Annotated in this window: 47 protein-coding genes (2 of these 47 cut by a window edge); 33 read left to right on the forward strand and 14 right to left on the reverse strand. The window is 73.6% G+C overall.

What is annotated here, in order from left to right:
* Positions 1-182, reverse strand: the 5' portion of a protein-coding gene (locus ABT300_RS02110; protein WP_351670771.1) for an SGNH/GDSL hydrolase family protein. 493 nt of this gene lie to the left of the window's left edge; 182 of the gene's 675 nt are visible here — the first part of the coding sequence; its start codon is at positions 180-182; its stop codon lies beyond the left edge, outside the window.
* A gap of 111 nt (positions 183-293) precedes the next feature.
* On the opposite strand from ABT300_RS02110, the gene ABT300_RS02115 reads away from it, so the two are divergent.
* The 3 genes from ABT300_RS02115 (at position 294) to ABT300_RS02125 (ending at position 4,949) form a co-directional block, all read left to right on the forward strand.
* Entirely contained in the window at positions 294-1,301 is a 1,008-nt protein-coding gene (locus ABT300_RS02115; RefSeq protein ID WP_351670774.1) for a TolB-like translocation protein, read from the forward strand.
* Positions 1,302-1,521: 220 nt separating this feature from the next.
* Positions 1,522-3,075, forward strand: coding sequence for a cellulase family glycosylhydrolase (locus tag ABT300_RS02120; RefSeq protein ID WP_351670777.1), 1,554 nt, complete (start codon positions 1,522-1,524; stop codon positions 3,073-3,075).
* Between the two features lie 260 nt (positions 3,076-3,335).
* Positions 3,336-4,949: an alpha/beta hydrolase gene (locus ABT300_RS02125; RefSeq protein WP_351670780.1), complete on the forward strand. Its 1,614-nt coding sequence runs from the start codon at positions 3,336-3,338 to the stop codon at positions 4,947-4,949.
* Between the two features lie 75 nt (positions 4,950-5,024).
* Here the strand turns inward: ABT300_RS02125 and serC are convergent, their stop codons facing one another.
* Positions 5,025-6,143, reverse strand: a complete 1,119-nt coding sequence (gene serC, locus ABT300_RS02130) for a phosphoserine transaminase (protein ID WP_351670783.1) — start codon at positions 6,141-6,143, stop codon at positions 5,025-5,027.
* 93 nt (positions 6,144-6,236) lie between these two features.
* On the opposite strand from serC, the gene ABT300_RS02135 reads away from it, so the two are divergent.
* From ABT300_RS02135 to ABT300_RS02190, 12 genes are all read left to right on the forward strand, one after another.
* A complete protein-coding gene (locus ABT300_RS02135) occupies positions 6,237-9,281 on the forward strand; it encodes an FAD-binding and (Fe-S)-binding domain-containing protein (RefSeq protein WP_351670786.1) in 3,045 nt (1,014 codons plus the stop codon).
* Positions 9,282-9,402: 121 nt separating this feature from the next.
* Complete coding sequence (locus ABT300_RS02140; protein WP_351670789.1) at positions 9,403-10,527, forward strand: lipid II:glycine glycyltransferase FemX; 1,125 nt, start codon at positions 9,403-9,405, stop codon at positions 10,525-10,527.
* A 171-nt stretch (positions 10,528-10,698) separates the two neighbouring features.
* The gene (locus ABT300_RS02145) at positions 10,699-11,697 is read left to right on the forward strand and encodes an EamA family transporter (RefSeq protein ID WP_351670791.1); all 999 of its coding nucleotides are present in this window, start codon (positions 10,699-10,701) and stop codon (positions 11,695-11,697) included.
* Between the two features lie 112 nt (positions 11,698-11,809).
* Positions 11,810-12,250: a hypothetical protein gene (locus ABT300_RS02150; protein WP_351670794.1), complete on the forward strand. Its 441-nt coding sequence runs from the start codon at positions 11,810-11,812 to the stop codon at positions 12,248-12,250.
* Between the two features lie 228 nt (positions 12,251-12,478).
* Entirely contained in the window at positions 12,479-13,273 is a 795-nt protein-coding gene (locus tag ABT300_RS02155) for a TIGR03084 family metal-binding protein (RefSeq protein WP_351670797.1), read from the forward strand.
* Positions 13,270-14,964 carry an acyclic terpene utilization AtuA family protein gene (locus ABT300_RS02160; protein WP_351670800.1) on the forward strand — a complete coding sequence of 565 codons (1,695 nt, stop codon included), beginning with the start codon at positions 13,270-13,272 and terminating at the stop codon, positions 14,962-14,964. The genes ABT300_RS02155 and ABT300_RS02160 overlap by 4 nt, the downstream gene beginning before the upstream one ends.
* On the forward strand, positions 14,961-16,559 hold the full coding sequence (locus ABT300_RS02165; protein WP_351670803.1) for an acyl-CoA carboxylase subunit beta: 1,599 nt from the start codon (positions 14,961-14,963) through the stop codon (positions 16,557-16,559). Before ABT300_RS02160 ends, ABT300_RS02165 begins: the two co-directional genes overlap by 4 nt.
* Before the next feature lie 5 nt (positions 16,560-16,564).
* Positions 16,565-18,412, forward strand: coding sequence for an acetyl/propionyl/methylcrotonyl-CoA carboxylase subunit alpha (locus ABT300_RS02170; protein ID WP_351670806.1), 1,848 nt, complete (start codon positions 16,565-16,567; stop codon positions 18,410-18,412).
* A gap of 71 nt (positions 18,413-18,483) precedes the next feature.
* Positions 18,484-19,614, forward strand: a complete 1,131-nt coding sequence (locus ABT300_RS02175; protein WP_351670809.1) for an acyl-CoA dehydrogenase family protein — start codon at positions 18,484-18,486, stop codon at positions 19,612-19,614.
* A 69-nt stretch (positions 19,615-19,683) separates the two neighbouring features.
* Positions 19,684-21,252: a 4-coumarate--CoA ligase family protein gene (locus ABT300_RS02180; protein ID WP_351670812.1), complete on the forward strand. Its 1,569-nt coding sequence runs from the start codon at positions 19,684-19,686 to the stop codon at positions 21,250-21,252.
* Positions 21,249-21,998, forward strand: a complete 750-nt coding sequence (locus tag ABT300_RS02185; protein WP_351670815.1) for an enoyl-CoA hydratase family protein — start codon at positions 21,249-21,251, stop codon at positions 21,996-21,998. The genes ABT300_RS02180 and ABT300_RS02185 overlap by 4 nt, the downstream gene beginning before the upstream one ends.
* A complete protein-coding gene (locus tag ABT300_RS02190) occupies positions 21,986-22,594 on the forward strand; it encodes a TetR/AcrR family transcriptional regulator (protein ID WP_351670818.1) in 609 nt (202 codons plus the stop codon). Before ABT300_RS02185 ends, ABT300_RS02190 begins: the two co-directional genes overlap by 13 nt.
* Before the next feature lie 143 nt (positions 22,595-22,737).
* On the opposite strand, the gene pdxH is transcribed toward ABT300_RS02190, so the two are convergent.
* A complete protein-coding gene (pdxH, locus tag ABT300_RS02195) occupies positions 22,738-23,460 on the reverse strand; it encodes a pyridoxamine 5'-phosphate oxidase (RefSeq protein ID WP_351670821.1) in 723 nt (240 codons plus the stop codon).
* Between the two features lie 245 nt (positions 23,461-23,705).
* Here pdxH and ABT300_RS02200 point away from each other — a divergent pair, with 245 nt between their 5' ends.
* Positions 23,706-24,806 carry a citrate synthase 2 gene (locus ABT300_RS02200; RefSeq protein ID WP_351670824.1) on the forward strand — a complete coding sequence of 367 codons (1,101 nt, stop codon included), beginning with the start codon at positions 23,706-23,708 and terminating at the stop codon, positions 24,804-24,806.
* An 88-nt stretch (positions 24,807-24,894) separates the two neighbouring features.
* Here the strand turns inward: ABT300_RS02200 and ABT300_RS02205 are convergent, their stop codons facing one another.
* On the reverse strand, positions 24,895-25,932 hold the full coding sequence (locus ABT300_RS02205) for an isopenicillin N synthase family dioxygenase (protein WP_351670827.1): 1,038 nt from the start codon (positions 25,930-25,932) through the stop codon (positions 24,895-24,897).
* A gap of 776 nt (positions 25,933-26,708) precedes the next feature.
* Between ABT300_RS02205 and ABT300_RS02210 the strand changes: the two genes are divergently transcribed.
* On the forward strand, positions 26,709-28,208 hold the full coding sequence (locus ABT300_RS02210) for a PAS domain-containing protein (RefSeq protein WP_351670830.1): 1,500 nt from the start codon (positions 26,709-26,711) through the stop codon (positions 28,206-28,208).
* 37 nt (positions 28,209-28,245) lie between these two features.
* Here the strand turns inward: ABT300_RS02210 and ABT300_RS02215 are convergent, their stop codons facing one another.
* The gene (locus tag ABT300_RS02215; RefSeq protein ID WP_351670833.1) at positions 28,246-28,989 is read right to left on the reverse strand and encodes an SIS domain-containing protein; all 744 of its coding nucleotides are present in this window, start codon (positions 28,987-28,989) and stop codon (positions 28,246-28,248) included.
* Between the two features lie 295 nt (positions 28,990-29,284).
* Between ABT300_RS02215 and ABT300_RS02220 the strand changes: the two genes are divergently transcribed.
* On the forward strand, positions 29,285-29,977 hold the full coding sequence (locus ABT300_RS02220; RefSeq protein WP_057579021.1) for an iron-dependent transcriptional repressor DtxR: 693 nt from the start codon (positions 29,285-29,287) through the stop codon (positions 29,975-29,977).
* 544 nt (positions 29,978-30,521) lie between these two features.
* Complete coding sequence (locus tag ABT300_RS02225; protein ID WP_351670837.1) at positions 30,522-31,424, forward strand: alpha/beta fold hydrolase; 903 nt, start codon at positions 30,522-30,524, stop codon at positions 31,422-31,424.
* Between the two features lie 31 nt (positions 31,425-31,455).
* Here the strand turns inward: ABT300_RS02225 and ABT300_RS02230 are convergent, their stop codons facing one another.
* Genes ABT300_RS02230 through ABT300_RS02240 form a run of 3 tightly spaced genes read right to left on the reverse strand, consistent with a single transcriptional unit; the run spans position 31,456 to position 34,594 of the window.
* Complete coding sequence (locus tag ABT300_RS02230) at positions 31,456-33,111, reverse strand: transporter (protein ID WP_502977861.1); 1,656 nt, start codon at positions 33,109-33,111, stop codon at positions 31,456-31,458.
* Positions 33,108-33,878 carry an ABC transporter ATP-binding protein gene (locus ABT300_RS02235; RefSeq protein WP_351670840.1) on the reverse strand — a complete coding sequence of 257 codons (771 nt, stop codon included), beginning with the start codon at positions 33,876-33,878 and terminating at the stop codon, positions 33,108-33,110. Before ABT300_RS02235 ends, ABT300_RS02230 begins: the two co-directional genes overlap by 4 nt.
* A gap of 53 nt (positions 33,879-33,931) precedes the next feature.
* The gene (locus ABT300_RS02240) at positions 33,932-34,594 is read right to left on the reverse strand and encodes a bifunctional DNA primase/polymerase (RefSeq protein WP_351670843.1); all 663 of its coding nucleotides are present in this window, start codon (positions 34,592-34,594) and stop codon (positions 33,932-33,934) included.
* A gap of 332 nt (positions 34,595-34,926) precedes the next feature.
* Between ABT300_RS02240 and ABT300_RS02245 the strand changes: the two genes are divergently transcribed.
* The gene (locus ABT300_RS02245; RefSeq protein ID WP_351670846.1) at positions 34,927-36,312 is read left to right on the forward strand and encodes an NsdA family TPR-like regulatory protein; all 1,386 of its coding nucleotides are present in this window, start codon (positions 34,927-34,929) and stop codon (positions 36,310-36,312) included.
* 224 nt (positions 36,313-36,536) lie between these two features.
* On the forward strand, positions 36,537-38,426 hold the full coding sequence (locus tag ABT300_RS02250) for a hypothetical protein (RefSeq protein WP_351670849.1): 1,890 nt from the start codon (positions 36,537-36,539) through the stop codon (positions 38,424-38,426).
* 30 nt (positions 38,427-38,456) lie between these two features.
* Here the strand turns inward: ABT300_RS02250 and ABT300_RS02255 are convergent, their stop codons facing one another.
* Positions 38,457-39,830, reverse strand: coding sequence for an ABC transporter substrate-binding protein (locus tag ABT300_RS02255; protein ID WP_351670852.1), 1,374 nt, complete (start codon positions 39,828-39,830; stop codon positions 38,457-38,459).
* Positions 39,831-39,948: 118 nt separating this feature from the next.
* On the opposite strand from ABT300_RS02255, the gene ABT300_RS02260 reads away from it, so the two are divergent.
* Both ABT300_RS02260 and purU read left to right on the forward strand, forming a co-directional pair.
* Positions 39,949-40,449 carry an SCO4402 family protein gene (locus tag ABT300_RS02260; protein ID WP_079041271.1) on the forward strand — a complete coding sequence of 167 codons (501 nt, stop codon included), beginning with the start codon at positions 39,949-39,951 and terminating at the stop codon, positions 40,447-40,449.
* A gap of 182 nt (positions 40,450-40,631) precedes the next feature.
* Entirely contained in the window at positions 40,632-41,516 is an 885-nt protein-coding gene (purU, locus tag ABT300_RS02265; protein WP_351670856.1) for a formyltetrahydrofolate deformylase, read from the forward strand.
* A gap of 56 nt (positions 41,517-41,572) precedes the next feature.
* Here the strand turns inward: purU and ABT300_RS02270 are convergent, their stop codons facing one another.
* Positions 41,573-43,075 (reverse strand): maleylpyruvate isomerase N-terminal domain-containing protein, encoded by a 1,503-nt coding sequence (locus ABT300_RS02270; protein WP_351670859.1) that lies wholly within the window; start codon positions 43,073-43,075, stop codon positions 41,573-41,575.
* Positions 43,072-43,662 carry an RNA polymerase sigma factor gene (locus tag ABT300_RS02275; protein WP_351670862.1) on the reverse strand — a complete coding sequence of 197 codons (591 nt, stop codon included), beginning with the start codon at positions 43,660-43,662 and terminating at the stop codon, positions 43,072-43,074. The genes ABT300_RS02270 and ABT300_RS02275 overlap by 4 nt, the downstream gene beginning before the upstream one ends.
* 360 nt (positions 43,663-44,022) lie before the next feature.
* Between ABT300_RS02275 and ABT300_RS02280 the strand changes: the two genes are divergently transcribed.
* The gene (locus ABT300_RS02280) at positions 44,023-44,403 is read left to right on the forward strand and encodes an STAS domain-containing protein (protein WP_351670865.1); all 381 of its coding nucleotides are present in this window, start codon (positions 44,023-44,025) and stop codon (positions 44,401-44,403) included.
* Between the two features lie 194 nt (positions 44,404-44,597).
* On the forward strand, positions 44,598-45,110 hold the full coding sequence (locus ABT300_RS02285) for an EF-hand domain-containing protein (protein ID WP_319276064.1): 513 nt from the start codon (positions 44,598-44,600) through the stop codon (positions 45,108-45,110).
* On the opposite strand, the gene ABT300_RS02290 is transcribed toward ABT300_RS02285, so the two are convergent.
* Positions 45,089-46,606 (reverse strand): class I adenylate-forming enzyme family protein, encoded by a 1,518-nt coding sequence (locus tag ABT300_RS02290; RefSeq protein ID WP_351670868.1) that lies wholly within the window; start codon positions 46,604-46,606, stop codon positions 45,089-45,091. The two genes, ABT300_RS02285 and ABT300_RS02290, sit on opposite strands and share 22 nt — an antisense overlap.
* 178 nt (positions 46,607-46,784) lie before the next feature.
* Here ABT300_RS02290 and ABT300_RS02295 point away from each other — a divergent pair, with 178 nt between their 5' ends.
* From ABT300_RS02295 to ABT300_RS02310, 4 genes are all read left to right on the forward strand, one after another.
* Positions 46,785-47,981: an amidohydrolase family protein gene (locus ABT300_RS02295; RefSeq protein ID WP_351670871.1), complete on the forward strand. Its 1,197-nt coding sequence runs from the start codon at positions 46,785-46,787 to the stop codon at positions 47,979-47,981.
* A 51-nt stretch (positions 47,982-48,032) separates the two neighbouring features.
* A complete protein-coding gene (locus ABT300_RS02300; protein WP_351670874.1) occupies positions 48,033-49,169 on the forward strand; it encodes an acyl-CoA dehydrogenase family protein in 1,137 nt (378 codons plus the stop codon).
* A gap of 7 nt (positions 49,170-49,176) precedes the next feature.
* Positions 49,177-50,088 carry an acyl-CoA dehydrogenase family protein gene (locus ABT300_RS02305; protein ID WP_351670877.1) on the forward strand — a complete coding sequence of 304 codons (912 nt, stop codon included), beginning with the start codon at positions 49,177-49,179 and terminating at the stop codon, positions 50,086-50,088.
* Between the two features lie 520 nt (positions 50,089-50,608).
* Positions 50,609-51,115, forward strand: a complete 507-nt coding sequence (locus tag ABT300_RS02310; protein WP_351671004.1) for an ATP-binding protein — start codon at positions 50,609-50,611, stop codon at positions 51,113-51,115.
* A 442-nt stretch (positions 51,116-51,557) separates the two neighbouring features.
* Here ABT300_RS02310 and ABT300_RS02315 read toward each other — a convergent pair whose 3' ends face one another.
* Positions 51,558-52,484, reverse strand: coding sequence for a cyclase family protein (locus ABT300_RS02315; protein WP_351670880.1), 927 nt, complete (start codon positions 52,482-52,484; stop codon positions 51,558-51,560).
* Positions 52,485-52,586: 102 nt separating this feature from the next.
* Between ABT300_RS02315 and ABT300_RS02320 the strand changes: the two genes are divergently transcribed.
* The 4 genes from ABT300_RS02320 to ABT300_RS02335 all read left to right on the forward strand — a co-directional run bounded on the left by ABT300_RS02320 (position 52,587) and on the right by ABT300_RS02335 (position 57,209).
* Positions 52,587-53,504 carry an SDR family NAD(P)-dependent oxidoreductase gene (locus ABT300_RS02320; RefSeq protein WP_351670883.1) on the forward strand — a complete coding sequence of 306 codons (918 nt, stop codon included), beginning with the start codon at positions 52,587-52,589 and terminating at the stop codon, positions 53,502-53,504.
* A gap of 84 nt (positions 53,505-53,588) precedes the next feature.
* Positions 53,589-54,737 carry an acyl-CoA dehydrogenase family protein gene (locus ABT300_RS02325; RefSeq protein WP_351670886.1) on the forward strand — a complete coding sequence of 383 codons (1,149 nt, stop codon included), beginning with the start codon at positions 53,589-53,591 and terminating at the stop codon, positions 54,735-54,737.
* A 19-nt stretch (positions 54,738-54,756) separates the two neighbouring features.
* Positions 54,757-55,806 carry a Zn-dependent alcohol dehydrogenase gene (locus ABT300_RS02330; RefSeq protein WP_351670889.1) on the forward strand — a complete coding sequence of 350 codons (1,050 nt, stop codon included), beginning with the start codon at positions 54,757-54,759 and terminating at the stop codon, positions 55,804-55,806.
* A gap of 86 nt (positions 55,807-55,892) precedes the next feature.
* The gene (locus ABT300_RS02335; RefSeq protein WP_351670891.1) at positions 55,893-57,209 is read left to right on the forward strand and encodes an MFS transporter; all 1,317 of its coding nucleotides are present in this window, start codon (positions 55,893-55,895) and stop codon (positions 57,207-57,209) included.
* 64 nt (positions 57,210-57,273) lie between these two features.
* Here the strand turns inward: ABT300_RS02335 and ABT300_RS02340 are convergent, their stop codons facing one another.
* A protein-coding gene (locus tag ABT300_RS02340; protein WP_351670894.1) for a GlxA family transcriptional regulator crosses the window boundary here: on the reverse strand, positions 57,274-57,671 show its 3' end. 619 nt of this gene lie beyond the right edge of the window; only the last 398 of its 1,017 coding nucleotides appear in the window; its start codon lies off the right edge, out of view — the gene reads right to left on this strand; the stop codon is at positions 57,274-57,276.

Below are 57,671 nucleotides of genomic sequence, written 5' to 3' on the forward strand. Positions count from 1 at the left end.
TCGGCGTAGGCGTACGACGTGGGCGCGTCCGTCGCCTTGTCGTAGAGCGTCTCGCGCGGGCCGACCAGGGTGAACGGGCCCCCGTACGTTGCGCACAGGTGCCGCCACATGCGGTAGCGCCACGTGTGGTCGCCCGTGCTGCCGATCGTCATCGAGTCGCCTACGGGCATCAACCTGAGCATCCGCTCATGATGCTGGATCACGGCGTCGAGCGGGGGCGCGCAGAGCGGCCCCGGGGTGTGAGGCCTGCCACGGAGCCTCGAACGACGGTGCGGGATGGCAGGCTTGTGGGCATGCGCCGATCTTTCGCCGTCCGGGCCGCGGCCCTGCTCACCCCCGTCCTGCTCTCGGGCGCCTTCACCGTGCTCGCCGCGCCCGCCGCGTCCGCGGCCGACGGCGACAAGGGCTTCACCCTCGAGGACCCGCGCATCACCGAGTCCAGCGGGCTCGCCGCCTCCCGTCAGCACCCCGGGATCTACTGGACCCACAACGACAGCGACGACGGCCCCTACCTCTACGCCGTCGACAGCGCGACCGGGAAGACCGTCGCCCGCATCACCCTGACCGGCGTCGGCACGCCCCGTGACGTCGAGGCGATCTCCATCGGCCCGGGCGGCGAGATCTGGGTCGGCGACATCGGCGACAACCTCGGCGGCACCTGGAAGTACGTGTGGATCTACCGGCTGCCCGAGCCGAAGAAGCTGGTCGACCAGACCGTGAAGGCCACGCAGTACGTCGTGAAGTACTCCGACGGCCCGCGCGACGCCGAGTCGCTGCTCGTGCACCCGAAGACCGGGCGGGTCTACATCATCGACAAGAAGGAGGACGGCGGGCACCTCTACGAGGGACCGGCGAAGCTCTCCGCCTCCGGGGCGAACGTCTTCAGGCCCCTCGCCCCCGTCGACCTGTGGGCCACCGACGCCGCCTTCTCCCCGGACGGCTCCCAGCTCGCCGTCCGCGGCTACTTCGGCGGCATCTCCTACGCCTGGAACGGCGGGAAGATCAAGCGCGAGGGGCGGCTCGACGTGCCGCTGCAAGGGCAGGGCGAGTCGGTGAGCTACTCCGCGGACGGCTCCAAGCTGATGTACGGGAGCGAGGGCGCCGGCAGCTCGGTGGTGGCGGAGGACGCTCCCGCGGGGGCCTCGTCCGGCTCCAAGTCGCCTTCCCGGGGCGGGGGTTCGAGCGCCTCCGGCGACGGCGGGGGCTCCTCGGCCACGGGCGGGGTCAAGGTCGGCGCGCTCGCCGCCGCCGCTGTCTGCGCCGTCTTCCTCGGCCTGCGCCGGCTGCGGCGCCGACGCTGAGGGCGTGCGGGTGCTGACGGCGCTGGCGGCGTGCCTGTGCTGAGGGCGTGCCTGTGCTGAGGGCGCGAGGAGGATGAGGGGAGGGCGGCGAGCCGCTCCGCGCGAAGAGGTCGCCGTACTTCTTGACGTGGTCATGGTGTGTCAGTTTCCTGGGAGTGCGCGGCCGATGGGAGCGCTCCCATTCGTTCCGGGCCCGCGCCTCCCGAGAGGAAGCAGCGAGATGTTCCGCAACAGCTTGCGAAAAGTGCTGTGCGGTGTTGCCGCCGCGCTTTTGATACCGCTGGGCGCCGGCTCCGCCGGGGCGGCGATCGATTCCGGCGCGACCGGCGTCTCCGGTGCGGCCGGGGTGCGCGCGGCCGACGCCGGAGCCGGTTACTGGCATACCAGCGGCCGCCAGATCCTCGACGCCGCCGGGCAGCCGGTACGGATCGCCGGGATCAACTGGTTCGGTTTCGAGACCGGCAACTACGTCGTGCACGGCCTCTGGTCCCGTGACTACAAGAGCATGATCGACCAGATGAAGTCGCTGGGCTACAACACGATCCGCATCCCGTACAGCGACGACGTCTTCAAGAGCTCGACCGTCCCCAACAGCATCGACTTCAGCAGCGGCAAGAACGCCGGGCTCCAGGGCCTCAACTCGCTCCAGGTCCTGGACAAGCTCGTCGCGTACGCCGGGCAGGACGGCCTCAAGGTCATCCTCGACCGGCACCGGCCGGACTCCGGGGGGCAGTCGGCCCTCTGGTACACGGCGGCCGTCCCCGAGTCGACGTGGATCGCCAACCTCAAGGCCTTCGCGGCCCGTTACAAGGGCCAGGACGCGGTCGTCGGCATCGATCTGCACAACGAGCCGCACGATCCCGCCTGCTGGGGCTGCGGGGACGTGGCGACGGACTGGCGGCTGGCCGCGCAGCGGGCCGGGAACGCGGTCCTGTCGGTCAACCCCGACCTGCTGATCTTCGTCGAGGGCGTGCAGACGTTCAACGGGGTGTCCGGCTGGTGGGGCGGCAACCTGATGGGCGTCGGCCAGTACCCGGTGCAGCTCGACGTGGCGAACCGGGTCGTCTACTCGGCCCACGACTACGCGACGAGCGTCGCCCAGCAGAGCTGGTTCAGCGATCCGGCGTTCCCGGCGAACATGCCCGGGATCTGGGACAAGTACTGGGGCTACATCTTCAAGCAGAACATCGCGCCGGTGTGGGTGGGCGAGTTCGGCACCACGCTCCAGGCCACGGTGGACCAGAAGTGGCTGGCGGCGCTGGTGAGTTACCTGCGTCCGACCTCGACGGCCGGCGCGGACTCCTTCCACTGGACCTTCTGGTCGTGGAACCCCAACTCCGGTGACACGGGCGGCATCCTGAAGGACGACTGGCAGACCGTGGACACCGTGAAGGACGGCTATCTGGCGAGCGTCAAGGCGCCCGGCTTCCCCGGCGGCGGGGGCGGCGGGGGCGGCGGGGGCGGCGGAAGCACGGCCGAGTGCAGCGCCGCCTACACCGTCAGCAGCGACTGGGGCGGCGGCTTCAACGCCGAGGTGAAGGTCACCAACACCGGGACCAAGGCTCTGTCGTCCTGGAAGGTCACCTGGACCTGGAGCGGCGCGCAGCGGGTGACGAACATGTGGAACGCCTCGTACACCCAGAGCGGTGCGACGGTGACCGCGTCCAACGCCGCGCACAACGGCACGGTGGCGGCGGGCGGTTCGACGAGCCTCGGCTTCGGCGGAGCGCCGGGGGGCGCGGGTGCGCCGAGTGTGAGCTGCACGGCGACGTGAGAGCGGGGCGCCCGGCGAGGTGTTCGCCGGGCGTCCGGGCCGCCGTCGCGGCGACGAGCCGTACGGCGTCGACGTCAGGCCCGGAGCGGCCGGTGAGGGGCCGATGAGGGGCCTGTGAGGGGCCTGTGAGGGGCCCGTGAAGCAAACGAGTTCAAAAAATGTCGGTCGAAACGCTTCTTGCGGCCGGGCTTCTTCGGAAGGATCCCGCGGGGACCGTGAACCTTCCGGTCCGCTGAACCCCCTTGCCGTGAAGGAACTTCATGAGAAGAAGCACAGCCGTACTGTGCGGCGCGACCGTCGTGCTGGCCGGGAGCCTCACGGCCGTCCCGGCCCGGGCCACGACGTCGCAGTCCGCGCAGGCCGCCCAGGCAGCAGCCCGGGCGACGAGTGTGACCTGGAAGAAGTGCGCCACGGACGACGCCCCGACCCTGCAGTGCGCGTCGGTGAAGGTGCCGCTCGACTACGCCAAGCCGCAGGGCCGGAAGATAACCCTGGCCCTGTCCCGTGTCCCGCACACCGCGCGCAAGTACCAGGGCCCGTTGCTGGTCAACCCCGGCGGCCCCGGGGGCAGCGGTCTGTCCCTCGCCCCGTTCGTCGCGTCCTCGCTGCCGAAGGCGGTCGCGTCCCAGTACGACGTCATCGGCTTCGACCCGCGGGGCGTGGGCAAGAGCCAGCCCGCCCTGGACTGCAAGCCGGGCTACTTCAACCCGGTCCGCCCGGACTCAGTGCCGCGCACCGCCGCGATCGAGAAGGCCAACCTCTCGCGCGCGAGGGCCTTCGCCAAGGCCTGCGGGACGAAGTACGCGTCCGTCCTGCCGTACATCAACACGGTCAACGCCGTGAAGGACATGGACGCGATCCGCAAGGCGCTCGGCGCCCAGAAGATCAACTACTTCGGCTACTCGTACGGCACGTACCTGGGCCAGGTCTACGCCAAGCTCTACCCGACCCGGGTGCGCCGCCTGGTGCTGGACTCGATCGTCGACCCCGGCGGGGTCTGGTACGACGCCAACATCTCGCAGGACTACGCCTTCGACGCCCGCCAGAAGGCGCTGATGGCGTGGATCGCCAAGTACAACGGCACGTACAAGCTCGGCACGGACCCGGCCAAGATCGAGGCCAAGTGGTACGCGATGCGCGCGGCGCTCGCCAAGCACCCGGCCGGCGGCAAGGTGGGCGCCTCCGAGCTGGAGGACACCTTCATCCCCGGCGGGTACTACAACGGCTACTGGCCCACCCTCGCCACGGCGTTCGCCGCGTACGCGAACGGCGGGAACGCCGCCCTGCTCGTCAAGGCGTACGAGAGCATCGCCGCGATCGACGCCTCCGGCGACAACGGTTACAGCGTCTACACCGCCGTGCAGTGCCGTGACGTCTCCTGGCCGCGCGACTGGAACCAGTGGCGCAAGGACAACTGGGCCGTGTACAAGAAGGCGCCGTTCATGGCCTGGAACAACGCCTGGTACAACGCGCCCTGCGCCTACTGGCCCACGAAGACGTTGAAGCCGGTGAGCGTCGCCAACAGCAAGCTCCCGCCGGTGCTGCTGTTCCAGGCGACGAACGACGCGGCCACCCCCTACCAGGGCGGCGTCGCCGTGCACCGTCTGCTCAAGCACTCCAGCCTGGTGGTGGAGCAGGGCGGCGGCAACCACGGCATCACGCTGAGCGGCAACGCCTGCCTGGACGAGTACCTGGCCAGGTACCTCACCGACGGCACCGTGCCGCGCGGCTCCGGGGTGGCCGACGCGGTCTGCAAGAAGACCGCCGACCCCCAGCCGGCCGCTGCGGCGCGGTCCGCCCTGGCAGCGGGTCAGCAGTCGGCCGCCGCGGGCTCCGGCGACGCCCTGCACCGCATGATCGGCGTGCGCGGCTGAGCGGCCTGCCGCTGAGCTGAACGCGAAGGGCGCCCGGTGCGGTCACCGGGCGCCCTTCCTGCGTGTGCGCAGCGGCTACAGCTTCTCGATGACGTAGTCGACGCACTTCGTCAGGGCCTCGACGTCCGACGGGTCGATCGCCGGGAACATCGCGACGCGCAGCTGGTTGCGGCCGAGCTTGCGGTAGGGCTCGGTGTCGACGATGCCGTTGGCGCGCAGCGCCTTGGCGACGGCGGCCGCGTCCACGTCGTCGGTGAAGTCGATCGTGCCGATCACCTGGGAGCGCTTGGCCGGGTCGGTGACGAACGGAGTGGCGTGCTTCGACTCCTCGGCCCAGCCGTAGAGGCGGCCGGCGGAGTCCTTGGTGCGGGCCGTGGACCAGGAGAGGCCGCCCTGGCCGTTGATCCACTCCAGCTGCTGGTTGAGCAGGAACAGGGTGGCCAGCGCCGGGGTGTTGTACGTCTGGTTCTTCCGGGAGTTGTCGATCGCCGTCGGCAGGCTGAAGAACTCCGGGATGTGGCGGCCGGACGCGTGGATCCGCTCGGCGCGCTCGATTGCGGCCGGGGAGAACACGCCGATCCACAGGCCGCCGTCGGAGGCGAAGGACTTCTGCGGGGCGAAGTAGTAGACGTCCGTCTCGGCGATGTCGACCGGCAGGCCGCCGGCGCCGGAGGTGGCGTCCACCAGGACGAGGGAGCCCTCGTCGGCGCCCTGGACGCGCCGGAGCGGGGCGGCGACGCCGGTGGACGTCTCGTTGTGCGTGAACGCGTACACGTCGACGCCCGCCTCGGCGGCCGGCTCGGGGTGGGTGCCCGGGTCGGAGGAGATCACGGTGGGCTCGGCCAGCCAGGGGGCGAGCTTCGCGGCCTTCGCGAACTTCGAGCTGAACTCGCCGAACGTGAGGTGCTGCGACTTGTTCTCGATCAGACCGTGGGTCGCGACGTCCCAGAACGCGGTCGAGCCGCCGTTGCCCAGGATCACCTCGTACCCGTCCGGGAGCTGGAACAGCTCGGTGATGCCCGCGCGCACCTGGCCGACCAGGTTCTTCACCGGGGCCTGGCGGTGGGAGGTGCCGAGGAGGGACGTGCCGGTGGCGGCCAGGGCGTCCAGCGCCTCCACCCGCACTTTGGAGGGGCCCGCGCCGAATCGACCGTCGGCGGGCTTGATGTCAGCAGGAATCTGGATCTCAGCCACGGAAAGGAGGTTAGCCGGTGCGGGAAACCCAGGTGAAACGTCGTCCGTCGGATGAGACGGGTCTTCGGCGCGTCGTTTTGGTTTGCTGGAGGCATGACGGATCTCCAGGACCTCGAGAGGGAGCTGCGGCGGCTCGTCCGCGGGGACGTGGATTTCGGGGTGACGGCCCGGGCGCTGGTCACCATGGACGCGTCCAACTACCGGCGTGTCCCGCTCGGCGTCGTCGCGCCGCGGGACGCCGACGACGTGGCGGCCGTCCTGGAGGCGTGCCGGTCGCACGGGGCGCCGGTCGTCGCGCGCGGCGGCGGCACGTCCATCGCGGGGCAGGCGACGGGGACGGGCGTGGTGCTGGACTTCACCCGGCACATGAACCGGCTGGTCTCGTTGGACGCGGGGGCGCGCACGGCCGTCGTGCAGCCGGGGCTGGTGCTCGACCGGTTGCAGGAGGCCGCGGCCCCGCACGGGCTGCGCTTCGGCCCCGACCCGTCCACGCACAGCCGGTGCACGCTCGGCGGGATGATCGGCAACAACGCGTGCGGGTCCCATTCGGTGGCCTGGGGGACCACGGCGGACAGCGTGCGCGAACTGTCGGTGCTCACCGCGCGCGGTGAGCGGCTGCGGCTCGGGCCGGGGTGGGCGGGGGCGCCGGACGGGCTGCGGGCGCTGGTGGAGGGGGACCTCGCGCGGCTGCGGACCGGTTTCCCGGACCTGCCCCGCCGGATCTCCGGTTACGCCCTGGACGCGCTGCTGCCGGAGAACGGCGCGGACGTCGCCCGTTCGTTCTGCGGCTCCGAAGGCACCCTGGGCCTGCTGACGGAGGCGGTCGTCGCTCTCGTCGAGGCGCCACGCGCGCGTGCGCTCGCGGTGCTCGGGTACGCCGACGAGGGCGCCGCCGCCGAGGCCGCGGCCGGGCTGCTGCCGTTCGGGCCGCTCACGGTGGAGGGCATGGCGGCCGACCTGGTGCCGCCGGCGGCGGCGGTCGACCTGCCGCGGGGCGGCGCCTGGCTGTTCGTGGAGACCGGCGGCGAGTCGGCGGACGAGGCACACGCGCGTGCCCGGACGATCCTGCGCGCGGCGGACGCCCTGGACGCGCGGGTGGTGACGGACCCGGCCGGGCAGCGGGCGCTGTGGCGGGTGCGGGAGGACGCGAGCGGCGCGGCCACCCGGATGCCTGGGGGCACCTCCCAGCCCCCTGGGGCTGGGGGAAGGTCCGAGGCGTGGCCCGGCTGGGAGGACTGCGCGGTGCCGCCCGCGCGGCTCGGCGGCTATCTGCGCGACTTCCGCGGGCTGCTCGCGCGCCACGGCCTGCGCGGCACGCCGTACGGGCACTTCGGGGACGGCTGCATCCACGTCCGCATCGACTTCGACCTGTTGTCGCAGGCCGGCGTCGCCCGTTTCCGGCGCTTCTCGGAGGAGCTGGCGGAGCTGGTCGTGTCGCACGGCGGCTCGCTCTCGGGCGAGCACGGGGACGGGCAGGCGCGGGCCGAACTGCTGCCCCGGATGTACGGCACGGAGCTGGTCGCGCTGTTCGAGCGGGCGAAGGGCGTGTGGGACCCGGACGACCTGCTCAACCCCGGGATGCTGGTGCGTCCCGCGCCTCTCGACGGCAACCTGCGCTTCTCCGTCCTGCCCCGCGAGCCGGTGGACGTGGCGTTCGGATACCCGTCCGACGGCGGCGACTTCGCGGCGGCGGTGCGCCGGTGCGTGGGGGTCGCGAAGTGCCGTACGACGGCGGGGGCGACGGGACCCGCGGGAGCGTCGGGCGGGGCGGCGGAGACGGGGGTGATGTGCCCGTCGTTCCGGGTCACGGGCCGCGAGGAGCACTCCACGCGCGGGCGGGCCCGGCTGCTGCACGAGATGCTGGCCGGCGAGCTGGTGACGGACGGCTGGCGCTCCACCGAGGTGCGGGACGCGCTGGACCTGTGCCTGTCCTGCAAGGGCTGTCGCTCGGACTGCCCGGTCGAGGTCGACATGGCCACCTACAAGGCGGAGTTCCTGCACCACCACTACGCGGGCCGCCGGCGCCCGGCCGCGCACTACAGCATGGGGCGGCTGCCGGTGTGGCTGCGGTGGGCGGCGCGGCTGCGGGCGGCGGCGGCCGTGAACGCGCTGGCCTCTGTGAGGCCGCTGGCCCGGCTCGCGAAGCGGGCGGCCGGGATCGCCCCGGAGCGGGCGCTTCCGCGGCTGGCGCGCGAGACCTTCAGCGCGTGGTGGCGGGGGCGTGGCGCAGGCAGCGGGCCCGGTACCGGCAGCGGGCCTGGTACCGGGAGCGGGCCCGGCCGCGGGAGCCGGGAGCCGGGCGATCTGGTCGTCCTGTGGCCCGACACCTTCACCGAGCACCTCTCGCCGTCCGTGGGCCGGGCGGCCGTCCGGGTGCTGGAGGCGGCGGGACTGCGGGTGGCGCTGCCGCCGACGCTGCGCATGCGGGGGAGGCCGGTGGGCGACGGCCGGTCCCGGAGCGCGGCCGTGCTGGCGACCGCCCGCCGCGGCCGGGTCTGCTGCGGGCTGACGTACGTCTCGACCGGCCAGCTCGACCACGCGCGCGTGGTGCTGCGCCGCACGCTCGACCTGATGGAACCGGTGCTGGAGACGGACGCTCCGGTCGTCGTCCTGGAGCCCAGCTGTGCGGCCGCCCTGCGCACCGACCTGCCCGAGCTGCTGCACGACGACCCGCGCGCGGCCCGTCTGGCGGCCCGCGTCCTCACGTTCGCGGAGGCCCTGGAACGGCACGCCCCCGACTGGGCGCCGCCCCGGCTGGACCGTCCGGCGGTCGGCCAGACCCACTGCCACCAGCACGCGGTGCTGGGCGACGCGGCCGAACGGCGGCTGCGCGCGGCCGCGGGTCTCACCGGCGACCTGAGCGGCGGCTGCTGCGGCCTGGCGGGCGACTTCGGGTTCACGGCGGGCCGCTTCGAGGTGTCGGCGGCCTGCGCGGAGGAACGGCTCCTGCCGTCCGTGCGGGCCGCCCCCGGGGACGCGCTGGTCCTGGCCGACGGCTACTCCTGCCGCACCCAGTTGGACCAGTTGGCGGGGGTGCGGGGGAGACACCTCGCGGAGGCCCTGGCGGAGGCCCTCCCGGAGGCGGCGCAGGCGGCGGCAAAGGGTCCGGACGACGAGGGGGGACCCACGCGCGGGTAGCGGCGCGGGGACACGCGGACGCGGGCTGCGTCAGGACCGCGGGAGCGCGGCGACGGGCTCCTAGGGTGTGGCCGCAGCGGTCGTACGGCCGGCTGAACGGCGCCCCGAAGGAGCCCCCCGTATGAGTCTGTGTGTCCGGTCCCTCAGTCGTGACGAGCATCTGGCGTTCGTCGCGGGACGTCCCTCCGTCAGCCATATGCAGATCCCGTCGTGGGGTGACGTGAAGCCGGACTGGCGGGCCGAGAGCCTGGGCTGGACCGACGGGACGGGCGCCCTCGTGGGGGCCGGACTGGTGCTGCTGCGGCCGTTGCCGAGGCTGCGCAGGTACCTGGCGTACCTGCCCGAGGGGCCGGTCGTCGACTGGCACGCGCCGGATCTCGCCGAGCGCTGGCTGGCGCCGATGCTCGCGCACCTCAAGGAGCGGGGGGCGTTCTCGGTGAAGATGGGCCCGCCCGTCGTCCTGCGGCGCTGGAGCGCCGACGCCGTCAAGGCCGCCGTCGCCGACCCGGACGCCCACCGGCTGGGGGACGTCGAGCCGACCTCGTACGAGCAGGGCGCCCAGGACGTCGCCGACCGGCTGCGCCGGGCCGGCTGGCGGCAGGCCGAGCGCGGCGGGGAGGAGGGATTCGCCGCGGGCCAGCCGCGTCACGTCTTCCAGGTCCCGTTCGCGGGGCGGTCCCTGGAAGACGTCCGCGGCGGCCTGAACCAGCAGTGGCGGCGCAACATCAAGAAGGCGCAGAACGCGGGCGTGAAGGTGGTCCGGGGCGAAGCCGAGGACCTGTCGGCCTTCTACGAGCTGTACGCCGAGACCGCCGAGCGCGACCGCTTCGTCCCGCGCCCGCTGTCCTACTTCCGGCGGATGTGGAGCGCGCTGAACGCCGAGCATCCCGACCGGATGCGGCTCTACCTCGCGTACCACGACGGCGAGGTCCTCGCCGCGGCCACCATGCTGACCGTCGGCGAGCACGTCTGGTACTCCTACGGCGCCTCGACCGCTCGCAGACGAGAGGTCCAGCCCAGCAACGCCTTGCAGTGGCGCATGATGGCGGACGCCCACGAGCAGGGTGCGGCCGTCTACGACCTGCGGGGGATCACGGACACGCTGGACGAGTCCGACCCTCTGCTCGGTCTGCTCCGCTTCAAGGCGGGCACGGGCGGTCAGGCGGTCGAGTATCTGGGCGAGTGGGACTTTCCCCTCAACAGGGTGCTGCACGCGGCGCTGAACCTGTACCTGGCCCGCCGATAGCCCCTGCCCGCCCCCGCCCCCTGTTCGCGCTCCCGGCCCGCGACGTCTCGTAGCCTGAGACAGAGGCATAAACAGTTCACACACCTGTCGTAGTCCACTAATGTGGACTCAGAAGTGCATCAAGATGGACGCGCCGAGCCGAAGACACCCAGCCGAACACCTGGACCGCCCGTGACCGCCCCCGACACAGCCGCCACCACCGCCACCACCGTCCCCGCCGCCTCGCCGCGGCCCTCCGGCGCCCCGGGGGCAGGCCCGGGCCGGTTCGGCTCCCTCGGCTCCCTCGGTCCCGTCGGGCTGGTGCTCGCCGGCGGGATCTCGGTGCAGTTCGGCGGCGCGCTCGCCGTGACGCTGATGCCCAGGGCCGGCGCCCTGGGCGTGGTGGCGCTGCGGCTGCTGGTGGCCGCCGTGGTCCTGCTCGTCGTCTGCCGGCCGCGGCTGCGCGGCCACTCACGCGCCGACTGGGGGACGGTCGTCGTCTTCGGCGTCACGATGGCCGCGATGAACGGCCTGTTCTACCAGGCGCTTGACCGCATCCCGCTGGGCCCGGCGGTGACGCTGGAGGTCCTCGGCCCGCTGGCCCTCTCGGTCGTCGCCTCGCGCCGCGCGCTGAACCTGGTGTGGGCCGCGCTGGCCCTCGTCGGCGTGTTCCTGCTCAGCGGCGGCGGCGGAGGCGGCGGCGGTCACGGCGAGGGCGGCGCGGGCTTCGGCGCGCTCGACCCGGCGGGCGTCGCGTTCGCCCTGGGCGCCGGCGCGATGTGGGCGGCGTACATCGTCTTCAGCGCGCGCACCGGCCGGCGGTTCCCGCAGGCCGACGGGCTCGCCCTGGCGATGGCGGTGGGCGCGCTGCTCTTCCTCCCGCTGGGGCTCGTGGAGTCGGGCGCGAAGCTCGCCGACCCGGTCACACTGGGCCTGGGCGCGGCCGTGGCCCTGCTGTCCTCGGTCCTGCCCTACACCCTCGAACTGCTCGCCCTGCGCCGCATGCCCGCGTCCACCTTCGCGATCCTGATGAGCCTGGAGCCGGCCATCGCCGCCACCGCGGGCTTCCTCATCCTCGACCAGGCCCTGACCGCGGTCCAGGCGGCCGCGATCGCCCTGGTCGTGGCGGCGAGCATGGGCGCGGTGCGGACCCAGGTCGGGCGGCGCAAGGCAGTCGTTCCGGAGGCCTGAGCGGCGGGCGCGGGCTGTGGGCGAGCGGCGCGGGAGGGCGTTGGCCGAGGCTTGACGGCGGCTTGACGCGGCCCTGGCGGAGGCCTTCGGCGTGCGGTGGCAGCATGCGCCCATGAGCACGTTCTACGAGTATTTCAGCGCCCCCGACGACGAGGCGGCGTTCACGGACCTGTTCTGGCGGCAGGTCGAGAAACGGCCTCTTTCACCCCTGTCCGTGAAGGGCCTCGGTCCGTACGTCGAACTGGGCCAGGGGCAGAGCCTGCTCACCGGTGTGCCGTACGACGAGGTCGTCCGGCTGCCGCGCTTCTGCCGGTTCCTCACCGACGAGGCGTCGGAGCAGGCGCTGGTGACCGTGACCGACGAGCTGCGGGACGCCGTCGCGACGGCGACGCCCGACCGCTTCCGCGAGGTCGCCGAGCCCTGGTCGCGCATCGAGGAGTTCTCGCCCGGCTGGTACCCGGAGGACCTGGTCGCGTTCCTGACGGATCTGGCGGAGGTGGCCGCCCCGGCGCGCGCCGCGGGGCACCACCTCTACTGCGAGTTCTCCATGTGACCCACCGCGCGTTCCTCGCGCGCCGTCGCGCGTTCCTCGTGCCGGGGAGCCGCGGATTCCTCGTGCCGGGGAGCCGCGGATTCCTCGTGCCGGGGAGCCGCGGATTCCTCGTGCCGGGGAGCCGCGCGTTCCTCGTGTGGCGCAGTCGCCGAGCGGCCGGGCGTTGACGGCGCGTTAATTCATGCAAGCACGCTTGATTGTTTTCGGCGCCGCTGCCATGCTCCCCCCATGGCCGACCCCATCCCCGTGCTCGACGACCTCCGTGCCGAAAGCGACGAACTCGACCGCTTGGTGGCCGGGTTGGAGGCGGCGCAGTGGGCGCTGCCGACGCCCGCGCCCGGCTGGACCGTCGCCCACCAGATCGCCCATCTCGCCTGGACCGACCGATCCTCCGTGCTGGCCGTGACCGACGAGGACGCCTTCTCCCGTGAGGTCGAGAAGGCGCTCGCCGCGCCCGGCGACTTCGTGGACAACGGCGCCGAGGAGGGGGCCGCCCTGCCGCCCGGGCAGCTCCTCGCGGACTGGCGGGCCGGGCGCGAGGCCTTGCAGGAGGCGTTGCGCGCCGCCCCGTCGGGTGCGCGCTTCCCCTGGTACGGCCCCCCGATGGCCGCCGCCTCGATGGCCACCGCGCGGCTCATGGAGACCTGGGCGCACGGCCTGGACGTGGCCGACGCGCTCGGCGTGGAGCCCGTGCCGACCGACCGGCTGCGGCACATCGTGCGCCTCGGCGTGCGCACCCGTGACTATGCGTTCGGCGTGCACGGGCTGCCCGCGCCCTTCGAGGAGTTCCGCGTGGAACTGCGCAGCCCCTCGGGGCAGTTGTGGACGTACGGTCCCGAGGACGCCGACGACCGGGTCACCGGCTCCGCCGTCGACTTCTGTCGCCTGGTGACCCAGCGCGCCCACCGCGCCGACCTCGGTCTGCGTGCCGAGGGCGCCGACGCCGACCGCTGGCTGGACGTCGCCCAGGCCTTCGCGGGGCCGCCCGGCAGCGGCCGTCCGCCCAAGGGGACGGCGGCGTGAGCGTGCTGCGCGTGGGCAACGCCTCCGGCTTCTACGGCGACCGCTTCGACGCCCTGCGCGAGATGCTCACCGGCGGCGAGCTGGACGTCGTCACCGGCGACTACCTCGCCGAGCTGACCATGCTGATCCTGGGCCGCGACCGGCTGAAGGATCCAGCCGCCGGATACGCCCGCACCTTCCTGCGGCAGCTCGAGGAGTGCCTCGGCCTCGCCCACGAGCGCGGGGTGCGGATCGTCGCCAACGCCGGCGGCCTCAACCCGGCCGGGCTCGCCGACGCCGTGCGGGAGACGGCGCGACGGCTCGGCGTCCCGGTGCGCGTCGCGCACGTCGAGGGAGACGACGTCGGCCCCCGGTGGCCCGGCAGCCTCACCGCCCACGCCTACCTCGGCGGCTTCGGCATCGCCGCCTGTCTGCGCGAGGGCGCGGACGTCGTCGTCACCGGGCGGGTCACCGACGCGGCCCTGGTGACCGGGCCCGCCGCCGCCCGTTTCGGCTGGGGGCCGCGGGAGTACGACCGCCTCGCGGGCGCGGTCGTCGCCGGTCACGTCCTGGAGTGCGGGACCCAGGCGACGGGCGGCAACTACGCGTTCTTCGCCGACGGCGGCGCCGGACGCGACCTGCGGCGGCCCGGCTTCCCGCTCGCCGAGATCCACGAGGACGGCAGCTGCGTCATCACCAAGCACCCCGGCACGGGCGGCTTCGTGGACGTCGGCACGGTGACCGCCCAGCTGCTGTACGAGACGGGCGGCGCCCGGTACGCCGGCCCCGACGTCACCGCCCGGCTGGACACGGTGCGGCTCACCCAGGACGGCCCGGACCGGGTGCGGATAGACGGCGTGCGGGGTGAGGCCCCGCCGCCCGACCTCAAGGTCGGCCGCACCCGCCTCGGCGGCTTCCGCAACGAGGTCGTCTTCGTGCTCACCGGCCTCGACATCGAGGCCAAGGCGGCGCTGGCGCGCGAGCAGATGACCGACGCGCTCGCCAAATCGCCCCCGGCAGAGGTCCGTTGGGAACTCGTCCGCACCGACCGGCCGGACGCCGACACCGAGGAGACCGCCGGCGCACTGCTGCGGCTCGTCGTGCGAGACCCCGAACAGGCCGTCGTCGGGCGGTCCTTGAGCGGGGCGGCCGTCGAGCTGGCGCTCGGCAGCTACCCCGGCTTCCATCTCCTCGCGCCCCCGGGCAAGGGATCCCCGTACGGCGTGTTCGAGGCGTCGTACGTCCCGCAGGGGGACGTGGAGCACGTCGCCGTCCTGCACGACGGCCGCCGTCTGACCGTCCCCGCGCCGCCGGCCGACGGCGTCCGCCCGCTGGAGGCGGCGCCGGAACCCGCTCTGCCCGAGCCGCTGCCGCCCGGCCCCGTGCGGCGCGCGCCCCTCGGACTGGTCGCCGGCGCCCGCAGCGGCGACAAGGGCGGCGACGCCAACGTCGGCGTCTGGGCGCGCACGGACGACGCCTGGCGCTGGCTCGCCCACGAGCTGACGACCGACCGGCTGCGCGAACTCCTCCCCGAGTGCCGCCCCCTGACCGTCACCCGGCACGTCCTGCCCCGGCTGCGCGCCCTGAACTTCGTCGTCGAGGGCGTCCTCGGCGCAGGCGTGGCCGCCCAGCACCGCTTCGACCCACAGGCCAAGGCGCTCGGCGAATGGCTGCGCTCCCGCTGTCTGGACATTCCGGAGGCCCTCCTTTGACGGTCATCACGTCCGCCCTGGACACCCACGGCCCCGACTACCGCGCCCACCGCGAGGCGATGCTCGGCAAGCTGGCCGGCCTCGACGCCGAGCACGCGAAGGCGCTGGCGGGGGGAGGGGAGAAGTACGTCGCCCGGCACCGCGCGCGCGGCAAGCTCCTCGCCCGCGAGCGCGTCGAGCTGCTCCTCGACCCCGACACGCCGTTCCTGGAACTGTCGCCGCTGGCCGCCTGGGGCAGCGATCACGCCGTCGGCGCCTCCCTCGTCACCGGCATCGGGGTCGTCGAGGGCGTTCAGTGCCTGATCACCGCCAACGACCCCACCGTGCGGGGCGGCGCCAGCAACCCCTGGTCGCTGAAGAAGGCACTGCGGGCCAACGACATCGCGCTCGCCAACCGGCTGCCCTGCATCAGCCTGGTGGAGTCGGGCGGCGCCGACCTGCCGTCCCAGAAGGAGATCTTCATCCCGGGCGGGGCCGTCTTCCGCGACCTGACCCGGCTCTCCGCCGCCGGGATCCCGACCGTCGCCGTCGTCTTCGGGAACTCCACCGCGGGCGGCGCGTACGTCCCCGGCATGTCCGACCACGTGATCATGGTCAAGGAGCGGGCGAAGGTGTTCCTCGGCGGGCCGCCGCTGGTGAAGATGGCCACCGGGGAGGAGAGCGACGACGAGTCCCTGGGCGGCGCGGAGATGCACGCGCGCGTGTCCGGTCTCGCCGACCACTTCGCCGTCGACGAGCGGGACGCGCTGCGCCAGGCGCGGCGCGTGGTAGCCCGCCTCAACCACCGCAAGGCGTACCCGGACCCGGGCCCGGCCGTCCCTCCCAGGTATGACGAGGAAGAGCTCCTGGGAATCGTCCCCGGGGACCTGCGGACCCCCTTCGACCCGCGCGAGGTCATCGCCCGGATCGTCGACGGCTCCGACTTCGACGAGTTCAAGCCGTTGTACGGGACGAGCCTGACGACCGGCTGGGCGACCCTGCACGGCTACCCCGTCGGCATCCTGGCGAACGCCCAGGGCGTCCTGTTCAGCGCCGAGTCGCAGAAGGCCGCCCAGTTCGTCCAGCTCGCCAACCAGCGCGACATCCCGCTGCTCTTCCTGCACAACACCACCGGCTACATGGTCGGCAAGGAGTACGAGCAGGGCGGCATCATCAAGCACGGCGCGATGATGATCAACGCGGTGTCCAACTCGAGGGTCCCGCACCTGTCGGTGCTCATGGGCGCGTCGTACGGCGCCGGCCACTACGGCATGTGCGGACGCGCCTACGACCCCCGGTTCCTGTTCGCCTGGCCGAGCGCCAAGTCGGCCGTGATGGGCCCGCAGCAGCTCGCCGGCGTCCTGTCGATCGTCGCCCGGCAGTCGGCGGCCGCGAAGGGCCACCCCTACGACGAGGACGCCGACGCCGCCCTGCGCGCCATGGTGGAGCAGCAGATCGAGTCCGAGTCGCTGCCCATGTTCCTGTCGGGGCGGCTGTACGACGACGGCGTCATCGACCCGCGCGACACCCGCACCGTCCTCGGTCTGTGCCTGTCGGCCGTGCACACGGCCCCGTACGAGGGCGCCCGCGGCGGCTTCGGCGTCTTCCGGATGTGAGGCTCATGATTACTTCCGTTCTGGTGGCCAACCGCGGCGAGATCGCCTGCCGCGTCTTCCGCACCTGCCGTGAGGCGGGCGTGCGCACCGTCGCCGTGCACTCGGACGCCGACGCCGGCGCGCTCCACACGCGCGTGGCCGACGCGGCCGTACGGCTGCCCGGCAGCTCGCCCGCGGACACCTATCTGCGCGCCGACCTCGTGGTCAAGGCAGCCGTCGCCGCGGGCGCGGACGCCGTGCACCCCGGCTACGGCTTCCTGTCGGAGAACGCCGACTTCGCGCGCGCGGTCCTGGACGCGGGCCTCGTCTGGATCGGGCCGCCGCCCGAGGCGATCGAGGCCATGGCGTCCAAGACCCGCGCCAAACAGCTGATGGGCCTCACCGCCCTGGCCCCGGAGGAGGTGACGCAGGCCGATCTGCCCGTGCTGGTGAAGGCGGCGGCGGGCGGCGGCGGACGCGGCATGCGCGTGGTGCGCCGCCTGACGGAGCTGGGCCACGCGCTGGAGGCCGCGCGCGCCGAGGCCGCGAGCGCCTTCGGCGACGGCGAGGTGTTCGTCGAGCCGTACGTGGAGAACGGCCGCCACGTGGAGGTGCAGATCCTCGCGGACGCGCACGGCACGGTGTGGGCGCTCGGCACCCGCGACTGCTCGCTGCAGCGACGCCACCAGAAGGTGATCGAGGAGGCGCCGGCGCCCGGCCTGTCCGAGCCGCTGAGGGAGGAACTGCGGGAGCTGGCCGTGCGCGCCGCGCGGGCCGTCTCCTACGTCGGCGCCGGCACCGTCGAGTTCCTGGTCGCGGACGGCCGCCCGCACTTCCTGGAGATGAACACCCGGCTCCAGGTCGAGCACCCGGTCACGGAGGCCGTCTTCGGGCTCGACCTGGTGGCGGAGCAGATCCGCGTCGCGGAGGGCGCCGCCCTCGCCCCCGAGCCGCCGCCCGCGCGCGGTCACGCCGTCGAGGCCCGCCTCTACGCCGAGGACCCGGCGGCCGACTGGACCCCGCAGACCGGCGTCCTGCACCGGCTGTCCGTCCCCGAGGGCGTCCGCCTTGACACCGGCTACGGCGACGGCGACGACATCGGCGTCCACTACGACCCGATGCTCGCCAAGGTGATCGCCCACGCCCCCACGCGCGCGGAGGCGATCCGCAGGCTCGCAGGCGCCCTGGAACGCGCGGTCGTGCACGGGCCGGTCACCAACCGCGACCTGCTGGTCCGCTCCCTGCGGCACCCGGAGTTCACGTCCGCCCGCATGGACACCGGCTTCTACGACCGGCGCCTCGGCGGCCTCACCGCCCCGGCGCGCGACCCGTACGCCCCGCTGGCCGCCGCCCTCGCCGACGCCCGCACCCGCTCGCCGTTCGGCGGCTGGCGCAACCTGCCGTCCCAGCCGCAGACGAAGCGGTACGCGGTGGGCGGCGAGGAGGTCGAGGCGGCGTACACGCACACCCGGGCCGGGCTCACGGCCGAGGGCGTCCAGGTCGTTCACGCGACCGAGTCCCTGGTCGTCCTGGAGTCCGACGGCGTGCGCCGCCGCTACGACGTCGCCCGCTACGGCGACCAGGTCCACGTCAACGGCGAGACCCTCACGGCCCTCCCGCGCTTCCCTGCCCCGCAGGCCCCGCACGCCCCCGGCTCCCTCCTGGCGCCGATGCCGGGCACGGTCGTCAAGCTCGCGCCCGGTCTCATCACCGGATCGAGTGTCGAAGCGGGCGAACCGCTGGTGTGGCTCGAAGCGATGAAGATGCAACACGTCATCTCCGCCCCGGCGACGGGGAAGGTGACGGCGGTCCAGGTGACGGAAGGACAGCAGGTCCAGGTCGGGGCCCTGCTGGCAGTAGTGCAGGACGCCTGAGCCCCGGTCACGGCCAGGGGCGCGGGGAACCGCGCGCCGGCCACGACGAACCCGCAGCCAGAGGAGCCACAGTGACGACCCTGATCGAATCCGACGAGCACAAGGCACTGCGCGCAGCGGTGGCCTCCTTCGCCAAGGCCCACACCGACACCGCCGACCTGTGGCGGGCGGCCGCCGAGCTCGGCTACATCGGCGTCAACCTCCCCGAGGCCTACGGAGGGGGAGGCGGCGGCATCACCGAGCTCTCCCTGGTCCTGGAGGAGATGGGCGCCGCCGGCAACCCGCTCCTGATGATGATCGTCTCCCCGGCGATCTGCGGCACGGTCATCGCCCGCTTCGGCACCGAGGCCCAGAAGCAGGCGTGGCTCCCGGCGCTGGCCGACGGCAGCCGCCTCATGGCGTTCGGCATCACCGAACCCGACGCCGGCTCCAACAGCCACCGCATCTCCACCACCGCCCGCCGCGACACCGCGAGCGGAGACTGGCTGCTGACCGGCCGCAAGGTCTTCGTCTCCGGCGTGGACATCGCCGACGCGACCCTGATCGTCGGCCGCACCGAGGACGCGCGCACGGGCCGCCTCAAGCCCTGCCTGTTCATCGTCCCGCGCGACGCGCCCGGCTTCTCCCGCCGTCGGATCGACATGGAACTGAACAGCGCGGAGAAGCAGTTCGAGCTGGTCCTGGACGATGTGCGGCTCCCGGCCGACGCGCTGGTGGGCGACGAGGACGCCGGGCTGCTGCAGCTCTTCGCCGGTCTCAACCCGGAGCGCGTCATGACGGCCGCCTTCGCGATCGGCATGGGCCGTCACGCCCTGGCCCGCGCCGTCGAGTACGCGCGCGAACGCACCGTCTGGGACACCCCCATCGGCGCCCACCAGGCCGTCGCGCACCCCCTCGCGCAGGCCCACATCGACCTCGAACTGGCCCGCCTGATGATGCAGAAGGCGGCCCGCCTGTACGACGCGGGCGACGACGCGGGCGCGGGCGAGGCCGCCAACATGGCCAAGTACGCGGCGGGGGAGGCCTGTGTGAAGGCGGTCGACCAGGCCGTGCACACCCTCGGCGGCAACGGCCTCACACGGGAGTTCGGCCTCGCCCGGTTGATAACGGCCTCCCGCGTGGCTCGTATCGCCCCGGTGAGCCGGGAGATGATTCTCAACTACGTGTCCCACCAGACCCTGGGCCTGCCCAAGTCGTACTGAACCGTCTCACCGGCCGCACCGGCCCGAAGCGCCGACCGCACACCGCGTGCCCGGCGCCCGAGGAGGACCATGTTCCGCAGCGAGTACGCAGACGTCCCGCCCATAGAACTCCCCATCCACGAGGCCGTGCTGGGCCGCGCCGCCGAGTTCGGCGAGCTGCCCGCCCTCGTCGACGGCACGGACGGCACCACCCTCACGTACGACCAGCTGGACCGGTTCCACCGGCGGGTCGCGGCCGCCCTCGCCGAGGCCGGGGTCGCCAAGGGCGACGTGCTGGCCCTGCACAGCCCCAACACCGTCGCGTTCCCGATCGCGTTCTACGCGGCCACCCGCGCGGGCGCCACCGTCACCACGGTGCATCCGCTCGCCACCGCCGAGGAGTTCGCCAAACAGCTCGGCGACTCGGCCGCCCGCTGGATCGTCACCGTCTCGCCGCTGCTGCAGGCCGCCCGGCGGGCCGCCGAACTCGCGGGCGGCGTCGAGGAGATCTTCGTCTGCGACACCGCCCCCGGACACCGCTCGCTGATCGACATGCTCGGCTCGGCGGCCCCCGAGCCGCAGGTCGTCATCGACCCGGCGGCCGACGTCGCCGCCCTGCCGTACTCCTCCGGCACCACCGGCGTCCCCAAGGGCGTGATGCTCACCCACCGGCAGATCGCCACCAACCTCGCCCAGCTCGAACCGGCGATCTCCGCGGGCCCCGGCGACCGCATCCTCGCCGTGCTGCCCTTCTTCCACATCTACGGACTCACCGCGCTGATGAACGCGCCGCTGCGGCACGGCGCCACGGTCGTCGTCCTGCCCCGCTTCGACCTCGAGACGTTCCTCGCCGCCATCCAGGAGCACCGCATCACCGGCCTGTACGTGGCCCCGCCGATCGTCCTCGCCCTCGCCAAGCACCCGTCCGTCGCCGCCTACGACCTGACGTCGCTGAAGTACGTGATCAGCGCGGCCGCACCGCTGGACGCCGACCTCGCCGCGGCCTGCGCCGAGCGCCTGAACCTCCCGCCCGTGGGCCAGGCCTACGGCATGACGGAGCTGTCGCCGGGCACCCACGTCGTCCCCCTGTCCGCCATGCGCGAGGCCCCCGGCGGCACCGTCGGCCGGCTCATCGCCGGCACCGAGATGCGCATCGTCTCCCTCGACGATCCCGACAAGGACCTCGGCGTCGGCGAGGCCGGCGAGATCCTCATCCGCGGTCCGCAGGTCATGAAGGGCTACCTGGGCCGCCCCGACGCCACCGCCGCCATGATCGACGACGCCGGCTGGCTGCACACCGGCGACGTCGGGCGCATCGACGAGGGCGGCTGGCTGTTCGTCGTCGACCGCGTCAAGGAGCTCATCAAGTACAAGGGCTTCCAGGTGGCCCCCGCCGAACTCGAGGCGCTGCTGCTCACCCACCCGCAGATCGCGGACGCGGCAGTCGTCGGCGTCTACGACGACGACGGCAACGAGGTCCCGCACGCCTTCGTGGTCCGCAGGCCCACGGCCCCCGAGCTCGCCCCGGGGGAGGTCGCCATGTACGTCGCCGAACGGGTCGCCCCCTACAAGCGCGTCCGCCACGTCACCTTCGTCGACGCCGTGCCCAGAGCCGCCTCGGGCAAGATCCTCCGCCGCCTGCTCAGGGAGCACACATGACCACGGCCACGGCGCCCCTGATCGGACGCACTCGCGCGCGGGGCGTCGAGACGCTCAGTCTCGACGCGCCCGCCACCCGCAACGCCCTCTCCTCGGCGCTCGTCGACGCCCTCGCCGACGCCCTCGCGGACTGCGCCGGGGACCCGGGCGTCCGCGCGGTGGTCCTCACCCACACCGGCGGCACGTTCTGCGCCGGCGCCGACCTGCGCGACCCGCCCGGCCCGGACGCGTTCGTGGGTCTGCTGCGCCGGATCGTCGCCCTGCCCAAGCCGGTCGTCGCCCGCGTCACCGGGCACGTGCGCGCGGGCGGGCTCGGGCTGCTCGCCGCCTGCGACGTCACGGCCGCCTCCACGGCGGCGACCTTCGCGTTCACGGAGGTGCGGATCGGGGTGGCGCCGGCGGTGATCTCCCTGCCGCTGCTCCCGCGCACCGACCCGCGGGCCCTCGCCCGCTACTACCTCACCGGCGAGCGCTTCGACGCCGCCGAGGCGGCCCGCATCGGTCTGCTGACCGCGGCCGGCGACGACGTCGACGCCGCCCTCGCCCCCGTCCTCGACGGATTCCGCAGATCCGCGCCGCAGGGCCTGGCCGAGACGAAACGGCTGCTCACGGCTAGGGTGCTGGAGGCATTCGACCGGGATGCCGCCGATCTCACCGCACTCTCGGCCCGGCTGTTCTCCACCGCCGAGGCCCGCGAGGGGATGACGGCCTTCCTCGAACGACGGGATCCCGCATGGGCGCTGTGAGCGCGGTGGACCGCGACCGTGTCCCCAAGCAGGACCGCAGCCGGGCCACCCGGCAGCGGCTTCTGGAGGCCGCCGTCGCCTGCCTCGGCGAGCACGGCTGGGCGGGCTCCACCGTGTCCGTCGTCGCCGAACGCGCAGGCGTCTCCCGCGGCGCCGCCCAGCACCACTTCCCCACCCGCGAGGACCTGTTCACCGCGGCCGTCGAGTACGTCGCCGAGGAACGCTCGACCGCGTTGCGCGCCCTGTTCCCGCAGGGCGCGGCCGGCGACCGGCGCGCGGTCGTCGCCGCCCTCGTCGACCTCTACACGGGCCCCCTCTTCCGGGCCGCCCTGCACCTGTGGGTGGCCGCCTCCAACGAGGAGCAGCTGCGCCCGCGGGTCACCGAGCTGGAGGCGCGGGTGGGCCGCGAGACCCACCGCATAGCCGTGGAGCTCCTCGACGCCGACGAGTCCGTGCCCGGCGTCCGCGAGCGGGTCCAGGGACTCCTCGACATGGCCCGCGGCCTCGGCCTCGCCAACCTCCTCACCGACGACGGACCGCGCCGCGAGCGGGTGGTGACGCAGTGGGCGGCCCTGCTGGACGAAGCGCTCCGCTGAGAGCGGCGCCGTTCTCCTGGACTGACGCCGGGCCCTACGGTGTCGGGCATGGGTGACACGTCTGCGGGTCCGGGCACCGCACCGCGTTCCTCGCGGCAGGATCTGAGCGCGGACCGGGAGGAAGACGGTCGGGTAGCGCCCGCTCAGGGGCTGAGCCGCTCCACGCGCCAGCTGCCGTCCGGTTCCGCCACGTACCGCAGGCGGTCGTGCAGGCGGTTCAGACGGCCCTGCCAGAACTCCACCGACTGCGGCGCGACCCGGAAACCGCCCCAGTGCGGCGGCACCGGCACCTGCTCGCCCTCCGGGTAGCGGGCCGCCAGCTCGGCGTAGGCGGCGTCGAGACCGTCGCGCGAGGCGATCACCGAGGACTGGGCGCTGGCCCACGCGCCGAGCTGGGAGCCGTGCGGCCGGGTGCGGAAGTACGCCGCCGTCTCGTCGCGCCCGGTGCGCCGCGCCACGCCCCGCACGATGACCTGCCGGGCCATCGGATGCCACGGGAAGAGCAGCGAGACGTGCGGGTTCCCGGCGAGGTCGCGAGCCTTGCGGGAGTCGTAGTTGGTGTAGAAGACGAAGCCGGCCTCGTCGAACTGCTTCAGCAGCACCGTGCGGGAGCTGGGCCGGCCCTCGGCGTCCGCGGTGGAGACGACCATGGCGTTCGGCTCGAACAGGTGGGCCTCCACGGCCGCGTCCTTGAACCAGCGGGCGAACTGCTCCACGGGCGTCGCGGCCAGCTCGGCCTCGGCGAGCCCCTCGACCCGGTACTGCTTGCGCATGGCGGCGGGGTCGAGCGCGGGACCGGGACCGGCACTGAGGCCCGGTCCGGGGGAGGCGGCGTCTGCGTCGGTCACACCGCCATCCTGCCGCATGGCCCGCCGCCGCGGACGACCCGCCCGGGCCCGCATCGAATGGCACTCAGTGCCGCTGGCCCTCCCCAAAGGTGGCACTCGCGGATAGGGTGAGATGCCACCCCGGTCGGGTGACCGTCGGCCCTACGGGGCATCACTGGGGAGAGCGCCAGGACCGTGAGTCCCCGCGTGTCGACCCGGCTCGACGCGCACCGGACCGCGCAGCCGCCGGCGTCATCCGTCGCACACTCACGAGGAGCCGCCTGATGTCCGACTTCGTACCCGGACTCGAAGGAGTCGTCGCGTTCGAGACGGAGATCGCCGAACCCGACAAGGAGGGCGGCGCCCTGCGGTACCGGGGCGTCGACATCGAGGACCTGGTCGGCCACGTCTCCTTCGGCAACGTCTGGGGCCTGCTCGTGGACGGCGCCTTCAACCCCGGCCTGCCGCCCGCCGAGCCGTTCCCGATCCCCGTCCACTCCGGTGACATCCGCGTCGACGTCCAGTCCGCGCTGGCCATGCTCGCACCCGTCTGGGGCCTCAAACCCCTCCTCGACATCGACGCCGAGCAGGCCCGCGAGGACCTCGCCCGCGCCGCCGTCATGGCCCTCTCGTACGTCGCCCAGTCGGCGCGCGGCCAGGGCACGCCCATGGTCCCCCAGCGGGAGATCGACAAGGCCCGCTCCGTCGTCGAACGCTTCATGATCCGCTGGCGGGGCGAGCCCGACCCCAAGCACGTGAAGGCGGTCGACGCGTACTGGACGTCCGCGGCCGAGCACGGCATGAACGCGTCCACCTTCACCGCCCGGGTGATCGCCTCGACCGGCGCCGACGTCGCCGCCGCGCTGTCCGGCGCCGTGGGCGCCATGTCCGGCCCGCTGCACGGCGGCGCCCCCTCCCGCGTCCTCGGCATGATCGAGGAGATCGAACGGACCGGGGACGCCGACGCCTACGTCAAGCAGGCCCTCGACCGGGGCGAGCGCCTGATGGGCTTCGGCCACCGCGTCTACCGCGCCGAGGACCCCCGCGCGCGCGTGCTGCGCCGCACCGCCCGCGAGCTCGGCGCGCCCCGCTTCGAGATCGCCGAAGCCCTGGAGAAGGCGGCGCTCGCCGAGCTGCACGCCCGCCGCCCGGACCGGGTCCTCGCGACGAACGTGGAGTTCTGGGCGGCCATCGTGCTGGACTTCGCCGAAGTCCCGGCGCACATGTTCACGTCGATGTTCACCTGCGCCCGCACGGCCGGCTGGTCGGCGCACATCCTGGAGCAGAAGCGCACCGGCCGGCTGGTCCGTCCGTCGGCCCGCTACGTCGGCCCGGGCTCGCGCAACCCGCGGGAGATCGAGGGCTACGGCGACATCGCGAACTGAGCCGGGCCGCGCTTCGGGCCACACGGTCCGCACGGGCCACACGATCCGGACGGGCAGGACGGGCAGGACGGGCCGCACGGGCAGGTGATCACGCGGGGCTGAGCAGCTCCGCGTGATGCCGCTCGGCCACCAGCGGGTGGGCGCGCAGCTTGCCCTTCAGCTCGTTGAAGCCGTACTCGGCGAACAGCGGGTTGGCGGGGTCGTCGGTCACTCCGGGCGCGGCGGTGGCGTGCGGGAAGGGCAGCGGCTCGACGCGGGCGTCCAGGCGCGGGTTGTAGAAGAACGGCACGGAGTACCGCTCGACCGCGCTCGGCGGCGACACCACCCGGTGGTTGGTGGCCAGGAGGTAGCCGTTCGTCGCGACCTCCAGCAGCTCTCCGAGGTTCACCACGAAGGCCCCGTCCAGCGGCGGGACGTCATGGAAGCGCCCGTCCTCGCGCTGTACCTGGAGCCCGCCCACGCGGTCCTGGAGGAGCAGCGTCAGGAAGCCGTAGTCCTTGTGGGCCCCCACTCCCTGACCGGCCCCGTCCCCCGCGCTCCCGGGGTACCGCACGAGCTTCAGATGCGGATGCGCCCGCTCCCCGAAGACCGGGTCGTAGAAGTCCGCGGGCGCCCCGATGGCGGCGAGCAGCTCGTGCAGCAGCTTCTCGGCGACGGCGCTCAGCCGTTCGATCCAGGCGAGCGCGGCCGTGCGCAGCTCGGGCAGTCCGCCGGGCCACTGGTTGGGTCCCTGGAGCCACCAGTACGCGGGCTCGTCCGGTCCCGGCGTCCGCGCGGGCCGCTCCGCCCCGATGTCGAGCTGGTCCCGCCAGTCCTGTCGGCCGCCGGTCCGCTCGTCGCCGGTGCGGGTGTATCCGCGGAAGTGCGGGGAGTTCACGTTGTCGATCGCGAGCCGCTCGGCCTCGGGCAGTGCGAAGAAGGCCCGCATGGCGGTCAGCAGGTCCTCGGTCTCCCGCCGGCCGACCCCGTGGCCGACCAGCTGGAAGAAGCCCACGTCGTGTGCGGCGCTGTGCAGTTGCGCGTGCAGCAGTCTTTGCGCCTGGGGTCCGCGGTCGGCGGCGGAGAGGTCGATGATCGGCAGTTGCCGGTAGGACGGTTGGGCCGGGAGGTGGGTCACGCTCGTCATGGTGCGTCCGTGGATGTACGGGGCCCGCGGCCGGCGTGGGGTGGGCCGGCCCATGGGTGCCAGGTGGGCAGAGACGGGGAAGCGCGGAATCCGCGCGGAAGGCGGGGGGAGCGCGGGAACGCGGGCGGCGGTGAGAACCGCGAGGGGGCCGGAAGGCTCAGCGGGAGCGTCGACAGCCCATGCTCGTGACGCGGACGTAGTCCACGTGGCGGCGTCGTACGAGCGAAAGCATGCCGCCAGAATACTGCGCGACGGGAAATCCGTGCGTGGCCTGGATCACACGCCGAAGGACTTACGGGAACGGGGGGCGACGACGTCTGCCCGCTCCGGACGAGGGCGTGAACGCAGGCGACCCGCGAGTCTGGTCCTCTCCGAGGAGGGGCCGGCCGGACGTACCGGCGACTCGCGGGTCGGGTGACTGCGTTGGTCTGGCCGGCTGCGTGCATCGCGCACACGCGGGTCCGGCGCCGAACCGAGTACGACGACGGGCTGCTAGCCCGCAGTCACCTCTTCCGTCCGGTATCCATACATCTGCCGAACCACCTCCTTTCCGAAGTGCCGCCACTCTAAGAAGCCCGCCCGCCCGGCTCAAGTGTTTTTCGCTGCGGCGCCGGCGCGGCCGCTCCCGCGGGCGGAATGGGCGGACCTGCGGCTCCTGCCCCGACGTGACCGGGCGGCGGTGCGACGATTCCCCGGCAATCTTGCGGGAATCATATGTGGGCTGCGTCACGTTCCAGTTGAATGAGGGCAAGTGAGCGAACCTGCAGGGGGTCCAGGTGAGTGCTTCCCGGCGTAGTGGGACCACCGACGAGCTGGGGCCGGACGAGCCCGAGCGGCCCGGGCGGTCGGGCGAGGACGGCCCGAGGACCCCCGACGGCACGCCGGCGGTCGAGGCCGCCCCGGTCGGCCCGGACGGCGCCGATCTGCTCGCCGCGCTGCTGGACGGCATGGACGCGGCGCTCTGCGCCTTCGACGGCGACGGGATCGTCACCCACTGGAACCGCGAGGCGGAGCGCATCCTCGGCTGGAGCGCCGCCGAGGCCGTCGGCCGGCACGGCTTCGCCGGCTGGGCGGTGCGCGAGGCCGACGCCGCCGACATCGAGGGCCGGCTGATGTCGGCCATGCACGCGCCGGGGCGCCAGGTCCACGAGTTCGCGCTGGTGACGAAGGACGGCGGCCGGGTCCTCGTGCGCACCCAGTCCGCCGCCGTGCCCGGCCCCGACGGCAAGGCCGCCGGGCTGTACTGCGCGTTCAGCGAGGTGCACGCCCAGATCGACCTGGAACGCTCCATCGCGCTCAGCGAGGCCCTCTTCGACGACGCCTCCTGGGGCGTCGTCCTGGTCGACGCCGACCTGCGCCCCGCCGTCGTCAACGCGCACGCCGCCCACGCCCTCGGCGCGGGCCGCACGGCGGTCCTGGGCCGCCCGCTGGGCGAACTCCTCACCCGGGGCGTGGAGGAGCTGGAGAACGCGCTGACGCACGTCCTCGCCGAGGGCGCCCCGCCCGCTCCCGCGGAGCTGTGGGTGGGGGTGCGCACCGCGGACGGCGAGCGGCGGCGCTGCTGGCGCAGCGGCTTCCTCAGGCTGGCCTCGCCGCTCGCCGAGGAGCCGGTGCCGCTCGGGGTGGGCTGGATCTTCCAGGACGTCACGGAGGCCAAGCAGGGCGAGCAGGAGGCCTCGCAGCTGCGCTTCCGCTCCAACCAGCTGCACCGGGCGGCCCGCGCGGCCGCCGAGTGCGAGGACCCGTCCGAGGCGGCGACCGTCCATCTCGACTTCGCGCTGGCCGGGTTCGCCGACCATGCGCTGGTGGACCGGCTGATGGGCGGCGCGTCCGCCGATCCGGCGGCCGCCGGGCGGCTGCGGCTGATGCGGGTCGCGGCCACGCCGACGGGCGGTCCCGGCCCCAGCGTCCTCACCGGGCACGCGGGCCTGCCGCTGCGCTACGCCGAGGGCCACCCCGCGCTGCAGTGCGCCGCCCGGGGCGGTTCCGTGCGGGCGGGCGCGGGTTCGGCGCCTGCCGACGAGGCGCGGGAGTGGGCGCGGGCCCGCCTGTGGCCTGAGGGCACGGTGCACGCCCTGTGCGCGGTGCTGCGCAGCCGCGGCCGCACCCTGGGCGTCGTGACGTTCCTGCGCGGCTCGGGCCGCTCCGCGTTCGAGCGCATCGACGCGACGTACGCCGAGGACGTCGCCGGCCGGATGGCGGCGGCCCTGGACCTGGCGGACCTGGCCGCCGGCGAGGCGGGGCGGGAGGCCCGGGGGGACACGGCAGGCGGCTGACGCCCGCGCGCTCGGCCTCGCGCCGCCCGGTGCGGAGTCAGCCGTAGAAGATCCGGTCCCGGTACTTCTCCATGATCTGTGCGTTCCAGTCGAGGCCGCCGTCGACGTTGCCGGAACGCAGCAGCGGCGGCTCGACGCCGCGCTCGGCGAGGGCGCCGGCCGCGGTGGCCATGACGGCCTGCAGGAGCGCCGAGGTGACGACGGTCGAGGCGGGGGCGAAGGGCACGGGCACGGCGTCCAGGGTGAGCTCGGCGTCGCCGACCGCGATCTTCGAGTCCAGGACGACGTCGCAGTGGTCCTTCAGGAAGGTCCCGGAGGCGTTGCGGGACCCCGTCCGTGAGGCGTAGGCGACCGACGTCACGCCGATGACCCGCACGCCCCGCGCGCGGGCCTCCCGGGCCATCTCCACCGGCAGCGCGTTGCGGCCGGACAGCGAGACGACGACGAGGGCGTCGCCCGCGCGCAGGGGCGAGGTGTCCAGGACGGCGCTCGCGAGGCCGTCGACGCGTTCCAGGGTGGATCCGAGCGGGCCGGACGCGACCTCGACGCCGGGCACCTGGAGGAGGTTCATCAGGGCGAGGCCGCCCGCGCGGTAGACGACGTCCTGTGCGGCCAGCGAGGAGTGGCCGGCGCCGTAGGCGAAGAGCCGACCGCCGGCGGCCACGGTGTCGGCGAGCAGCGCGCCGGCTGCCTCGACGGCGTCGGCCTCCTCGTCGCGGGCCCGCTGCAGCAGCGTGATCGCGGCGTCGAAGAACTGGGCGGCGAGCTTGCGGTCGCTCATCCGAGGGGCCCCTTTGCCGTGTCGGCGCCCGGGTGGATGTCCGGGTCGCTGTCCAGGTGGATGTCCGTGCCGCGGATCACGGTGCGGTCTGGACCAGTGCGGTGTCAATACGGCGGGTGACGGCGTCCGGCGGGGCCCGGGAGCCGGCTCCGCGCGGCGTCGCGCGTCCGGAGGCGACCGTCCGGTTTCGACGCCGCGGCACGCTTGTCAGTGGTATCCGGCAGAATTGGGTTCAGGGCCAGCGCACGCGCCGATGTGCCGTGGAGCCTTCGGCAGAGCTAATCGAGGGGCATCGATGTCCGGACTGATCGACACCACGGAGATGTATCTCCGCACCATCCTCGAGCTGGAAGAGGAAGGTGTGGTCCCCATGCGTGCCCGGATCGCCGAGCGCCTCGACCAGAGCGGGCCGACGGTCAGCCAGACGGTGGCGCGCATGGAGCGCGACGGCCTGGTCTCGGTCGCCAGCGACCGGCACCTGGAGCTCACGGACGAGGGCCGGCGGCTCGCCACGCGCGTCATGCGCAAGCACCGCCTCGCCGAGTGCCTGCTGGTCGACGTGATCGGCCTGGAGTGGGAGCAGGTGCACGCGGAGGCCTGTCGCTGGGAGCACGTGATGAGCGAGGCCGTCGAGCGGCGCGTGCTGGAGCTCCTGCGGCACCCCACGGAGTCGCCGTACGGCAACCCGATCCCGGGTCTGGAGGAGCTGGGCGAGAAGGACGGCGCCGACCCGTTCCTGGACGCGGGCATGGTCTCGCTGGCCGACCTCGACCCCGGCGCGGAGGGCAAGACGGTCGTCGTGCGCCGTATCGGCGAGCCGATCCAGACGGACGCGCAGCTGATGTACACGCTGCGCCGCGCGGGCGTCCAGCCCGGCTCGGTGGTGAGCGTGACGGAGTCGGCGGGCGGGGTGCTGGTCGGCAGCGGCGGCGAGGCGGCCGAGCTGCAGGCGGAGGTCGCGTCCCACGTGTTCGTCGCCAAGCGCTGAAGCCCTGAGGCGCTGAGCTGAGCGTCGCAGTCGCAGTCGCAGCCGCCGTCGCGGCCGGGTGCTGCCGGTGCTGGTCGCGCAAACGGTGACCTTTGGCCAACTCCCGAGACGTGTGGGGCAGTTGCGGCCCGGCGGCGATCTCGCCGAATCGGATATCGCCTGTGTCGAATCGCAGCGCTCCGACGCATCCCGTGCCAGGCTGTCGCGTGAGGCATATGACCTGAGGGGGCGGGATGGTGTGCCGCGAAGCAGCGGAGGGCCCCGGCGCCGTGCGGCGCCGGGGCCTGTCCTCCCCTGTGCTGACCCGGAGCCCCGAGCTCCCAGGGTCATTCCCCTCGGACCGTTTTCCCCGAGCGGTCCGCCTCCCGGTGAGAATCTCCCCTCGGCGGCGGGGATCATTCCCTGAGGATGGTCACTCGAACGAGCGGTGTTGTGTGCGGAGAGTGCAATTCTCGAAAGGGCATTCGATAGCCTGAGGTGATTGAAGGCAGTACGAAGGCATCGGCAGCGCAGCGGTACGACGGCTAGGGGGGTGCCAGGACCTATGGCGCGACGCATCGACGTGACCGGGGCGGGCGGCGTCCGTCTGGCGGCTTGGGAGTTCGGCGACCCGCCCAAGGGGATCCCGACGCAGTCCACCGGCGGGCGGGAGGAGCGGACCGAGTCCGAGCAGCCCTCAGGCGTGCTGTTACTGCACGGTCTGATGGGCCGGGCCTCGCACTGGGCGTCCACCGCCCGCTGGCTCTCCGAACGGCGCCGTGCGGTCGCCCTGGACCAGCGGGGCCACGGGCAGAGCGAGAAGCCGCCGCAGGCCGCCTTCACCCGCGAGGCCTACGTCGAGGACGCGGAGGCGGCCCTCGAGCAGCTCGGACTCGCCCCGGCCGTCCTCGTCGGGCACGCCATGGGAGCGCTCACCGGATGGCAGCTCGCCGCCAAGCGTCCCGACCTGGTGCGCGGCCTGGTCGTCTGCGACATGCGGGCCTCCGCGCTCGGCGCGGCCTCGCAGCGCGAGTGGGGCGACTGGTTCGCCTCCTGGCCCGTCCCCTTCGCCACGCTCGCCGACGTCCGCAAGTGGTTCGGCGAGGACGACCCCTGGGTGGAGCGCCCCAACCCCTCCCGGGGCGAGTTCTACGCCGAGGTGATGCAGGAGTCGTCCGACGGCTGGCGTCCCGTCTTCGAGCCCGAGCAGATGCTCAAGTCCCGCGAGACCTGGGTCTACGACGCGCACTGGGAGGAGCTGACGCAGGTCCGCTGCCCGGTCCTCGTCGTCCGCGGCCTCGACGGCGAGCTCGGCCGGGCCGAGGCCCAGGAGATGGTCCGGGTACTGCCCCGCGGCGAGTACGCCGAGGTCCCCGACGCGGGGCACCTGGTCCACTACGACCAGCCCGAGGGGTGGCGCGCGGCCATCGAGCCGTTCCTCGACGCCGTGCTCGCCGAGTCGGGCTGACCGCGCCGCCGCCCCACGCGCACCCGGGTCGTCAGCCCTTGCTCACGGCCGTCAGGATCTCCGGCAGACGGGACGCGGTGCGCGGCGCCGCCAGCCGCAGGCCCAGCTCGGTGACGGCCGCGCCGTAGGCCGCACCGCCCGGCAGCAGCAGCCAGGTCCACGCGTCGCCGCCCTCGGTGACGTGCAGCCAGATCGTCACCGCGAGGACGGGCGCGCACAGCAGCGCGGCCGAGACCATCCCGCCGAAGATCGCGATCCAGGCGAGACCGGCCTGACCGGGGGCGACGTTCTTGTAACCCTCCTGAGGGATCGAGTAGGGGAAGCGCGCCGAGGTCCAGGCGCCCGTCGCCAGCATCGCGCCGAGCAGCGCGAAGGACAGGCCGAGCACCTCGGGGAGCATCGGCCAGTCGCCGAGCATGGCCGTGGTCAGCACGGTCACCAGCGTCGCGTAGGGCAGGGTGATCGCCAGCAGGGCCAGCGCCCGCGCGCGCAGCTCCTCGTAGGCGTCCCGGCGTGAGGAGACGGTCATCGCCACCATCCAGAACGCCGAGGTGTCCTGCCCGAACTGGTTGTACATCTGGATGCCGAGCATCCCCGCGGCGAAGCAGGCGAAGTAGATCGAGCCGGTGCCCTGCAGCGCGTTGAAGACGGGCACGATCAGCCCGATGGCCAGCGAGGTCACCCACGCGGCCTTCGTCTTCGGGTCGCGCCAGACATAGCGCAGGGTGCGTTCCATCACCGTGCCGGTGCGCCCTCCGGGCAGCAGCCGCACCAGCCCCGCCGAACTGCGCCGCTCGCGTGCGGCCGGCTCGGCGGCCTGCAGGGTGGAGCCGTCGGGGGCGGTCATCAGCCGCGTCAGAGTGCGCGACCACGCCGCCACCAGCAGCACCAGCGCCACGCCGCTGACGGCGAGCTGCGCGACGGCGACCCCGTAGGCGCCCTCGCTCACCGAGTCGACCGCGCCGAGCGCCGAAGCGGGCGGCAGCCACCGCAGCACGTCCCCTACCGGTTCGAGCTGCCCCAGCCCGGACGTGCCGAGCCGTTGCGCCCCGAAGTTCACCGCCTGCGCGCCGATCGCGATCACCAGACCGCTCAGCACCGCCAGATCGCGCCCCTTGCGGCTGCTCAGCAGCCGGATGTTGGCGGCGGCCACCGCCCGCGCGAACGCCACGCACACCAGCAGCGCCAGCGCGACCGCGACCACCCCGACCGCCCAGGCGGCCGCCCCGTGCGCCACGGAGATCGCCGACCCCGCCAGCAGCAGCAGCGTGAACAGCGGTCCGATGCCCACCAGTGAGGCCGCCAGCAGCGCCCGCACCAGCGGCCGGGGGCGCAGCGGCAGCATCACCAGCCGGGTCGGGTCCAGGGTCTCGTCGCCGCCGGGGAAGAACAGCGGCATCACCGCCCACCCGAGCCCCAGCACCGCCACCAGCACCACGACCAGGGAGACGGCGTGGTCGTGCCCCCGCAACGCGATCAGCCCGAGCAGCTGCAACGCGGCGAACAGCAGGGTGACGACGGCGGAGGCGACATACGCGGCCCGCCGCCCGCCCGACTGCCGCAGCCCGTTGCGCAGCAGCGACAGCTTCAGCCGTACGACGATGGCGACGAGGTCCGCGGCGGAGGCGCCCGGGGCGGGGGCCGGGGCGGTCGCGGCCGGAGCCGGCACGGGGGTCGGCTCGCTCACCGGGCCGCCCCGCCGCCGAGCCAGTCGAGGTCGGAGCCGGTGTCCCGGCCCTGCGCCCCGACGAGTTCGAGGAACGCCTGCTGCAGCGAGGGCGCCGAGCCGCGCACCTCCTCCAGCGTGCCGTGCGCCCGGATCCGCCCCGCCGCCATCACCGCCACCCAGTCGCACAGCGACTCCACGAGCTCCATGACGTGCGAGGAGAAGACGACCGTCGCGCCGGACGCCGTGTACCGCTCCAGCACACCCCGGATGATCTGCGCGGAGACCGGGTCGACGCCCTCGAACGGCTCGTCGAGGAAGAGCACTTCGGGGTTGTGGAGCAGAGCGGCGGCGAGGCCGATCTTCTTGCGCATGCCGGTCGAGTAGTCGACCACCAGCTTGTGCTGGGCGCCGGCCAGATCGAGGACGTCGAGCAGCTGCGTGGCCCGCTTGTCGACCTCGGCGCCCGGCAGTCCCCGCAACCGCCCGCTGTAGCCGAGCAGTTCACGCCCTGAGAGTCGCTCGAACAGCCGCAGCCCCTCGGGCAGCACCCCGATCCGGGCCTTCACCTCGACCGGGTCCCGCCACACGTCGCGCCCGACGATCTCGACCGAACCCTCGTCGGGCCGCAGCAGCCCGGTCACCATGGACAACGTCGTCGTCTTCCCCGCCCCGTTGGGGCCGACGAGGCCGATGAACTTCCCCGAAGGCAGGTCGAGATCGATCCCGGCGACGGCGACTTGCTGGCCGAACCGCTTCCAGAGGTTGCGCACGCGTACGGACGTCATGCCCGAACCCTACGGTGGGCGGGGGCGGCCGAGCAGGGGCGGGAGGCCGCGGGCTACCGGTCCCGTCCGCAGGCGTAGGCGAGCGGCGAGATCAGCTCCTCCGCGTCCGGCAGCCAGCGGTTCGCGGCCGTCGGCCGGCAGGCCCACTGCACGGCCCCGCGCGATCCGAACCGGGTGGGCGGCGCGGCGACGTACGTGCCGTCCCCGAGCGTCACCAGATCCAGGGCGGACGGCGACCAGCCCAGCTTGCGCACCAGGTCCGGCACCTTCGCCGAGGCGCCCGGCAGCACGAAGAACTGCATCCGGCGGTCAGGCGTCAACGTGACCGGACCGAGCGTCAGTTCCATCCGCTCCATCCGCGCCAGCGCGAGGAACCCGGCCGTCTCCGGCACGGAGATCGCGTCGAACGCCCGCCCGGTCGGCAGCAGGATCGAGGCGTTCGGCTGTTTCTGCCACATCCGGTGTGCGACGGTCGCGCTGCCGGTGGCCTGCGTCGCCCAGTCGGGCCGGGTGGCGTGCGCTCCCGGAGCCTCGCAGGCCGCTTCGCCGCAGGAGCAGCGCTGCATCCCGCCGACGGCTTCCAGCCAGGCGCCGGGGAACACGTCCCAATGACGTTCCTCGGCGTAGCGAACAGCGGTCTCGAGCAGCGATTCCCCGCGCTGCTTCGGGATTTGAGTGGCGTCGGCGCCCGCGATGGTCTCTTCCACGATGAACACAACTCTAGCGGTCACCAGGGGTTACGCCCGCCAGAATGCGCGGGGGAGGAGCATCGATTCCGCGTCCGGGGCGCATGGGTGCATCGATGGGGGCGCGCGGGAGGAACGGGCGCGGGAGCGGGTAACCAGGGTGAGGGGGGCGGCTTCCGCCAGTAACCCGGCAATTCCCGTATTGCTCGGCAAACATCAGCAATCCGCTCATGCCTCGCATTTTCGGTGCGACCGTGGGGCATCGATCTTCTCGGCCGGAACTTTTCGGTGGAAGACACGTCAACCGGTGTGTGGGCAGGCACCCGCCGCCCCGGTCACCGCAGCCACAGGGGGTAGTGCCCATGGCCGCAAGGCCGCTAGTCGCGCGGCAGCCGAACGAACGGCTGCAGGCGCTCATCCAGGAGGCGGCGTGCTCGAACGCCGGACTCGCCCGCCGCGTCAACATGTGCGGCGCCGAACACGGCCTCGACCTGCGCTACGACAAGACGTCCGTGGCGCGCTGGCTGCGCGGACAGCAGCCGCGGGGGCGCGCCCCGGCGATCATCGCGGAGGCGCTCGGCCGCAAGCTCGGCCGCACGGTCACGATCGACGAGATCGGCATGGCCAACGGCAAGAACCTCGCCTCGGGCGTGGGCCTGCAGTTCTCGCCGACGGTGCTGGGGGCCATCGAGCAGGTCTGCGAGCTGTGGCGCAGCGACGTGGGCCGGCGGGACTTCCTGTCCGGGTCGTCGGTGGCCGCCTCGGCGCTGGTCGAGCCGAGCCGTGACTGGCTGATCTCCTCGCCCGACGCGCAGGTCGCGCGCTCCGCGGGGCCCCGGGTGGGGCTGTCCGACGTGGCGGCCGTCAAGGCCATGACGCAGGCGCTGGTCGACCTCGACCACCAGTACGGCAGCGGCCATGTGCGCCCGGTCGTCGTGCACTACCTCAACAGCGTCGTCTCGGGCCTGCTCGCCGGCTCCTACCGGGAGGCCGTGGGCCGTGAACTCTTCGCCGCCGTCGCCAGGCTGACGGAGCTCGCCGGGTACATGGCCGTCGACACCGGCCAACCCGGCCTCGCCCAGCGCTACTACATCCAGGCCCTGCGGCTGGCCCAGGCGGCGGGCGACCGGGGATACGGCGGATACGTGCTGGCCGCCTCCATGAGCCATCTCGCGGCACAGCTCGGAAACCCGCGCGAGATCGCACAGTTGGCGCGGGCCGCGCAGGAGGGCGCGCGGGGCCGGGTGACACCGCGCGCGGAGGCGATGTTCCTCGCAGCGGAGGCCCGTGGACACGCCCTGCTGGGCGACGTCCGGAGCACGCAGGCGGCGGCCGGACGGGCGGTGTCCGCGCTGGACGCCGCCGACCCGTCCGCCGGGGACGACCCGACGTGGATCGCGCACTTCGACGAGGCCTATCTCGCCGACGAGTTGGCGCACTGCCATCGCGACCTCGGCCAGCCCGAGGCGGCGGCGCGCTGCGCCGAGGAGTCCCTGGCCGGGCATCCGCCGGGCCGTGCGCGCCGGCGTGCGATCGGCTACGTGCTCCTCGCCACCGCACAGGTGCAGCAACGGGAGATCGAGCAGGCCTGCAACACCGGCACGAAGGCGGTCGAGTTGCTGGAGACGCTCCGCTCCAACCGGGGCGCGGAGTACCTGGACGACCTCCAGCAGCGGCTGGAACCGTTCCGCGACGAGTCCGTGGTAAGGGAGTTCGGAGCGCGGCTGGAGCTGCAGACCGCGGCGTGAGCCAGGGCGTGAACACGGGGTCGCCGCTGCGTGGACGCACGGGAAAAGGCGAGGTCGCGCGCGGGAGGCGTGGAACACGGCACGCGGCGCCCCGGATCCGTGACGGACGTCACCGGCGACCTCGGGGGAGGGAGATCACGTTCTCGAGCTGCGTGGCACGGGGTTCCGGGGACCCGGTAGCGTGAACCGACGATTCCGAAGGTCCCCCATCAGCAGGAGTCCCGGTGACGCAGAGTGGACAGGGCGAGGAGCCCTCGGCGCAGCCCGCGCGCGAAGGCATCGTGCTGCCCTCCGACGGCGGGGAGCCCCTGCTGCCGGGCATGACGCCGGAGGTGCGACGCCCGTCGGCCCGGCCGCGACCACAGCCCGGCGCGGCGTCGGATCCCCACCCCGGCGGATACGACGCCGGGCCGTACGGACAGCCCGCGGAGGGCCCTTACGGCCGGGCGGGGGGACAGCAGTCCTACGGGCAGGCCGACGGGCAGCAGTCGTACGGGCAGGCCGACGGGCAGCAGCCCTACGGATCGCAGGGCTACGGACCGCAGGACCACGGGCGGCAGCCGGAGTACGGGCAGCAGCCGGCGTCGGCCGGCGGACAGACCTGGGGGCAGCCCTGGGGACCGGACCAGCAGTCGCCGGCTCCGCAGCAGCCGGACCAGAGCTGGCCGCTGCCCCCGGACCAGGCACAGCCGCAGCAGCACCGGCCCGAGCACCAGCCCCAGCAGCACGACCAGTGGGGCGCCCCGCAGCAGGACCCATGGGCCGGCGGTCGGCAGAGCGGCGCCGGCCCGCTCCCGCCCGAGACCGCACCGGCACCGGATCAGGCCGCCTCGGGGTACGGCCAGGGCAGACCGGGCGCGCCCCTGCCGCCGGTCGCCCCTGCCCCGGCCGACGAGGGCGCCACGCAGTACATACCGCCGGTCCCGGCCGCGCCCGCCGACGAGGGCGCCACCCAGTACCTGCCGCCGATACCGGCCGCGCCCGCCGACGAGGGCGCGACGCAGTACATACCGCCCGTCGTGCCCGGCGCGCTGCCGCCCGAAGTCCCGGCCGAGTCGACCCACTTCCTCGGCCGCACGCCGCAGAACCCGGGCCCCCGGCACCCGCAGGGCGCTCCCGGCCCCATGCCGGGCGGGCATCCCGACGCCGAGGCCACCCAGTACATCCCGCCCGTAGCCGCACAGGCCGACGGCGACCGGCAGCAGCCGCCCGCCGGGTTCGAGAGCCTCTTCCGCGACGAGCCGGCCGGCGACGGCCCCGCCGGCTCGACCCAGCTGCTGCCGCGTTTCGACGAGCCCGACGCCCCGGCGTACGGCGGCGGTCCGGGCCACGGCGGCGGTCCCGCCCGCCCCGCCCGTCCCGGCCCCGCCCAGCGCGCCTATGCCCAGCCCGCCTACACCCCGCCCGGCGACCCGTCGGCGGGCGGCCGGCGCGGGACACGGGACGACGACGGCGGCGGCCGTCGCGGCCGGGGGGACGGCACCGGCTCACGGGTGCCGTTGTTCGCGGCGATCGGCGTGGCGCTCGCGGTCGTCGGCGTCGGCGCGGGCGCGCTGCTCGGCGGCGGGGGCGGTTCGGACAAGGGCGACGACAACAAGACGGTGGCCGCGTCCGCGCCGGTGACCGGTCAGTCCGGGTCGGCGTCCTCGGACGGGGCCGAGGGACAGGCCGCGGAGCTGGACAAGCTGCTGGCGGACAGCGGCAACAGCCGGGCCAGCGTGATCAGCGCGGTCGCCGACGTCAAGGCGTGCGGCGACCTCGCCGGGGCGGCGACGGATCTGCGGGACGCGGCGAAGCAGCGCACCGACCTGGTCACCCGGCTGTCCGCGCTGAAGGTCGACCGGCTCCCCGACCACGCCGCGCTGACGGCTGCGCTCACCAAGGCGTGGCGAGCGTCCGCGTCCGCCGACGACCACTACGCGGCCTGGGCCGACCAGGTCGCCGGGGACAAGCGGAAGAACTGCAAGAGGGGCTCGGCCCGCACCACCGGCGAGACGCAGGCCGGCAACCGGGAGAGCGGCACCGCGAGCGCGCAGAAGGCGAAGGCCGCGAAGCTGTGGAACGCGATCGCCCGCAAGTACGGGCTGACCGAGCGCCAGCCCACCCAGCTCTGACCCGCGCCTCGCCCCGGGGCGAGGCGCGCGTCAGTCGACGTCCGCCTTCTCCAGGGTTCCCGTCACGTCGACGAAGCCCTGCTCGGCGGCCACCAGACGGCCCTTGCGCACGGTTTGCAGCGTGACGTCCGCGTTGACCAGACGGGGGAAGCCGATGGAGGCGAGGCGGTCGGTGAACCGCCAGCGCAGGGCCGGCGTGAGCCCGCCGGTGTCGACCTGCAGTCCGTCGTCCAGTGCGTGCCGCACGGTGTCGGCGGTCACCGGGCCGCCGTCCAGCGACTGAACGGCCTGCCGGAACACGTTGTAGGCGATCCAGGTGGTCTGCACGCCGGTGTCGGCGGGGTCGACGCGGGTGTCGGAGAACGCCTGCTCGCTGATGACCTTCTTCATCGGGGCCCAGGCGGGGTCGCTGGCCACCGGGTACCAGCCGGTGACGTACGCGCCCTCGAACGGTCCCGAACCGGCGCCGGCGGCGTTGATCACCGTCTGGTCGACGCTGCCGAGGATGGTGGCGGTGCGCACGCCGGGGTAGTCGTCACGGCTGCGCCGGAAGGAGTCCATGAAGGTGCCGGTGCGGTCCCCGAGCGCGGTCACCACGCAGCCCCGGCCCTTGCGGCCCTTCTCGGACCGGCCCTCGCCCCTGGTCGCCGTCCGCAGGGCGTCCTCGGCCTGGGCCGTGTACTCGGTGGCGTCCTCCGGAGCCGGCTGGTCCGCGGACGCGTCGTGGCCGCCCGCCGTCAGCCCGGCGTCGAGCATCACGGGCAGGGAGTCGCCCGCGATGGTGTCGGGGCGGACGAGGGAGACCCGGCCGCACTGCGGGGCCAGCTCCTTGCCGAGGCCGGCCAGGAGACTCGGGCGGCCTCCGTTGACGGGGTAGGACAGCGGGCTGGTGAACTCGGCGTTCGTCACGCCGAAGCCCCCTATGTACGGGATGCCGGCGCCCTCCAGATGTGGGAAGAAGGCGTCGGAGTGCTGGCTGTAGGAGCCGACGACGGCGACCGCGCCCTCCTTGACGGCCCGCCGGGCGCACTGCGCGGCGGCGACGGTGTCGTCGCGGTCGTTGCAGGTCAGCACCTTGAGGTCGCGGCCGTCCAGGCCGCCGTTCGCGTTGAGCCAGCGGGCGTAGGCGCGGGCGAAGGCGGGCATGCCGGGCTTGTTGGTCGCGGACGTCCCCTCGGGAGCCCAGGTCATCACGATGATCGGGCCGTTTCCGGAGCCCTCGGCGGTGCCGGGGACCACCCCGCAGGCGACGGCGAGCGACGCGCAGACCGTGAGGGCCCCCGCGGACAGCGCCCTCGCGGACAGGACCCTTGCAGACAGGGTTCTCGCTCTGGCGGACCTGGTGAAGCGGAGCGATCGGGGGAGGAAGGTGCTTCGCGTGGACGTGCGTCGCCTGCCGGTCATGGACACGCACGATTCCGTCACACGGCCAACCTCGGAGTGACCTTCGTTCAACGCTGGGTGACCGGCAGGTGAATTGCGGGGGTCCGTGACGCTCGTGAGGCGCGGAAACGTACGATCGGTGACCGTGCAAGGTTCGGAGAACTCTTCCCGTCGCGGCCGTCGCTCCCCCACCATGGGCGGCATGCCACTCAACGACATGCCGTGGTGGCGCTGGCGCAGCAATGTGCGCTCCGCGCTGCACATGCTCTCCGATCCGGCGTTCCAGCAGAACGTCTGGCTGGCCGGCGTCGAGGGGTACGGGGACGTCACCGACGCCGTGTACCGCCTCGTCGAGGACACCTGGCTCGACAACTGGTCCGCCGAGAAGTACGTCGGCACGATCTTCCGCGACTCGCAGGAGGCCGCCCTCGTCGACACCGCCGTGCTGCGGGTCCTGCGGATCATGCACCAGGTCGGGCCGGACGCCCCGGTCTCCGCGTACGTCGACAACCAGGGCTGGCCGGACGCGGTGCGGGCGGCGCGGGACGCGCATGTGCGGATGGCGGCGAGCGACGGGGACGACCCGGACGCGCCGCCCCGCACCCTCGAGGTCCTCCGCATCATGACGCGGGCGGCATAGCCGCAGCGGCGGCGCGCGCCCGCCCGTCCCGGTCCGGATGCCTCGGCAGGCGTGCTCCGGGGCAGGCGTTCTCCGGTCCGGATGCTCCCGCATGCGTGCTCCGGTCCGCGTGTCTTGATCTGCGCGTTCCGGTCCGCGGAACGATTGCCGAGGGCGGGAGGCGGTGTGCGACCCTGTCGGGCATGAACGCGCAGCCCGCCCGAGCCGCGGCGACCCCCGCCGACCAGTACGTCCTCACCCTGTCGTGTCCCGACAAGCAGGGCATCGTGCACGCCGTGTCGAGCTACCTCTTCATGACCGGCTGCAACATCGAGGACAGCCAGCAGTTCGGCGACCACGACACGGGTCTGTTCTTCCTGCGCGTGCACTTCTCGGCCGAGCCCCCGGTGACGGTGGACAAGCTGCGGGCGAGCTTCACGGCGATCGGCGACTCGTTCCACATGGACTGGCAGATCAACCGGGCCGACGACAAGATGCGCATCGTCCTCATGGTCAGCAAGTTCGGGCACTGTCTGAACGACCTGCTGTTCCGCGCCAGCATCGGCGCGCTGCCGGTGGACATCGCGGCCGTGGTGTCCAATCACACCGACTTCGCAGAGCTGGTGGGCTCGTACAACATTCCCTTCCACCACATTCCGGTGACGAAGGAGAACAAGCAGCAGGCCGAGACGCAGCTGCTGGAGCTGGTCCGGGAGCAGGACGTCGAACTGGTCGTCCTGGCGCGCTACATGCAGGTCCTCTCCGACGACCTGTGCAAGCAGCTCAGCGGCCGGATCATCAACATCCACCACTCGTTCCTGCCGAGCTTCAAGGGCGCGAAGCCGTACCACCAGGCGCACGCGCGGGGCGTGAAGCTGATCGGGGCGACGGCGCACTATGTGACCGCCGACCTCGACGAGGGGCCGATCATCGAGCAGGAGGTCGAGCGGGTCGGGCACGGCGTCACACCGGACCAGCTGGTCGCGATCGGACGGGACGTGGAGTGCCAGGCGCTGGCGCGAGCCGTCAAGTGGCACGCGGAGCGCCGGATCCTGCTCAACGGGCGACGGACGGTCGTCTTCCCCTAGAAGGTCGATGAAGATCTCGGTGAGGGCGAGGCGGGGGCGGATGGGCCGCGCCCCCGCTACATCCGGCTGAGGCTCGCCGCCGCGAACAGCACGTCCCTGATCGCGTCCCGGTCGCCGACCTGTCCCGCCGCGGCCTCCTCCGGAGACACATGGCCGGCGGCCAGCCGGCAGAACTCCACGTCGTCCATGGCCACATGGGCCACCTCGTCGTCGACGGGGACGGCCGCCGCGCCGCCGGGGTCCTCGGGGCCGGGCGCGACCGCCTGCGCGGGGGAGTCCAGCGGGATCAGCCACTGGCCGCCGCCCGAGCCCTCGATCTCCAGACGCAGACTGCGGCCGGGCCGGCCGGCGGCCATCAGACGGCGGGTGCGGGCGGGCGAGGCGAGTCCGGCGCGACGGCGGGCGGCGAGCGTCTCCGGCAGCATCCGCGCGGCCAGGTCGATCATGCCGTGGAGGTGACGCGGCGCGGGCGGCGCGTAGGGGTAGTCGACCGCTTCCGCGATGTCCTCGGCGTGCACCCAGCACTCGAACGCCCGGTCCAGCATCGCGTCCTGCAGGGGGAGTTGGAAGCCGCCGTACGACACCGGCGTGCCGCCGGGGCCTCCTGCGGTGAAGGACACCGTGCGCACCAGGGCGTGGGTCTGCTCGCGCCACGGGCCTCGTACCGAGCGGGTGGGCGGGAAGTGCGCGCCCGCCCAGAGAGCCTCGGTGCGCTGGGCCGGCGTCCGCGTCCCGCCCCTGGGCCGGCCCGTCGCGTCCGGCCGACCGGTGGCGTCGCCCGGGTCCGGGTCCAGGGGGTCGTCCAGGCCCAGGGCGACGGCGATCAGTCCGTCGACCGCCAGCAGGTGGGCGATGACCCCGGCGACGGTGGTCCGGCGGCTCGTCGCGCTCTCGCCGCGGAACCAGCGCAGCCGCACGGGCGCGTGCCACTCGGCGTCCCCGAAGTCCTGGAGCAGGGCGTCCAGCCGCGCGGTCTCGGCGTCGTAGGACGCCGCCCAGTCGGGCACCGGGACATGCGGCGGACGTCGCTCCAGGCAGCCTTCGAGGACGCGGGTGCGCAGGGCGGGGTCGAGGTCGAGGGACTCCGAGCGGTGGAGCAGTCCGACGGCCTCGCGCAGTCGCCGCGCCTCGTCCGCGCACGCGCCGCAGTCGCCGAGGTGCACCTCGACGGCGTCCGTCTCCTCGGCCGAGCAGGCCGCGAGCGCCCATGCGCCGAGCAGCGACTTGAGAATCGGATGCTCGAGCCTGACCGGTTGCGGTGCGGCCGGCTCCTCCGGGGCGGGCAGCGGCCGCCCGCCGTCCTCCACGGAGACGCGGGGGAGCGGGATGCGAGGGGTGGGCGGGGTGCGAGGGGGCGTGTCCTCGGCGCTCGGCTCCCCGGCCGCCTCGCCCCCGCCGCCCGCGTTCTCCGCGTCCGGTGTGCTCCCCACGTTCTGCGCGCTCCCCGTGCCGGTACCCGTCTTCCCCGTGCCGTCCGTGCCGTCCCTGCCCCTGTCGTCGGCCTTCTCGTCCTCGCCGTCGTGCGGCTGGACGCCGTCCAGGTCGTCCGCGTCGCTCATGCCGCACCTCCGTAGCCCGGGGGCGCTCCGGGGGCCGCGGTGTCGTGGGCGGTGGAGAGCAGTTGCAGGCCGAGGCGGAGCCGGCGGCGGGCCTCGTCCTCGGTGACGCCGAGGTCGGCCGCGGTCTGGCGGTAGTCGCGGCGCTGGAAGTAGGCCAGCTCCAGGGCGGCGCGCAGCGGGGCGGGCATGGCCTGGACGATGTAGTCGGCGCGGGCGGCGACGGAGGCGTGCCGGACCCTGCGCTCGAGTTCCTCGGTCGCCTCGGCGGAGCCGTGGCCCGTCTCGGCCAGCGCTGCGGTCTCGGTGGCGCGCAGCCGCTGCACGGCGAGACGGTGGGTCACCGTGGCGACCCAGGTGCGCAGCGGGCCCTGCCCGGGGTCGTAGGCGTCCGGGTGTTCCCAGAGGTGGGCGAAGACCTCGCGGGTGACGCCGTCCGTCGCTCGTTCGTCTTCGAGCACGCGGTGGGCAAGACCGTGCACGAGTGAAGCGAACCGGTCGTAGAGCTCGCCGAGGGCGGCCGCCTCACCGCGCGCGAGCCGCTGCTGCATCCTGCGGTCCCAGCGGGGTGGTGCGTCCCTCTTCGCCATGCGTCCCCCTCACCGTGTGCGTCCTGTGCCTGCCGTAGCCGCTGTACCTGCGCGCTCGTGTCCGTGGCCGTGTTCAGCGTGCGTCCGCCGCCACCTCGAATGTAGTCGGCACGTACGGCGACGCACGCCCCTTTGTTTCAATGTGCGCCCCCTGCCCGCGCGCGGGTGGTATGGGCCCGCGCCTACCCGACAGACATGGATCGAACCGGACCGCATATGACAGAAACAAGCCTCTTTCTCTCGGTTTCTGTTTTTGCTTCGGCGTTTCGGGGCACGGCCGCTGGGCAGCCGCGCTGCAAGGAAGCGAAGGAAAAGCTTCCGTTTACCGCGGACCAGGGCCGGCGACAGCGAACGAAAGGCGTGAGGGTGGCCTTCAAAGTGACCAGCGGCGAGCAGGGCGGATGGGCCGTGCTCCGGGTGTCGGGCGAGCTGGACCTGGTGACCTCGCCGGTGCTGCGGCAGCGGGTGCACGACGAGGTGGCCGAGGGCCGCCACAGTCTCGTCCTCGACCTGTCCGAGGTGTACTTCTGCGACTCCAGCGGAGTCGGCGTGCTCATCGCGGCCCGCCGCCTCATCCGCTCCTGCCGGGGACGGCTGCGGCTGATCCTCCCCGCGCGCGGCGCGGCCGAGGGCTCCCATGTCAACCGGGTGCTGGGCGCGCTCGGCGTGCGCCGCCTCTTCGACGTCTACGCCGATCTGGCGGACGCCGTGGACGACGGGACGGAACCGCTGTCGGCGTGAAGCCGTCGCTTCGCCGAGCCGTCGTTTCGCCACACGCTCGTCCCGAATCGTCCCCGGTCCGGGCACAGGCGGCCCCTTCCCGCCGCCCGGACGCCGTCCGCGTCGTACGCTCCCTGCCGGAAGCACTCTTCGCAGCGCCTTCCACCGCATCTCCCCCAGCACCTCCGCGACGACGTAAGGCGGCCCGAGAAGACATGGTCAACAGCGAGTACGAACGCAGGATCGCCGCCCGGTTCGCCACCTTCGACCAGGACGGCAACGGCTACATCGACCGCGCGGACTTCGCCGCGGCCGCCAAGGCGGTCCTCGCCGAGTTCGGCGTCGCCGCCCGCTCCGACAAGGGGCAGGCCGTCTACGCGGGAGCCGAGGCGTTCTGGCAGGGCATGGCCGGCATCGCCGACCGCGACGGCGACCAGCGCATCACCCGCGAGGAGTTCGTGACCGGCGCGGTCAAGCGCCTGCGCGACAACCCGGAGCGGTTCGCCGAGATCGCCCGCCCCTTCCTGCACGCGGCCCTCGACGTGGCCGACGCCGACGGCGACGGCCGGGCGACGGTGGAGGACACCGTGCGGGTGCTGCGCGCCCTCGGCGCGCCCGAGGAGGTCGCCCGGGGAGCCGCCGCGGTGCTGGACGCCGACGCCGACGGCAAGGTCGGCGAGGCGGAGATCGTCCCGGCGTTCGCCCGCTACTTCACCGTCCCCGAGTAGCGTTCGCGCAGCTTGTACTTGAGGACCTTGCGGAGCGTGTCGTTGCGCGGCAGGGCGTCCACCAGCTCCAGCTGCTCGGGCAGCTTGTGCACGGAGAGTCCCGCCGCGCGCAGATACGCCGTGACCGCCTCCAGGGTCAGCGCCTCCGCCCCGGCCGGCTGTTCGACGACCGCGCACACCCGCTCCCCGCGCTCGGCGTCGGGCAGGCCGATCACGGCGACGTCCCCGACGCCGGGGTGGGCGGCCAGCAGGTCCTCGATCTCCTTGGCGGAGACGTTCTCCCCCTTGCGGATGATGACGTCCTTGAGCCGTCCGGTGAGCACCAGGTGCCCGGCGGCGGTCAGTCGTCCGAGGTCGCCGGTGCGCAGGAAGCCGTCCGCGTCGAACGCCTCGGCGGTCTGGCCGGGATCCAGGTAGCCCCGGCACACGGCCTCGCCGCGCAGCCGCACCTCCCCGTCGCCCGCGACGCGTATCTCCATGCCCGCCGGCGGCCGCCCCTCCGTCGTCGCGAGGTCGTCCGCCGTGTCGTCCGGCGCGCCCATGGTGATCATCGGCGCCTCGGTCATCCCGTAGCCGTGGGTGAGCTGCACGCCCATCTCGCGCACGACGGCGTGGTACACCTCCGGCGGCTTGGGCGCGCCGCCGCCCGCGAGCAGCCGCAGCGTGGGGATCACGGGGACGCCCGGCTGCTTGCGCTGCTCGGCGAGGAACATCGAGTAGAACGCCGTCGACCCGCCCGCCACCGTCACGCCGTGCCGCCGGTACTCCTCCAGCGCGTCCGGCAGCGCGAAGTGCTCGAACATCACCGCCGGGAAGCCGTAGAGCAGCAGCATGACGGTGTAGTCGGGGCCGGCGATGTGGGCGTACGGGAAGGCCATGGAGCCGACGTCGTCCGCCGTGAGGCGCAGCGCGTGGGCGAGGCAGGAGCCGCCCGCGATCAGCGAACGGTCGGTGTGCAGGACGCCCTTGGGGTTGGACGTGGTGCCCGAGGTCCAGTAGATCCAGCGGACCGAGCCGCCCTCGGCGGGCGGGGCGGGGAGCCCTGCGGGATCGCCCTCGGGCAGGTCGTCGTAGGCCTCGAAGACGCCCTTCGCGCCGAGCCGCCGGGCCATCTCGGTGTGGTCGAAGCCGCGCCAGACGCCCGGCGTGGCGAAGAACTCCGCCTTGGACTCGCGCAGCGCGAAGCCGACCTCGCGGTCGCGGTAGAAGGGGATCACCGGGGTCTGCACGGCCCCCAGGCGCGCCAGGGCGAAGGAGAGCACGGCCGTCTCGAGGCGGGTCGGCAGCTGCCAGGCGACGACGGTGCCGGGGCGTACGCCCATGTCGTGCAGCCCGGCCGCCGTCCGTTCGGCGCGCTCGCGCAGCCCGCCGAAGGTCAGGGAGCGGTCGCCCTGCAGGAGGATCCGGCGGTCCGGGGTGAGGTCGGCGCGGCGGGCGAGCAGCTCCCAGAGGGTGCCGGAGGCGCTCAGCCGGTGGGCGGTGGCGGTGTCGTTCACGTCGGCCCCCTGACATAGCTGACGGACAGTCAGATCTGGGCAGAGCGTAGGGCCGGTCGCCTTGTCGGTCCAGGGGGTGCGGGCTAGCCTGCAGGGGAGAGCAGATCTGACGACCCATCAGATGACGGGGCGGGCCGTCCACCGGACCACCGGCGTTCCGCCAGGCGGAGGGGAATCCATGAGCACCGAACTGCCGCGCATCGTCAGCGTGGACGACCATGTGATCGAGCCCGCGCACCTCTTCGCGACCTGGCTGCCGAGGAAGTACCGGGACCGGGGACCGCAGCCCCTCACGGCCGGGATCGGCGAGCTCGCCTACGTCGCCGGGAAATACCAGATCACGATGGACCCGGACGGCCCGCCCACCGACTGGTGGATCTACGAGGACCTGAAGTTCCCGTACAAGCGCAACATCGCCGCCGTCGGCTTCGACCGCGACGAGATGACCCTCGAGGGCATCACCCGCGAGGAGATGCGGCGCGGCTGCTGGGACCCGAAGGCCCGGCTCGCGGACATGGACCTCAACCACGTCGAGGCCTCGCTGTGCTTCCCGTCCTTCCCGCGTTTCTGCGGGCAGACCTTCGCCGAGGCGCACGACAAGGAGGTCGCGCTGGCCTGCGTGCGCGCCTACAACGACTGGATGGTCGAGGAGTGGTGCGGCGGCAGCGGCGGCCGGCTCATCCCGCTGTGCCTGATCCCGCTGTGGGACATCGACCTGGCGGTCGCCGAGATCCGGCGCAACGCGGCCCGCGGGGTGCGCGCCGTGACGTTCTCCGAGATCCCGAGCCACCTCGGGCTGCCGTCGATCCACTCGGGCTACTGGGACCCGTTCTTCGCGGTGTGCGAGGAGACGGGCACGGTCGTCAACATGCACATCGGCTCGTCCTCGCAGATGCCGGCCGCCTCACCCGACGCGCCCCCGGCCGTCCAGGCGTCCCTGTCGTTCAACAACGCGATGGCCTCGATGATGGACTACCTCTTCAGCGGCGTCCTGGTGCGGTTCCCGCGCCTCAAGCTGGCCTACTCCGAGGGGCAGATGGGGTGGATCCCGTACGCCCTGGAACGCGCCGACGACGTCTGGGAGGAGCACCGCGCGTGGGGCGGCGTGCGCGACCTCGTCCCCGAGCCGCCCTCGACGTACTACTACCGGCAGATGTTCTGCTGCTTCTTCCGCGACAAGCACGGCGTCGCGTCCCTGGACGCGGTGGGCCGCGACAACGCGACCTTCGAGACCGACTACCCGCACGTCGACTCCACGTTCCCGCACACCAAGGAGATCGCCCTCGACCACGTCAAGGGCCTCGACGACGAGACGGTCTACAAGCTGATGCGCGGCAACGCGATCCGCATGCTGGACCTGGACCTCGACAAGTAGCCGGCACGGGACCCGGGCAGGGAGATCAGGACCAGGCAGGGGGATCATGACATGGACCTCACGGACAGCCCCGAGGACGCGGAGTTCCGGGCCCGGCTGCGCGAGTGGCTGGGCAAGGCGCTGCCCACGCTCCCGCCGAAGCCGTCGCCGGACGACTGGCCGGGCCGCCGCGCCTACGACCTCGGCTGGCAGCGGGCGCTGCACGACGCCGGATACGCCGACGTGCACTGGCAGGCCTCGCCGGGCGTCCGCCTGATCTTCCTGGAGGAGACCGAGAAGGCGGGCGCGCCGTACGTGGGCGCGGGCTTCGTCGGGCTGCTGCACGCCGGCCCGACGATCGCCGCCGAGGGGACGGCCGAGCAGCGGGCCCGCTGGCTGCCGCCCATCCTGCGCGGCGAGGAGGTGTGGTGCCAGGGCTTCAGCGAGCCCGACGCCGGGTCCGATCTCGCGGCGCTGCGCACGCGCGCGTGGCGCGACGGCGACGCCTACGTGGTGAGCGGATCCAAGATCTGGACCTCGCACGCGGAAGTCGCCGACTGGTGCGAGCTGTTGGTCCGCACCGATCCGGACGCGCCGAAGCACCGGGGCATCAGCTGGCTGGCCATGCCCATGGACGCGCCGGGCGTGACGGTCCGGCCGCTGCGCACCCTCGCCGGGACCGCCGAGTTCGCCGAGGTGTTCCTCGACGAGGTGCGGGTGCCGGTCGGCAACCGGGTGGGGGACGAGAACGACGGCTGGCGCGTGACGATGGTGACGCTGTCCTTCGAACGCGGCACCGCCTTCGTCGGCGAGGTCGTCGCCTGCCGGCGGGTGCTCGGCGAACTCGCGCGCCGGGCGCGGCGCACCGGACGCTGGGACGACCCGGTCCTGCGGCGCCGGCTGGGCTCCCTCAACGCAGAGTTCCGGGCGCTGTGGCGGCTGACGCAGTGGAACGTGAGCGCGGCGGAGGCCGCGCACGGCGGCGTGCCCGGCGTCGGCGGCTCGGTGTTCAAACTGCGGTACTCGCAGGCGCGCCAGGAGCTGTACGACGCCGCCGCCGAGGTCCTGGGCGACGCCGCCCTCGACGCCGACCGGCCGTGGACCGCCGACCGGCTCTCGTCGCTGTCGTACACGATCGCGGCCGGCACCTCGCAGATCCAGCGCGACATCGTGGCCGAGCGGATTCTGGGTCTGCCGAAGGGGAGGTGAACGGTCCGTGCGTTTTCGACTGACGGTGGACCAGCGGGCGCTCCGCGGCGGGGTGCGGGAGCTGCTGGCGCGCCGGTTCGACCGGGCGGCGCTGCGGGCGGCCGTGGACCGGCCGGGGGTGCTGGACCGGGCCCTGTGGCGGGAGCTGGGCGCGGCCGGATTCTTCGCGCTGAGGCTGCCGGAGGCGGAGGGCGGGGTCGGACTCGGGCTGCCCGAGGCGGTGCTGGTGTTCGAGGAGGCGGGCCGGGCGCTGCTGCCGGGCCCGTTGACGGCCACGCACCTGGCGGCCGGGCGTGTGCCGGGCGCGGCCGAGGGCGAGACGGTCGTGGCGGCCGCCGACGGCGGCGGGCTGGTGGAATGGCTGGCGCAGGCGGACGTCGTGCTCGGCGACGCCGAAAACGCCGTGCCGCTGCGGTCGGTGGACCCGCTGACGCCGCTGCACGCCGTCCCCGCGCGCGGGAGCGCCGATCCCGCCGCCGTCCTGCTCACCGCGGCGGAGCAGCTGGGCACCGCCACACGCGCGTGCGAACTGGCGGTGCAACACGCCCGGGCGCGGGAGCAGTTCGGACGGCCCATCGGGAGCTTCCAGGCGGTCAAGCATCTCTGCGCGGACCTGCTCGTGCGGGTCGAGACGGCCCGTGCGGCCGTCTACGCGGCCGCCGTCACCGCCGACCCGGTCGACATCGCGGCGGCCCGGCTGCTGGCCGACGAGGCCGCTGTGCGCGGCGCGCGCGACTGTCTCCAGGTGCACGGCGGCATGGGGTTCACCTGGGAGGCGGACGTCCACCTGCTGCTGAAACGGGCCTGGGTGCGCACCCGACGTGCGGGCGGCGTCACGGAGAGTGAGGAGCTGCTCGCGGCCGATCTGCTGTCCGAGGCGGACCGCAGCCCTTCCCGCCTGCGCGGACGGGCGGTGTGACGGACGGTCGGCCGCCCGGGTGTCGCGGATCGTGGCATACCGGAATCACGGAGCGTTGATATCGGGTTGTGTCCGATGCGTGACCCGTCACGGCCCGGAGTCGGCGGGCCGCTCCGGTACCTTCTGTGGGATGCGAGTGGTTCCGAGCATGAGCCATGCCGGCGGCGCCCCCGGGGCGATGCCGGATCCGGCGGTGCGCGCCCCCGCTCGCTGGGCGGACGGGCGTATGGCCCCCGCCTGTTCGACTCCCCGCAACGAGCGTCGCACAGTATGCCGCACGGGTACTCCTTCGCGCTGGAATATGCCCGAAGCGCTTGTTGAGGTGACTGTACGTCAACCAAGCTGTCTCGTAAGGGATTCACGTTCCGTCACCCTGCCTCTGACCGTTGTTCTGGTCATGCAGAAAATGGCTACGATCGTGGCCCCCGTCGTCATGGCGCGCACGCGACCAGCGTGGCCGGCGTGGCGTACGGCCATGTGTCCGCCGGTTCGGATGGTGTGAGCGGTGCAGGTGCTTCAAGTGCAGCTGGAGATCCGGCCCGACCCCGCTGAGGTGGGGCGCGCCCGCAGGTGGGCCCGTTCGCGCCTCGTCGGGTCCGGGATAGGGGACGAGGAGCCGCTCGCCGAGACGTTGATCCTGCTCGTCTCCGAGCTGGTCACCAACGCCGTGGTGCACACCGGCTGTCCGGCCGTGCTGCGGCTCTCGCTGCCGCGCGGGGCGGCCGGGCCGTCCATCGTCCGGCTGGAGGTGGCCGACTCCAGCGGCCGGGCCCCGGTGCCCCGCTGCGCGGGCGACGAGGCGACCGGCGGGCGCGGCCTGGCCCTCGTCGACGGACTCGCGGACCGCTGGGGATGGAGCGTCGAGGGCGCGGGCAAGCGCATCTGGTGCGAGCTGGACCGCTGTGCGGCCCCGGCCGAGGTGTCGGTGGACCGGGGCGGCGCGGCCGAGTGCGTGGCCGACTGTGCGGCGGGCATCCGGAAGGAGCCCAGGCCGGCCTACGGCGGACTGGCCTACGAGGCCGTCTGACCCGTCGGCCCGCGGGCGCACGGGTGCGGACGCCCCGGCAGCCGCGGGGCGCGGGCGCGGAAAGCGCTGTCGGTCCGGACCGGCCGCCGGTTCGGTGCGCCCGCCTGTGCTTCTGTGCGCGCCCGTCATGAATCGGGCGTAAGCAATAAATCCCCTTCCGGGTGTTGACGTTCGTTGTCCGTTTGATCACGCTTGTGGTCAGCGATTCGCCGTGAGGGGACGGCGAGGGCCTCGGTGACGGAGGTCCTTGCCGGGCGCGGATCGTGATTCGGCGTCGGATCCCTCAGGGGCGAGGGGAGTCGACAGGGGTCCCCCCGCCCGGTGGGTCGAGGGCGGGGAGGCGCGCCGAAGTCGGATGGCGGTGCGCGGTGCCGTGCTCGGGGCGGACGGCCGCGCGCCGCCGGCCGACGCGCGTCCTCGTCCGGGCGGCGGGCCCGGGTCGTCAGAGAACCGCCACCGGGGCCACCGGCGTCCCCGTCCCGCCGACGAACGGCTCGGGCATCGCCGACAGCAGGAACGCGTAGCGGCCCGCTTCTCCACAGGCTGTGGACAACTCTTCGAGATTCCAGTTCTGGCCCTGCAGCATCCCCATCTCCACCAGGTGGAGCGCGTGCACGGGCAGCCACAGATCGTCGATCTCCGGCGGGAAGACCTCGAACGTGAGGGTGTCGTTGGCGACGGCCGCCACGTCGCGCGCGTGGAACCACTCCGGCGTGCGCACCGACAGTCCCGGCGACGGGAACCCGTACCCCTGCCGGTCGCCCGCCAGGTAGACCTGGACCTGCCCGGTCCGCACCAGCACGACGTCGCCGGCGCGCACCCGCGTGCCGGCGAACTCCTCGGCCGCCTCCAGGTCCTGTGGCGTCACCGCGTGGCCGCCCGCCAGCCGGTCGACGCCACGCGCGCGTGCCACGTCCAGCAGCACACCGCGCGAGACGACGTGCCGCGCCTTGTCGATGCCGCTGAACTCGGCTCCGCCGTGCGCGGTGACGCTGGCCGCCGGACGGCCGTTGTAGAGCTTCCCCGAGTGCGACACATGGGTCAGCGCGTCCCAGTGGGTGCCCGCCTGCAGGCCCATCGTCACGGCGTCGTCGCTGCACGCCACCGTCCCCGGGCCGAAGATCTCCTGGTTGATCTGCACCATCGTGTGCAGCGGGTTGATCCGGCCCGGGATCAGGCCCGTCTGCACGCCGTCCTCCCGCAGCGGGAGGGCGAGCGGGACGCGGCGTCCGGAGCGGACCTCGGCCGCCGCCGCGCGGACGACGTCGTCGGTGACGAGGTTCAGCGTGCCGATCTCGTCGCCCGCCCCCCAGCGCCCCCAGTTGTTGACGCGCTCGGCGATGTCGTGGAACTCGGCCGGCAGTGTCATTCCGTGCCTCCCCGGGGCTTGTCCCCGACTGTCCGACAGGTCAATCTGGTCCTCGCGTCTAGAATCTAACGGACCGTCAGAAACTGCGGGAGGGGGCTGGGCATGGCGAACTTCCTGGCCGGCAGGACCATCGCCGTCACGGGTGCGGGACGAGGCATCGGGCGGGCGGTGGCGCTCGCCGCCGCCGCGGAGGGCGCGCGGGTCGTCGTCAACGACTACGGCGTGGCGGTGGACGGGGCCGCGCCCACGAGCGAGGTCGCCGAGGCCGTCGTCAAGGAGATCGAGGCGGCCGGCGGCGAGGCCGTCGCCGTCGCCGACGACATCTCCACCATGGCCGGCGGCCGACGGCTGGTCGACGTGGCGGTGACGTCGTACGGGCGGCTCGACGGGGTCGTGTGCGTGGCCGGCATCCTGCGCGAACGGATGCTGTTCAACATGTCCGAGGAGGAGTGGGACCCGGTCGTCGCCACCCATCTGAAGGGCACGTTCACCGTGTTCCGCGCCGCCTCCGCGGTGATGCGCGAACAACGCGGCGGCACACTGATCGGCTTCACCAGCGGAAACCACCAGGGATCCGTCTCGCAGGCCAACTACAGCGCGGCCAAGGGCGGCGTCATCTCCCTGGTGCGCAGCGCCGCACTCGGCCTGCACAAGTACGGGGTGACCGCCAACGCGGTGGCCCCCGTGGCACGTACGCGCATGTCGGCCGGGGTGCCGACGGAGCTGTCGGAGATCGGCGAACCGGAGGACGTGGCCGCGTTCGTGGTCTACCTCCTGTCGGAGCGCGCACGGGACGCCGGGATCACCGGGCAGGTGTACACGGTCGCCGGGCCGAAGATCGCAGTGTGGGCGCAGCCGAGGGAACTCCGCGCGGTCTACGCGGAGGGGGGCTCCTGGACGCCGGAACGGATCGCGCAGTCCCTGCCCACCTCCGTGGGGGTCGATCCCATGCCGATGCTGGCGCGGCTGGAGGAGATGGCCCGCGCCGCACGGGACGGGAGCCGGCCCAACGCCCGGTAGCCGGCCCGCGGGCGCCCCCGGACCGGCGGGCGCGAGTGCGCAACCGGGGCCGGCGTGCGGTCGCCCCTTCTCGAGGAGGTCAGCGTGGATTTCGGTTTCAGCTCGGCGGACGACTCCTTCCGCGTCGAAGCACGGGACTGGTTGGCCGCACACGCGCCGCAGGCCGCCGGTCGGCGGGCCTGGGAGCGGACGCTCGGGACGGCGGGGTGGATCGGCCTCGGCTGGCCGCGGGGCGGATACGGAAACCGGACCGGGAGCCTCACCCAGCAGGTCGCCTGGGCCGAGGAGTACGCCAGCTCGGGCGCGCCGCCGCGCTCCGGACACATCGGGGAGAACCTGCTCGCGCCCACCCTGCTCGCGCACGGCACCGACGAGCAGAAGGCCCGCTTCCTGCCGCCCGTCGCCGCCGGCGAGGAGCTGTGGTGCCAGGGATACAGCGAGCCCGGCGCCGGGTCCGACCTCGCCGGCGTCCGCACGCGCGCCGAACCCGACCCCGGCGCAGGGTCGTACCGCGTCACCGGCCAGAAGATCTGGACCTCCCTCGCCCACGAGGCCGACTGGTGCTTCGTCCTCGCGCGCACCGACCCGCAGTCGCGGCGGCACCACGGCCTGACGTTCCTCCTCGTGCCCATGGACCAGCCGGGCCGGATCGACGTACGACCGATCCGGCAGCTGACCGGGACCAGCGACTTCAACGAGGTCTTCTTCGACGGGGCGCACGCGCGCGCGGAGCACGTCGTCGGCGCGCCGGGAGACGGCTGGCGGGTCGCGATGAGCCTGCTCGGCTTCGAGCGCGGCGTGTCGACCCTCGCCCAGCAGATCGGCTTCGCCCAGGAGCTGGGGCGCGTCGTGCGCGCCGCCGTGGACACGGGCGCGGCCGCCGACCCCGTCGTGCGCGAGCGGCTGGTGCGGCTGTGGGCGGAGCTGCGGACCATGCGGTGGAACGCGCTGCGGACGCTGGGCGGCACGGCCGGACCGGGCGCGCCGAGCGTTGCCAAGCTGCTGTGGGCGGGCTGGCACCAGCGGCTCGGAGAGGTCGCCGTGCAGGTGCGGGGCGCGGCCGCGAGCGTCGGGCCGGCCGACTGGACGCCTGCCGCGCCCTACGAACTCGACGACGCGCAGCACCTGTTCCTGTTCTCCCGGGCCGACACGATCTACGGCGGCTCGGACCAGATCCAGCGCACGATCATCGCCGAGCGCGTGCTCGGCCTGCCCAGGCAGCCCAAGGGATGAGGCAGAGGGGAGCAGCGTGATGCGAGGCGTGGTGTTCGACGGGAAGCGGGTCGAGGTCGTCGACGACCTGGAGGTGCGGGACCCGGGGCCGGGGGAGGTGCTCGTCGCGGTCGCCGCGGCGGGGCTGTGCCACAGCGACCTGTCGGTCGTCGACGGGACGATCCCCTTCCCGGCGCCCGTCGTCCTCGGCCACGAGGGCGCCGGCGTGGTCGCGGCGGTGGGCGCCGGGGTCACGCACGTCGTGCCCGGTGACCATGTCGCGCTGTCCACACTCGCCAACTGCGGCGCCTGCGCGGAGTGCGACCGGGGCCGCCCCACGATGTGCCGGAAGGCCATCGGGCGGCCCGGGAGACCGTTCACGCGCGCGGGACGCCCCCTCTTCCAGTTCGCGGCCAACTCCGCCTTCGCCGAACGGACGGTGGTCAAGGCCGTGCAGGCGGTGCCGATCCCGAAGGACGTCCCGCTGACGTCCGCCGCACTGATCGGGTGCGGGGTGCTGACCGGCGTCGGGGCCGTGCTGAACCGCGCGCGCGTGGGCCACGGCGAGAGCGTCGTCGTCATCGGGACGGGCGGGATCGGGCTCAACGTGCTGCAGGGCGCGCGGATCGCGGGCGCGCTGCGGATCGTCGCCGTCGACGCGAACCCGGCGAAGGAGGCGGCGGCCCGGCAGTTCGGGGCCACGCACTTCCTGACCTCGGCCGACGGCGTGCGGGAGGTGCTGCCGACGGGCGCGGACCACGTCTTCGAATGCGTCGGCCGGGTCGAGCTGATCCGGACGGCCGTCGACCTGCTCGACCGGCACGGGCAGGCGGTGCTGCTCGGGGTGCCGCCGGCGGCGGCCGAGGCGTCCTTCCGCGTCTCCTCGCTGTTCCTGGACAAGTCGATCCTGGGCTGCCGCTACGGCGCCTCGCGCCCCCAGCGCGACGTCGCCCTGTACGCGGAGCTGTACCGCGAGGGCCGGCTGCTGCTCGACGAACTCGTCACCCGGACCTACCCGGTCGAGGACTTCGAGAAGGCCGCGACCGACGCCGAGAAGGGCCGAGTGGCCCGAGGCGTGCTGACGTTCTGACGAGCGGCGGGGCCGGGGGCGCGGGTTGTCCACAGGCTGCGGAAAAAGTCCGGGGCGCTGTCGGCGCCGGCCTCTACGGTCGTCCCATGAGCTACCGCGATGTCGCCTCCCGGCAGGTACTGGTCTGGGCCTGCACCGCCGTCGGCGCCCGCATGCCGGTGGCCATGGCCCCGCTCGCCCTGGTGTTCCTGGTGCGCGAACGCCCCGGCGGCTACTCGCTGGGCGCGGCCCTCGCGGCGGCCTACGTCATCGGTGAGATCGTGGGCGCTCCCGTGCTCGGGCTGCGGCTGCGCCCCGACCGGGCCCGCCGGCACCTGGCCGGGGGGCTGCTCTGCGGCGCCGTCGGCTTCGCGGGACCGGGGGCGGCGCCGGACGCGCATCCGGCGGTGCTGTGCGGTTTCGCGGTTCTGGCCGGGGCCGCTCCCGCCGCCGCCACGGGAGCTCTGCGCACCCTGCTCACCGCCCTCGTGCCGGAGCGCGCGGCGGCCCAGGCGCTGTCGGTGGAGTCGATGCTGATGGCCGGGGTCTGGGCCGTGTCCCCGGCAGCCGTCGCCGGTCTGGCCCTCGGCGTGGCGCCGCGTGTCCCCTTGCTGTTGGCCGCCGCGTTGATGGCGTCCTCGGTCGCGGGTCTGTGGCTGCTTCCGGCCGCCTGGGGCGGACAGAGCGGCACGGGGAGCGGCCGGGCGGGCGGGATGCCGCTGCTGCGGGTGCTGACCGGCGTCTGGCCGGTGTACGTCACGGGCGCGGCGAGCCTCGCCCTGCTCGGGCTGGCCGAACTCGTGCTGCCGGCCCTGCTCGAGCAGCGCGGCATCGGCGTGGGCTGGTCCGGCCCGCTGCTGACCGGCATGGCGGTGGGCGGGGGTGTCGGCGGCTTCGTCCACGGCCTGCGGGTCTGGCCAGGGCTGCTGCGCACCCGCAGCGTGGCGCTGATGGCCGGGGTGTCGGTCTGTGTGACGACGGCCGCGCTGTCGCCGTCCGCCGTGGCGATCGCCGCGGCGCTGGTGGTGGGGGGCACGCTCCAGTCGGGTGCGATGCTCACCCGCAACCTGTCGCTGCGCGACGCCCTGCCGCCCCACGCCCTGGCCGCCGGATACTCGGTCATGTACGCCGCCGCGGGCGCGGGTTACGCGGCGACGGGCTCGCTGGCCGGCGGGCTGCTGCAGACGGTCGCGCCGTCCACGGCGATGCTGGCGGGGGTTGGGCTGACCCTGGCGCTCACCGCGGTCGGCTGGTGGGGCGAGGCCCGTGCGGCCGCACGTCCGCCGCGGGACGCCGACCGGGTCGCGGCCTCCGCCGACGCGGCGGGCACGGCTCCCGCGCAAGGTTCCGCGCCGGCTCCCGCGCCGGGTTCCGTCGCCGGGGTGGAGGGCATGGGGGCGCGGGGCGTCGAGGGCCGCGGGTAGCTCGGGGCGCGGAGCGGCGCGGGCGGCGGCCGAGGGGGCCGGGAGGCGGCCGGGGGGACCGGGCTCAGTGCACGGCGTCGGTCCGGGTGGCGTCGGCGGTGTGGAAGGTGCGGCGGTAGGCGGTCGGGGTGACGCCGAGCGCCGCCTGGAGATGCTGGCGCATCGACTGGGCGGTGCCGAAACCGGCGTCCCGGGCGATCCGGTCGACGGACAGGTCGCTGGACTCCAGCAGGTGCCGGGCGCGTTCGACCCGCTGCTGGGTGAGCCACTGGCCGGGGCTGATGCCGACCTCCTCGCGGAAGCGGCGGGTGAACGTGCGCACCGACATGGCCTCCCGTTCGGCCATGTCGCGCAGCTGGATCGGCTCGTGCAGGCGGCCGAGAGCCCAGGCGCGGGCGGCGGTCGTGGTCGCCTGCTGCGGGTCGGGCACCGGCCGTGCGATGTACTGGGCCTGACCGCCGT

The sequence above is a fragment of the Streptomyces sp. NPDC001027 genome (assembly GCF_040299045.1).
Classification (GTDB): Bacteria; Actinomycetota; Actinomycetes; order Streptomycetales; family Streptomycetaceae; genus Streptomyces.

Bases quoted from the DNA above. Each gene is read 5' to 3' on its own strand.
- ABT300_RS02115 (WP_351670774.1), top strand. From the start codon at position 294: ATGCGCCGATCTTTCGCCGTCCGGGCCGCGGCCCTGCTCACCCCCGTC.
- ABT300_RS02120 (WP_351670777.1), top strand. From the start codon at position 1,522: ATGTTCCGCAACAGCTTGCGAAAAGTGCTGTGCGGTGTTGCCGCCGCG.
- ABT300_RS02125 (WP_351670780.1), top strand. From the start codon at position 3,336: ATGAGAAGAAGCACAGCCGTACTGTGCGGCGCGACCGTCGTGCTGGCC.
- ABT300_RS02135 (WP_351670786.1), top strand. From the start codon at position 6,237: ATGACGGATCTCCAGGACCTCGAGAGGGAGCTGCGGCGGCTCGTCCGC.
- ABT300_RS02140 (WP_351670789.1), top strand. From the start codon at position 9,403: ATGAGTCTGTGTGTCCGGTCCCTCAGTCGTGACGAGCATCTGGCGTTC.
- ABT300_RS02150 (WP_351670794.1), top strand. From the start codon at position 11,810: ATGAGCACGTTCTACGAGTATTTCAGCGCCCCCGACGACGAGGCGGCG.
- ABT300_RS02155 (WP_351670797.1), top strand. From the start codon at position 12,479: ATGGCCGACCCCATCCCCGTGCTCGACGACCTCCGTGCCGAAAGCGAC.
- ABT300_RS02170 (WP_351670806.1), top strand. From the start codon at position 16,565: ATGATTACTTCCGTTCTGGTGGCCAACCGCGGCGAGATCGCCTGCCGC.
- ABT300_RS02180 (WP_351670812.1), top strand. From the start codon at position 19,684: ATGTTCCGCAGCGAGTACGCAGACGTCCCGCCCATAGAACTCCCCATC.
- ABT300_RS02185 (WP_351670815.1), top strand. From the start codon at position 21,249: ATGACCACGGCCACGGCGCCCCTGATCGGACGCACTCGCGCGCGGGGC.
- ABT300_RS02190 (WP_351670818.1), top strand. From the start codon at position 21,986: ATGGGCGCTGTGAGCGCGGTGGACCGCGACCGTGTCCCCAAGCAGGAC.
- pdxH (WP_351670821.1), bottom strand. From the start codon at position 23,460: ATGCGGCAGGATGGCGGTGTGACCGACGCAGACGCCGCCTCCCCCGGA.
- ABT300_RS02200 (WP_351670824.1), top strand. From the start codon at position 23,706: ATGTCCGACTTCGTACCCGGACTCGAAGGAGTCGTCGCGTTCGAGACG.
- ABT300_RS02205 (WP_351670827.1), bottom strand. From the start codon at position 25,932: ATGACGAGCGTGACCCACCTCCCGGCCCAACCGTCCTACCGGCAACTG.
- ABT300_RS02215 (WP_351670833.1), bottom strand. From the start codon at position 28,989: ATGAGCGACCGCAAGCTCGCCGCCCAGTTCTTCGACGCCGCGATCACG.
- ABT300_RS02220 (WP_057579021.1), top strand. From the start codon at position 29,285: ATGTCCGGACTGATCGACACCACGGAGATGTATCTCCGCACCATCCTC.
- ABT300_RS02225 (WP_351670837.1), top strand. From the start codon at position 30,522: ATGGCGCGACGCATCGACGTGACCGGGGCGGGCGGCGTCCGTCTGGCG.
- ABT300_RS02235 (WP_351670840.1), bottom strand. From the start codon at position 33,878: ATGACGTCCGTACGCGTGCGCAACCTCTGGAAGCGGTTCGGCCAGCAA.
- ABT300_RS02245 (WP_351670846.1), top strand. From the start codon at position 34,927: ATGGCCGCAAGGCCGCTAGTCGCGCGGCAGCCGAACGAACGGCTGCAG.
- ABT300_RS02255 (WP_351670852.1), bottom strand. From the start codon at position 39,830: ATGACCGGCAGGCGACGCACGTCCACGCGAAGCACCTTCCTCCCCCGA.
- purU (WP_351670856.1), top strand. From the start codon at position 40,632: ATGAACGCGCAGCCCGCCCGAGCCGCGGCGACCCCCGCCGACCAGTAC.
- ABT300_RS02270 (WP_351670859.1), bottom strand. From the start codon at position 43,075: ATGAGCGACGCGGACGACCTGGACGGCGTCCAGCCGCACGACGGCGAG.
- ABT300_RS02275 (WP_351670862.1), bottom strand. From the start codon at position 43,662: ATGGCGAAGAGGGACGCACCACCCCGCTGGGACCGCAGGATGCAGCAG.
- ABT300_RS02285 (WP_319276064.1), top strand. From the start codon at position 44,598: ATGGTCAACAGCGAGTACGAACGCAGGATCGCCGCCCGGTTCGCCACC.
- ABT300_RS02295 (WP_351670871.1), top strand. From the start codon at position 46,785: ATGAGCACCGAACTGCCGCGCATCGTCAGCGTGGACGACCATGTGATC.
- ABT300_RS02300 (WP_351670874.1), top strand. From the start codon at position 48,033: ATGGACCTCACGGACAGCCCCGAGGACGCGGAGTTCCGGGCCCGGCTG.
- ABT300_RS02315 (WP_351670880.1), bottom strand. From the start codon at position 52,484: ATGACACTGCCGGCCGAGTTCCACGACATCGCCGAGCGCGTCAACAAC.
- ABT300_RS02320 (WP_351670883.1), top strand. From the start codon at position 52,587: ATGGCGAACTTCCTGGCCGGCAGGACCATCGCCGTCACGGGTGCGGGA.
- ABT300_RS02330 (WP_351670889.1), top strand. From the start codon at position 54,757: ATGCGAGGCGTGGTGTTCGACGGGAAGCGGGTCGAGGTCGTCGACGAC.
- ABT300_RS02335 (WP_351670891.1), top strand. From the start codon at position 55,893: ATGAGCTACCGCGATGTCGCCTCCCGGCAGGTACTGGTCTGGGCCTGC.